This window comes from Citrobacter sp. Cf125 (assembly GCF_030333935.1).
Classification (GTDB): Bacteria; Pseudomonadota; Gammaproteobacteria; order Enterobacterales; family Enterobacteriaceae; genus Citrobacter; species Citrobacter freundii.
In genome coordinates, this window is sequence record NZ_JAOWEY010000023.1 from 1 (window position 1) to 57,671 (window position 57,671).

At 52.8% G+C, this 57,671-nt stretch carries 39 protein-coding genes, 1 rRNA gene, 1 other RNA gene and 1 other annotated feature (1 of these 42 running past the window's edge); of the genes, 21 read left to right on the top strand and 20 right to left on the bottom strand.

The features are described 5' to 3' along the window. The 4 genes from OGV89_RS10535 to rluD form a co-directional block, all read right to left on the bottom strand. Window positions 1–363, bottom strand: a 16S ribosomal RNA gene (locus OGV89_RS10535); the annotation flags it as partial. A 440-nt stretch (window positions 364–803) separates the two neighbouring features. Then, window positions 804–3,377 (bottom strand): ATP-dependent chaperone ClpB, encoded by a 2,574-nt coding sequence (gene clpB / locus OGV89_RS10540; RefSeq protein WP_003845841.1) that lies wholly within the window; start codon window positions 3,375–3,377, stop codon window positions 804–806. Window positions 3,378–3,506: 129 nt separating this feature from the next. Then, window positions 3,507–4,238, bottom strand: a complete 732-nt coding sequence (yfiH, locus tag OGV89_RS10545; protein WP_003845843.1) for a purine nucleoside phosphorylase YfiH — start codon at window positions 4,236–4,238, stop codon at window positions 3,507–3,509. Then, window positions 4,235–5,215: a 23S rRNA pseudouridine(1911/1915/1917) synthase RluD gene (rluD, locus tag OGV89_RS10550; protein ID WP_003031246.1), complete on the bottom strand. Its 981-nt coding sequence runs from the start codon at window positions 5,213–5,215 to the stop codon at window positions 4,235–4,237. Before rluD ends, yfiH begins: the two co-directional genes overlap by 4 nt. A gap of 131 nt (window positions 5,216–5,346) precedes the next feature. Here rluD and bamD point away from each other — a divergent pair, with 131 nt between their 5' ends. The 4 genes from bamD to pheA all read left to right on the top strand — a co-directional run bounded on the left by bamD (window position 5,347) and on the right by pheA (window position 8,103). Further along, window positions 5,347–6,084 carry an outer membrane protein assembly factor BamD gene (bamD, locus tag OGV89_RS10555; RefSeq protein WP_003031245.1) on the top strand — a complete coding sequence of 246 codons (738 nt, stop codon included), beginning with the start codon at window positions 5,347–5,349 and terminating at the stop codon, window positions 6,082–6,084. Window positions 6,085–6,353: 269 nt separating this feature from the next. Next, window positions 6,354–6,692 (top strand): ribosome-associated translation inhibitor RaiA, encoded by a 339-nt coding sequence (gene raiA, locus OGV89_RS10560; protein ID WP_003031244.1) that lies wholly within the window; start codon window positions 6,354–6,356, stop codon window positions 6,690–6,692. A 102-nt stretch (window positions 6,693–6,794) separates the two neighbouring features. Further along, window positions 6,795–6,920: a sequence feature (Phe leader region), on the top strand. Next, window positions 6,796–6,843, top strand: a complete 48-nt coding sequence (gene pheL, locus OGV89_RS10565) for a pheA operon leader peptide PheL (protein WP_100250063.1) — start codon at window positions 6,796–6,798, stop codon at window positions 6,841–6,843. It overlaps the preceding feature by 48 nt. Window positions 6,921–6,942: 22 nt before the next feature. Then, the gene (gene pheA / locus OGV89_RS10570) at window positions 6,943–8,103 is read left to right on the top strand and encodes a bifunctional chorismate mutase/prephenate dehydratase (RefSeq protein WP_003845846.1); all 1,161 of its coding nucleotides are present in this window, start codon (window positions 6,943–6,945) and stop codon (window positions 8,101–8,103) included. A gap of 96 nt (window positions 8,104–8,199) precedes the next feature. Here pheA and tyrA read toward each other — a convergent pair whose 3' ends face one another. Together tyrA and aroF are read right to left on the bottom strand one after the other, a co-directional pair. After that, the gene (gene tyrA / locus OGV89_RS10575) at window positions 8,200–9,321 is read right to left on the bottom strand and encodes a bifunctional chorismate mutase/prephenate dehydrogenase (protein WP_003031242.1); all 1,122 of its coding nucleotides are present in this window, start codon (window positions 9,319–9,321) and stop codon (window positions 8,200–8,202) included. 10 nt (window positions 9,322–9,331) lie between these two features. Further along, the gene (gene aroF / locus OGV89_RS10580) at window positions 9,332–10,402 is read right to left on the bottom strand and encodes a 3-deoxy-7-phosphoheptulonate synthase AroF (protein ID WP_003031241.1); all 1,071 of its coding nucleotides are present in this window, start codon (window positions 10,400–10,402) and stop codon (window positions 9,332–9,334) included. 214 nt (window positions 10,403–10,616) lie between these two features. On the opposite strand from aroF, the gene OGV89_RS10585 reads away from it, so the two are divergent. The 4 genes from OGV89_RS10585 to OGV89_RS10600 all read left to right on the top strand — a co-directional run bounded on the left by OGV89_RS10585 (window position 10,617) and on the right by OGV89_RS10600 (window position 13,382). Then, on the top strand, window positions 10,617–10,991 hold the full coding sequence (locus tag OGV89_RS10585) for a DUF2799 domain-containing protein (protein ID WP_286558616.1): 375 nt from the start codon (window positions 10,617–10,619) through the stop codon (window positions 10,989–10,991). A 158-nt stretch (window positions 10,992–11,149) separates the two neighbouring features. Beyond that, window positions 11,150–11,668, top strand: coding sequence for a regulatory sequestration protein YfiR (gene yfiR / locus OGV89_RS10590; RefSeq protein ID WP_003839843.1), 519 nt, complete (start codon window positions 11,150–11,152; stop codon window positions 11,666–11,668). Continuing rightward, window positions 11,661–12,887, top strand: coding sequence for a diguanylate cyclase DgcN/YfiN (gene dgcN / locus OGV89_RS10595; protein ID WP_032937960.1), 1,227 nt, complete (start codon window positions 11,661–11,663; stop codon window positions 12,885–12,887). Before yfiR ends, dgcN begins: the two co-directional genes overlap by 8 nt. A 12-nt stretch (window positions 12,888–12,899) precedes the next feature. Then, window positions 12,900–13,382 (top strand): OmpA family protein, encoded by a 483-nt coding sequence (locus OGV89_RS10600; RefSeq protein ID WP_032937964.1) that lies wholly within the window; start codon window positions 12,900–12,902, stop codon window positions 13,380–13,382. A gap of 131 nt (window positions 13,383–13,513) precedes the next feature. On the opposite strand, the gene rplS is transcribed toward OGV89_RS10600, so the two are convergent. The 5 genes from rplS to ffh all read right to left on the bottom strand — a co-directional run bounded on the left by rplS (window position 13,514) and on the right by ffh (window position 17,139). Then, entirely contained in the window at window positions 13,514–13,861 is a 348-nt protein-coding gene (gene rplS / locus OGV89_RS10605) for a 50S ribosomal protein L19 (protein WP_002914145.1), read from the bottom strand. A gap of 39 nt (window positions 13,862–13,900) precedes the next feature. Then, the gene (trmD, locus tag OGV89_RS10610; RefSeq protein WP_003031232.1) at window positions 13,901–14,668 is read right to left on the bottom strand and encodes a tRNA (guanosine(37)-N1)-methyltransferase TrmD; all 768 of its coding nucleotides are present in this window, start codon (window positions 14,666–14,668) and stop codon (window positions 13,901–13,903) included. A 44-nt stretch (window positions 14,669–14,712) separates the two neighbouring features. Further along, a complete protein-coding gene (gene rimM, locus OGV89_RS10615; protein ID WP_003031230.1) occupies window positions 14,713–15,261 on the bottom strand; it encodes a ribosome maturation factor RimM in 549 nt (182 codons plus the stop codon). A gap of 18 nt (window positions 15,262–15,279) precedes the next feature. Beyond that, a complete protein-coding gene (gene rpsP, locus OGV89_RS10620) occupies window positions 15,280–15,528 on the bottom strand; it encodes a 30S ribosomal protein S16 (RefSeq protein WP_003031228.1) in 249 nt (82 codons plus the stop codon). Window positions 15,529–15,777: 249 nt separating this feature from the next. After that, on the bottom strand, window positions 15,778–17,139 hold the full coding sequence (gene ffh, locus OGV89_RS10625) for a signal recognition particle protein (RefSeq protein WP_003031226.1): 1,362 nt from the start codon (window positions 17,137–17,139) through the stop codon (window positions 15,778–15,780). 165 nt (window positions 17,140–17,304) lie between these two features. Here ffh and OGV89_RS10630 point away from each other — a divergent pair, with 165 nt between their 5' ends. Together OGV89_RS10630 and OGV89_RS10635 are read left to right on the top strand one after the other, a co-directional pair. Then, window positions 17,305–18,096, top strand: a complete 792-nt coding sequence (locus OGV89_RS10630) for a cytochrome C assembly family protein (RefSeq protein WP_003031224.1) — start codon at window positions 17,305–17,307, stop codon at window positions 18,094–18,096. 18 nt (window positions 18,097–18,114) lie between these two features. Then, window positions 18,115–19,404, top strand: a complete 1,290-nt coding sequence (locus tag OGV89_RS10635) for an HlyC/CorC family transporter (protein ID WP_008324538.1) — start codon at window positions 18,115–18,117, stop codon at window positions 19,402–19,404. Between the two features lie 49 nt (window positions 19,405–19,453). On the opposite strand, the gene grpE is transcribed toward OGV89_RS10635, so the two are convergent. Then, window positions 19,454–20,047, bottom strand: a complete 594-nt coding sequence (gene grpE / locus OGV89_RS10640) for a nucleotide exchange factor GrpE (protein ID WP_003031221.1) — start codon at window positions 20,045–20,047, stop codon at window positions 19,454–19,456. Window positions 20,048–20,169: 122 nt separating this feature from the next. Between grpE and nadK the strand changes: the two genes are divergently transcribed. The 3 genes from nadK (at window position 20,170) to bamE (ending at window position 23,289) form a co-directional block, all read left to right on the top strand. Further along, window positions 20,170–21,048: an NAD(+) kinase gene (gene nadK / locus OGV89_RS10645; protein ID WP_003031220.1), complete on the top strand. Its 879-nt coding sequence runs from the start codon at window positions 20,170–20,172 to the stop codon at window positions 21,046–21,048. A gap of 85 nt (window positions 21,049–21,133) precedes the next feature. Further along, window positions 21,134–22,795: a DNA repair protein RecN gene (recN, locus tag OGV89_RS10650; protein WP_049014480.1), complete on the top strand. Its 1,662-nt coding sequence runs from the start codon at window positions 21,134–21,136 to the stop codon at window positions 22,793–22,795. Between the two features lie 149 nt (window positions 22,796–22,944). After that, window positions 22,945–23,289, top strand: a complete 345-nt coding sequence (gene bamE / locus OGV89_RS10655; RefSeq protein WP_003826401.1) for an outer membrane protein assembly factor BamE — start codon at window positions 22,945–22,947, stop codon at window positions 23,287–23,289. A gap of 50 nt (window positions 23,290–23,339) precedes the next feature. On the opposite strand, the gene OGV89_RS10660 is transcribed toward bamE, so the two are convergent. Beyond that, the gene (locus OGV89_RS10660; protein WP_003839823.1) at window positions 23,340–23,636 is read right to left on the bottom strand and encodes an RnfH family protein; all 297 of its coding nucleotides are present in this window, start codon (window positions 23,634–23,636) and stop codon (window positions 23,340–23,342) included. Continuing rightward, window positions 23,620–24,063 carry a type II toxin-antitoxin system toxin RatA gene (gene ratA, locus OGV89_RS10665; protein WP_003031213.1) on the bottom strand — a complete coding sequence of 148 codons (444 nt, stop codon included), beginning with the start codon at window positions 24,061–24,063 and terminating at the stop codon, window positions 23,620–23,622. The genes OGV89_RS10660 and ratA overlap by 17 nt, the downstream gene beginning before the upstream one ends. A gap of 154 nt (window positions 24,064–24,217) precedes the next feature. Here ratA and smpB point away from each other — a divergent pair, with 154 nt between their 5' ends. The 8 genes from smpB to OGV89_RS10705 all read left to right on the top strand — a co-directional run bounded on the left by smpB (window position 24,218) and on the right by OGV89_RS10705 (window position 50,664). Continuing rightward, a complete protein-coding gene (gene smpB, locus OGV89_RS10670; protein WP_003031211.1) occupies window positions 24,218–24,700 on the top strand; it encodes an SsrA-binding protein SmpB in 483 nt (160 codons plus the stop codon). Between the two features lie 582 nt (window positions 24,701–25,282). Next, window positions 25,283–36,511, top strand: coding sequence for a BapA/Bap/LapF family large adhesin (locus tag OGV89_RS10675; protein WP_032937969.1), 11,229 nt, complete (start codon window positions 25,283–25,285; stop codon window positions 36,509–36,511). A gap of 100 nt (window positions 36,512–36,611) precedes the next feature. Then, window positions 36,612–38,021 (top strand): TolC family outer membrane protein, encoded by a 1,410-nt coding sequence (locus OGV89_RS10680; protein WP_003845860.1) that lies wholly within the window; start codon window positions 36,612–36,614, stop codon window positions 38,019–38,021. Further along, window positions 38,018–40,204, top strand: coding sequence for a type I secretion system permease/ATPase (locus OGV89_RS10685; protein ID WP_286558617.1), 2,187 nt, complete (start codon window positions 38,018–38,020; stop codon window positions 40,202–40,204). Before OGV89_RS10680 ends, OGV89_RS10685 begins: the two co-directional genes overlap by 4 nt. A 7-nt stretch (window positions 40,205–40,211) precedes the next feature. Further along, on the top strand, window positions 40,212–41,375 hold the full coding sequence (locus OGV89_RS10690) for a beta-barrel domain-containing protein (RefSeq protein WP_085951585.1): 1,164 nt from the start codon (window positions 40,212–40,214) through the stop codon (window positions 41,373–41,375). A gap of 72 nt (window positions 41,376–41,447) precedes the next feature. Beyond that, window positions 41,448–41,811: a transfer-messenger RNA gene (ssrA, locus tag OGV89_RS10695) on the top strand. A gap of 521 nt (window positions 41,812–42,332) precedes the next feature. Next, entirely contained in the window at window positions 42,333–45,875 is a 3,543-nt protein-coding gene (locus OGV89_RS10700; protein WP_286558619.1) for an inverse autotransporter beta domain-containing protein, read from the top strand. Between the two features lie 433 nt (window positions 45,876–46,308). Beyond that, a complete protein-coding gene (locus OGV89_RS10705) occupies window positions 46,309–50,664 on the top strand; it encodes an autotransporter outer membrane beta-barrel domain-containing protein (RefSeq protein WP_046670423.1) in 4,356 nt (1,451 codons plus the stop codon). A gap of 213 nt (window positions 50,665–50,877) precedes the next feature. Here OGV89_RS10705 and iolB read toward each other — a convergent pair whose 3' ends face one another. The 6 genes in view from iolB to OGV89_RS10735 are tightly spaced (at most 14 nt apart) and all read right to left on the bottom strand, a layout consistent with a single transcriptional unit that may run on beyond the window. Next, a complete protein-coding gene (iolB, locus tag OGV89_RS10710) occupies window positions 50,878–51,696 on the bottom strand; it encodes a 5-deoxy-glucuronate isomerase (RefSeq protein ID WP_086529933.1) in 819 nt (272 codons plus the stop codon). Between the two features lie 9 nt (window positions 51,697–51,705). Further along, the gene (iolE, locus tag OGV89_RS10715; RefSeq protein WP_003845952.1) at window positions 51,706–52,596 is read right to left on the bottom strand and encodes a myo-inosose-2 dehydratase; all 891 of its coding nucleotides are present in this window, start codon (window positions 52,594–52,596) and stop codon (window positions 51,706–51,708) included. A gap of 14 nt (window positions 52,597–52,610) precedes the next feature. Beyond that, a complete protein-coding gene (locus OGV89_RS10720; RefSeq protein WP_032938051.1) occupies window positions 52,611–54,515 on the bottom strand; it encodes a bifunctional 5-dehydro-2-deoxygluconokinase/5-dehydro-2-deoxyphosphogluconate aldolase in 1,905 nt (634 codons plus the stop codon). Between the two features lie 12 nt (window positions 54,516–54,527). Then, window positions 54,528–55,661, bottom strand: a complete 1,134-nt coding sequence (locus OGV89_RS10725) for a Gfo/Idh/MocA family protein (RefSeq protein ID WP_003845956.1) — start codon at window positions 55,659–55,661, stop codon at window positions 54,528–54,530. An 8-nt stretch (window positions 55,662–55,669) separates the two neighbouring features. Then, on the bottom strand, window positions 55,670–56,698 hold the full coding sequence (locus OGV89_RS10730) for an ABC transporter permease (RefSeq protein WP_003839791.1): 1,029 nt from the start codon (window positions 56,696–56,698) through the stop codon (window positions 55,670–55,672). Between the two features lie 11 nt (window positions 56,699–56,709). Further along, on the bottom strand, window positions 56,710–57,671 hold the 3' portion of the coding sequence (locus tag OGV89_RS10735; protein WP_003839789.1) for a sugar ABC transporter ATP-binding protein. 586 nt of this gene lie beyond the right edge of the window; only the last 962 of its 1,548 coding nucleotides appear in the window; the start codon falls outside the window, past its right edge; the stop codon is at window positions 56,710–56,712.

The following is a 57,671-nucleotide window of genomic DNA, read 5'->3' on the forward strand; positions in this document are numbered from 1 at the left end:
TCCCCACTGCTGCCTCCCGTAGGAGTCTGGACCGTGTCTCAGTTCCAGTGTGGCTGGTCATCCTCTCAGACCAGCTAGGGATCGTCGCCTAGGTGAGCCGTTACCCCACCTACTAGCTAATCCCATCTGGGCACATCCGATGGCAAGAGGCCCGAAGGTCCCCCTCTTTGGTCTTGCGACGTTATGCGGTATTAGCTACCGTTTCCAGTAGTTATCCCCCTCCATCGGGCAGTTTCCCAGACATTACTCACCCGTCCGCCACTCGTCACCCAAGGAGCAAGCTCCTCTGTGCTACCGTTCGACTTGCATGTGTTAGGCCTGCCGCCAGCGTTCAATCTGAGCCATGATCAAACTCTTCAATTTAAGTTTGATGCTCGTGAATTAAACTTCGTAATGAATTACGTATGTTCACTCAGAGACTTGGTATTCATTTTTCGTCTTGCGACGTTAAGAATCCGTATCTTCGAGTGCCCACACAGATTGTCTGATAAATTGTTAAAGAGCAGTGCCGCTTCGCTTTTTCTCAGCGGCGCGGGGTGTGCATATTACGCCATCCCGCTACGAAGTCAAGCATTCAATTTCGCTTTCTTCGCCGGAGTTCTCAGTGGAACCCCGCTGACCCGGCGGTTTGTAATCCGTTGTTCCGTGTCAGTGGTGGCGCATTATAGGGAGTTATTTCGGGCTGACAAGTTAAAAATATAAAAAACTTATCAAGCGATTACTTTTCAATCAATACGTCTATTTTCGCCTGAATTTTAAACAAAAACGAGCCCCGCAGGGCTCGTTTATTGTTGTTTTGTGACTTACTGCACTGCCACGATGCGATCGTCATTCACTTCCAGACGAATCGTTTTGCCCGGAATCAGTTCACCAGACAGAATTTGCTGCGCCAGCGGGTTTTCGATCTGCTGCTGGATAGCACGTTTCAATGGACGTGCGCCATACACCGGATCGTAACCATTCGCACTCAGCAGTTTAAGCGCCTCGTCAGAAATATGGATTTCATAGCCACGCTCTTCCAGACGTTTGTACAGACGCTGCAGCTGGATCTGAGCAATAGAAGCAATGTGCTGCTCACCCAACGGATGGAATACAACAACCTCATCTATACGGTTGATGAATTCCGGGCGGAAGTTATGGCTCACGACGCCCAGCACCATATCTTTCATGTGGCCGTAATCCAGCTCACCAAAGCGTTCCTGGATTAGATCAGACCCCAGGTTTGAGGTCATGATGACAACCGTATTACGGAAGTCGACCGTTCTTCCCTGTCCGTCAGTCAGACGACCATCGTCAAGCACCTGCAGCAGAATGTTGAACACATCCGGGTGCGCTTTTTCCACTTCATCCAGCAGGATGACAGAGTAAGGACGACGACGTACTGCTTCCGTCAGATACCCACCTTCTTCATAACCGACATATCCCGGAGGTGCCCCAACCAAGCGAGACACCGAGTGTTTCTCCATAAACTCGGACATATCGATACGCACCATTGCGTCGTCACTGTCGAACATAAAGTTTGCCAGCGCTTTGCACAGTTCGGTTTTACCGACCCCGGTTGGACCAAGGAACAAGAATGAACCAATCGGACGATTCGGATCGGACAAGCCCGCGCGGCTACGACGGATGGCGTTAGAAACGGCTTCCACCGCTTCGTTCTGACCAATCACACGGCTGTGCAGCTCCTGTTCCATACGCAACAGTTTTTCCCGTTCGCCTTCCAGCATGCGAGCAACCGGGATCCCGGTCCAGCGCGCCAGCACCTCAGCAATTTCTGCATCCGTGACTTTATTACGCAGCAGACGCATGGTTTTGCCTTCAGACTGGGTGGCTGCTTCCAGCTGTTTTTCCAGTTCAGGAATTTTGCCGTACTGCAGTTCAGACATCCGCGCCAGGTCGCCAACGCGGCGCGCCTGTTCGATGGCGATTTTTGCCTGCTCCAGCTCAGCCTTGATAGTTTGCGTTCCCGAGAGGGAGGCTTTTTCAGCTTTCCACTCTTCCTCTAACTCAGAATACTGGCGCTCTTTGTCGTCCAGCTCTTCGTTGAGCATATCGAGACGTTTTTTACTTGCCTCATCAGACTCTTTCATTAATGCCTGCTGTTCCAGTTTGAGCTGGATAATACGGCGGTCGAGTCTGTCGAGTTCCTCCGGCTTGGAGTCAATCTGCATACGAATGCTGGATGCCGCTTCGTCAATAAGGTCGATAGCTTTATCCGGTAACTGACGATCGGCAATATAACGATGAGACAACGTAGCTGCCGCAACAATCGCCGGGTCAGTAATCTGCACATGATGGTGCAGCTCATAACGTTCTTTCAGGCCACGCAAGATTGCGATGGTGTCTTCCACTGAAGGTTCAGCCACAAACACTTTCTGGAAACGACGTTCCAGCGCCGCATCTTTTTCGATGTACTGGCGATATTCATCAAGCGTTGTGGCACCTACGCAGTGCAGTTCCCCGCGAGCCAGCGCTGGTTTCAGCATGTTCCCGGCGTCCATCGCGCCATCGGCTTTACCCGCCCCAACCATGGTATGCAATTCGTCGATAAACAGAATGACGTTGCCTTCCTGTTTCGAGAGATCGTTCAGCACACCTTTTAAGCGCTCTTCAAACTCACCGCGATATTTGGCCCCAGCCACCAGCGCGCCCATATCCAGCGCCAGTACACGACGGCCTTTTAAGCCCTCCGGCACTTCACCATTGATGATGCGTTGGGCCAGCCCTTCAACAATGGCTGTTTTACCGACACCGGGTTCACCGATTAACACTGGGTTATTTTTAGTACGACGTTGCAGCACCTGAATGGTACGGCGAATTTCTTCATCACGGCCGATAACTGGATCGAGTTTGCCCTGTTCAGCACGTTCAGTCAGATCGACGGTATATTTTTTCAAGGCCTGACGTTGGTCTTCAGCCCCCTGGTCATTCACGCTTTCACCTCCACGCATTTGTTCAATTGCCTGAGTGATATTGGCGGTCGTCGCCCCAGCTGATTTTAATAAGTCGGTCAGCGTACCGCGTGACTCAAGCACCGCCAGAACGAACAGTTCTGACGAAATAAAGTTGTCCCCACGTTTTTGCGCCAGCTTGTCGCAAAGATTCAGTACACGCACCAGTTCCTGAGAAGGCTGCACATCACCGCCGGTACCTTCTACCTGCGGCAAACGGCTCAACGCCTGGTCAATGGTTGTACGTAACTGGCCAGCATTAATGCCAGCAGACGTTAATAAAGGACGTACCGATCCCCCTTCCTGATTCAGCAAGGCGCTCATTAGATGAAGTGGTTCGATGAATTGATTGTCGTGCCCCAATGCGAGTGACTGGGCATCGGCAAGAGCAAGCTGGAATTTATTGGTAAGACGATCCAGACGCATAACTCCTCCCATAACAGGTCAAAATTGCTACTGGAGATTAAATGAGGTCATCCCTCAATTATTCAAGGTGAATGACCTGAATTATGTGAAAAGAAAATTACACGTACCGGATCGTCTTGATTCTTTAGGTTATATCAGCCAAATAAAACTTGCCATACGACCCGTGGTATTGTCGCGACGATAAGAGAAGAACGTCTCACTTTCACTAAAGGTGCAACGGTCGCCGCCGTGGATGTTCTCCACGCCGACATTTGCCAGCCGCTGACGGGCAAGCTGGTAGATATCCGCCAGATACTTGTCGCCGCGCGGTACAAATGCGAGGTCCGCTTGCGGATCTTTCGTCATGAATGCCTCGCGAACTTCTGCTCCCACTTCAAAGGCGTTTGGGCCTATCGCCGGGCCTAGCCAGGCAATAATGTTTTCAGGTTCGTCGGCAAAACACGCCACCGTCTCTTCCAGCACGCCAGCGCATAATCCTCGCCAACCCGCATGGGCCGCAGCCACTTCCGTCCCGGCGCGATTGCAAAACAGCACCGGCAGACAATCAGCGGTCATTACCGCACACACTGTGCCCGGCGTGTTGCTATACGACGCATCTGCGCGTTTGGAGGCGTAAGGCCCGCCTGTCAGTTTCAGGACATCCTTACCGTGGACCTGCTCCAGCCAGACCGGCTTTGACGGCAGATTGCCCGCAGCAAACAGTCGTTTGCGGTTCTCTTCAACATGCTCCGGGTTATCGCCGCAATGGGCGCCCAGATTCAGCGAATCGTAAGGCGGCATACTGACTCCGCCAATACGGGTAGAACTACACGCCGCGACACCTTGAGGTATCGGCCACTGCGGAACAATTAGCTTACTCATAGCCAGGCAATATCATCCTTATGTTCTTCGAAATCAGCGCGCATCACTTCAATCAATTGCACCATATCTTGTGGGATCGGCGCATGCCATTCCATTTCGATACCGGAAATCGGGTGATACAAACGCAGCATGGTCGCATGTAGCGCCTGGCGGTCGAACTTACGCAGTACGGAGATAAATTCGTCAGAAGCGCCTTTCGGTGGACGTGGACGACCGCCGTAGACCTGATCGCCCACCAGCGGATGAGTGATATGTGCCATGTGCACGCGGATCTGGTGCGTACGTCCGGTTTCCAGACGCAACCGCAGACGCGTGTGCACACGGAAGTGTTCCATAATGCGATAGTGCGTTACCGCCGGTTTCCCCATTGGGTGTACCGCCATGTGCGTACGCTTGGTCGGGTGACGGCTAATCGGTTCCTCAACGGTTCCGCCAGCAGTCATGTGACCAATTGCTACGGCTTCGTACTCACGGGTAATTTCGCGCAGCTGCAATGACTCAACCAGACGTGTTTGTGCCGGAACCGTTTTTGCCACCACCATTAATCCGGTCGTGTCTTTATCCAGACGGTGTACGATACCGGCACGAGGAACATCCGCGATTGGCGGGTAGTAATGCAGTAACGCATTCAATACCGTACCATCAGGATTTCCGGCGCCCGGATGCACTACAAGGTCACGGGGTTTGTTGATGACAAGAATATCATCATCTTCATAAACGATATCCAGTGGGATATCCTGAGGTTCAAAACGAACCTCTTCATCAATTTCTGCATTGATGGAGACACGCTCTCCACCCAACACTTTTTCTTTCGGTTTATCGCAAAGATTGCCATTTACCAGCACGCGCTGGTCGAGGATCCATTCTTTTATGCGCGATCGCGAATAATCAGGGAACAATTCGGCCAAAGCCTGATCTAAGCGTTGACCGAGCTGATTTTCGGAGACTGTTGCGGTGAGTTCTACTCGTTGTGCCATAAACTGCTTCTTCGTTTAACGTTGGGTTTTACGGCTTTGCCGTTTAATATAGTGTGCTATTGTAGCTGGTCTTAACCGGGAGCAGGAACAGAGAATCTCCCGTATTACATTTTGAGGAAAGTCAAAACGTCATGACGCGCATGAAATATCTGGTGGCAGCAGCCACGTTGAGCCTGTTTTTGGCGGGTTGCTCTGGTTCAAAGGAAGAGGTGCCCGATAATCCGCCAAATGAAATCTACGCGACTGCTCAGCAAAAGCTGCAGGACGGTAACTGGAAACAGGCAATAACGCAATTGGAAGCGTTGGATAACCGTTATCCATTTGGACCGTATTCTCAGCAGGTGCAATTAGATCTCATCTACGCCTACTACAAAAACGCCGATCTGCCACTTGCTCAGGCTGCTATCGATCGTTTTATCCGTCTTAACCCGACACACCCTAACATTGATTATGTCATGTATATGCGTGGCCTGACCAATATGGCGTTGGATGATAGCGCACTGCAAGGATTCTTTGGTGTTGATCGCAGCGATCGCGATCCCCAACACGCCCGAGCTGCGTTTAATGACTTTTCCAAACTGGTACGTGGCTATCCGAACAGCCAGTACACCACTGATGCCACCAAACGTCTGGTGTTCCTGAAAGATCGTCTGGCGAAGTATGAATATTCTGTTGCGGAATACTACACTGCCCGCGGTGCATGGGTTGCCGTGGTAAACCGTGTGGAAGGCATGCTGCGCGACTACCCTGATACTCAGGCAACACGTGATGCTCTGCCGTTAATGGAAAAAGCTTATCGCCAGATGCAGATGAATGCGCAGGCAGAAAAAGTAGCGAAAATCATTGCCGCTAACAGCAGCAATACCTGATTTGGCTCAGAATGCAAAACGGCAGCCCAAGGGCTGCCGTTTTTTTATCCGTTAACGCTACAACTGAAGCGGTTTAGCTCCGACACATCCCATCAAATATGGCCTGCTTTCAGGTATTCCTCAAGTAAAAAATCGCCTGTTCCTGCGGTGCCTCACAAAAAGGTTTTCTTGACAAAAAGCGACAAAAAAATGTGATTTACATCACGCATTTTGACATTGGGAACGGTATGCTGGAATCACCAAGACGGGAAAGACAAGAGGTAAAATTTATGACAATGAACATTACCAGTAAACAAATGGAAATTACTCCGGCAATTCGCCAGCATGTCGCAGACCGTCTCGCCAAACTTGAAAAATGGCAAACTCATCTGATTAATCCACATATCATTCTGTCTAAGGAGCCACAGGGTTTCATTGCTGATGCCACCATCAATACACCGAACGGACATCTGGTCGCCAGCGCAAAACACGAGGATATGTACACCGCAATTAACGATTTGATCAACAAGCTGGAACGGCAGCTCAATAAAGTGCAGCACAAAGGCGAAGCCCGTCGTGCAACAACTTCAGTCAAAGACGCCAACTTCGTCGAAGCAGAAGAAGAGTAGTCCCTTACATTGAGTGTATCGCCAACGCGCCTTCGGGCGCGTTTTTTGTTGACAGGGTGAAAACAGTACGGGTACTTTACTGACGTAGCCAAAGGAAAATTACATGAAACTTGTTCCGTTCTTCTTCGCATTCTTTTTTACCTTCCCCTGAATGGGAGGCGTTTCGTCGTGTGATAAAGAATGCGAAGACGAACAATAAGGCCTCCCACAACGGGGGGCCTTTTTTATTGATAACAAGAAAGGCAACACTATGACATCGGAAAACCCATTGCTGGCGCTGCGCGATAAGATCAGCACGCTGGATGAAAAATTACTGGCCCTGCTGGCTGAGCGACGTGGACTGGCCGTAGAAGTTGGTAAAGCCAAACTGCTTTCACATCGTCCGGTACGAGATATCGACCGTGAACGTGACCTGTTGGACCGTCTGATTCAGTTGGGCAAAGCACATCATCTCGATGCTCACTACATTACCCGCCTGTTCCAGCTCATAATCGAAGACTCCGTCCTGACTCAACAGGCTCTGCTCCAGCAACACCTGAACAAAATTAACCCACACTCCGCGCGCGTGGCCTTCCTGGGGCCAAAAGGATCATATTCCCATCTGGCAGCACGTCAGTACGCCGCCCGCCATTTTGAACAATTTATTGAAAGCGGCTGCGCAAAATTTGCCGATATCTTTAATCAGGTCGAAACCGGACAGGCTGACTATGCTGTGGTTCCGATTGAAAACACCAGCTCCGGTGGGATTAACGACGTTTACGACCTGCTGCAGCACACCAGCCTGTCTATTGTTGGCGAGATGACCATTACGATAGACCACTGTGTACTGGTGTCCGGCACTACGGATCTTGAGACCATTGAAACGGTATACAGCCATCCGCAGCCGTTCCAGCAGTGCAGCAAGTTCCTGAATCGCTACCCGCACTGGAAGATTGAGTACACTGAAAGCACCTCTGCGGCAATGGAAAAAGTTGCGCAGGCTAACTCACCGCATGTGGCGGCCCTGGGGAGCGAAGCCGGAGGCGTACTGTATGGTTTGCAGGTTCTCGAGCATATTGAGGCTAACCAGTCGCAAAACATCACCCGCTTCGTGGTGCTGGCACGTAAAGCAATCAATGTATCCGACCAGGTTCCGGCAAAAACCACGTTGCTGATGGCAACAGGACAACAGGCCGGTGCGCTGGTAGAAGCATTGCTGGTGCTGCGTAAACATAATCTGATTATGACTAAACTGGAGTCACGCCCGATTCACGGCAATCCGTGGGAAGAGATGTTTTATCTTGATATCCAGGCCAACCTGGAATCGCCCCAAATGCAAAAAGCATTGAAAGAGCTGGGTGAGATTACACGTTCGATGAAAGTACTGGGATGCTATCCGAGTGAGAACGTGGTGCCGGTCGATCCGAGCTAACGTTTGACAATGCCGGATGGCACTACGCTTATCCGGCCTACAATTCATGCGATTTTTGTAGGCCGGATAAGTCGAAGCCGCCATTCTGCGTCTTAATTAAGGACGGCTGTCATTCGCCTGGCGTAACAAAGTACGGCTTTCACTCTGGAAGCGTTTCGCATAATCGCCAAACCAATGCTCCACCTTACGGAAACTGTCGATAAACGCTTGCTTATCGCCCTGCTCCAGTAAACCGATCGCCTCACCAAAACGTTGGTAGTAGCGTTTGATCAGCGCAAGGTTGCTCTCAGACGACATAATAATATCGGCATAGAGCTGCGGATCCTGGGCAAACAGACGGCCAACCATCGCCAGTTCAAGACGGTAAATCGGCGAAGAGAGCGCCAGCAGCTGCTCCAGTTGAACATTCTCTTCCGCTAAATGCAGACCGTAAGCAAAGGTCGCAAAGTGACGCAATGCCTGAATAAACGCCATGTTCTGATCGTGTTCAACGGCGCTGATCCGATGTAGTCGTGCACCCCATACCTGAATCTGTTCCAGAAACCACTGATAGGCTTCCGGCTGACGTCCATCACACCAGACGACGACCTGCTTTGCCAGGCTGCCACTGTCCGGACCAAACATTGGGTGTAACCCCACCACCGGGCCATCATGTGCAGCCAGCATCGCCTGCAAAGGACCATTTTTCACTGAAGCCAGATCCACCAGGATGCAGTCAGACGGCAGACGCGGTAGTTTGGCGATCACCTGCTCGGTGATGTGGATCGGCACACTGACGATCACCATCCCAGCATCAGAGACGATCTCCGGCGCGCGATCCCAATCCTGCTGTTCCAGGATCCGCACCTGGTAACCTGACAGGGTGAGCATTTTTTCAAACAGACGCCCCATCTGACCGCCGCCACCGACGATCACTACCGGCCGCAGAGAAGGACAAAGCGTTTTAAACCCTTTGTCGTTCTCACTGGAATAGGACTCACGCATAACGCGGCGTAGCACATCTTCAATCAGGTCCGGCGGCACGCCAAGGGCTTCCGCTTCCGCCCGGCGAGAGGCAAGCATAGAGGCTTCCCGTTCCGGCACGTAAATCGGCAACCCAAAACGGCTTTTTACTTCACCAACTTCGGCAACCAGCTCCAGGCGGCGTGCCAGTAAATCCAGCAGCGCCTTGTCGACTTCATCAATTTGATCGCGTAATGCGGTCAATTCAGCAACCATAACCAACCTCTTATGCTACACGCGCCGACAGCTGACCGTTTAAATCTTGACTAATTTCACGCAGCAGCGCATCCGTCATTTCCCAGCTAATGCAGGCATCGGTTACGGACACGCCGTATTTCATTTCGCTGCGCGGCTGTTCAGAAGACTGGTTGCCTTCGTGAATATTACTTTCAATCATCAAACCAATGATCGAGCGATTGCCATCTTTGATTTGTGCAATTACGGATTCAGCCACGGCAGGCTGACGGCGGTAATCTTTATTGGAATTACCATGACTGCAATCTACCATCAGAGAAGGTCGTAGTCCCGCCTGCTCCATCTCTTTTTCGCACTGGGCGACATCTGCCGGGCTGTAGTTCGGCGCTTTACCCCCGCGCAGGATCACGTGGCCGTCCGGATTCCCCTGAGTTTGCAACAGCGCAACCTGTCCGGCCTGATTAATACCAACAAAGCGGTGCGACTGCGCAGCCGCACGCATGGCGTTAATGGCGGTCGCCAGGCTACCGTCAGTACCATTCTTAAAGCCAACCGGCATCGAAAGACCGGAAGCCATTTCGCGGTGTGTCTGCGATTCCGTGGTACGGGCTCCGATTGCGGACCAGCTAAACAGATCGCCCAGGTATTGCGGGCTATTTGGATCCAGCGCTTCAGTTGCCAGCGGCAGTCCCATATTTACCAGTTCAAGCAGCAGCTGGCGCGCAATTTTCAGACCTGCTTCAACATCAAAAGAGCCATCCATATGAGGATCGTTAATTAACCCTTTCCAGCCAACGGTGGTACGGGGTTTTTCAAAATAGACGCGCATCACCAGGTAGAGGCTATCGCTGACCTCTGCGGCAAGGGCTTTAAATCGACGAGCATACTCAATAGCCATTTCAGGATCGTGAATGGAGCATGGGCCACATACGACCAGCAGGCGCGGATCGCGACCGGAGATAATATCTGAGATGGTTTTACGCGACTGGGCGATTTGCGCCTCTTGCTCCTGGCTCAGCGGAAATTCAGCTTTCAGCTGCTCCGGGGTCATCAGAACCTGTTCGTCGGTAATATGTACGTTGTTCAGCGCGTCTTTTTGCATGATGGTGATCCTGTTTAGCTCGTTTGCGATAGTTGATCCTCAGCGAGGAGGAAATAACGATACCACAACAGGTAAAGATTTCAATCCACAATCCGTAAATTTTAATTTACACGGCGTTATTTTAAGGCAAAAACAGCCCTTATAAACGTACACTTATATTTACATCACGAATTTTAAGATCCGCTATGCTTAAAAAAACAAGGGAGCACAGGCAATGAAGCAACTCATCAGCATCTTATTTCTATTCCTTCTTAGCGGATGTCAGATAGATCCCTATACCCATGCCCCCACCTGGACTGGTACTGACTGGTATGACGCCGGGATACAAGATGCCATTTCGGGCTATGCCGTTAAAGATAATGAAACTCTTGCCGACAACTTCAATGATCCCGAAGTCGATCGTACGAAATATCTTAAGGGTTACGCCGAAGGACAACGCAAAATCTGCCAGCAAGATATTGTTTACGCCAGAGGTCTGGCCGGGAAAACCTTTCCTGCAAGTTGTGATACGGTCGAAAATATTGACCAGTTACACGATGCCTGGAAAAAAGGAGCAAACGAAGGTACTGCCTCAATAAGATTAAACTAAACAATGGCTTAAATTTTACAGCCAACTAGGATTTAACTTAAATCGCCATCAGCTTTACCCCTGGAATAATGACGACTTAGGAAAATAATGTTATTTTGTCTTAAACAATCTTGAATGTATTTCGACGCTTTACGGCAAACGCTGGTAGGTAACTATTCATGAGCTATTCTTACCGACTCATACTTCTACTGGCACTGCTCCTGACCGGGTTACCGCTGTACGCCCAAAGCGTTACAGAAGAAGCAAAATCTGTACGTGCTATGGTTTCCGGCATCGTCAGTTATACACGCTGGCCAGCACTTTCCGGGCCACCCAAACTGTGTATTTTCTCTTCATCGCGTTTTTCCAGTGTTCTGGAAGATACCAGTACTGGGGCATTACCCTATCTTCCCGTCATCATTCGTACGGAACAAGAAATATTAGTTTCGCAATGTGACGGTTTTTATTTTGGAAAAGAATCACCTACTTATCAGGTGGAATTAAAGAATAAATATCCGACTAAGGCATTGCTATTAATTGCAGAACAAAATCCCGAATGCGTTATTGGCAGCGCCTTTTGCCTCATAATTAAAGATGAAGATGTGAGATTTTCCGTAAATATGGATTCCCTTTCACGCAGCGGCGTAAGGGTAAGTCCTGACGTATTGATGCTTGCACGGAATAATAAGCATGGATAAGGGCCATTCTCCTGTAACACGCCCAACGTTTAAACGGACATTACGGCGTATCAGCATAATCAGCGTCCTGGTGACGATGACGTTGATCTGGCTGCTGCTCAGCATTTCTTCCGTGCTGGCCTTAAGACAGTATGCGCAAAAGAATCTGGATCTGACTGCCGCTACCATGACCCGCACGCTTGAAGCTGCATTAGTCTTTTCTGATAGTGTTGCAGCAACTGAAACACTGGCGGCACTGGGCCAGCAAGGGCAATTTTCCGTTGCGGAAGTTCGTAATAAACACCAGAAGGTGATCGCCACCTGGCGCTATAACGCGCAAGACACCACGGAGAAGATCAGCGGACTGATCAGCCACTGGCTGTTCCCACAACCGGTCACTCAGCCTATTTTGCATAATGGCAACGTCATAGGCGAAGTACGATTGACTGCACGCGATAGCGTTATCAGCCGTTTCATCTATTTGTCGCTGGCCGTTCTTACCGGGTGCATTTTGTTGGCATCAGGCATAGCATTAATGCTCACCCGCTATTTACACAATGGCGTCGTGGAAGCCCTGCAAAATATAACCGAGGTGGTACATGATGTACGTACCAACCGTAACTTTTCGCGACGCGTTTCCGAGGAACGCATTGAAGAGTTTCATCTTTTTGCCCAAGACTTTAATAGTCTGCTGGACGAGATGGAGGAGTGGCAACTTCGGCTGCAGGCAAAGAACGCTCAACTTTTGCGTACCGCGCTACATGATCCTCTGACGGGCCTGGCAAATCGCGCCGCTTTTCGTAGCAGTATTAACGCGCTGATGAATGACGATGCCGCCCACAGCAGCTCCGCTTTGTTATTCCTTGATGGTGATAATTTTAAATTTATCAATGATACCTGGGGCCACGCTGCGGGGGATCGGGTTCTGATTGAAGTCGCTAAAAGGCTGTCCGAATTTGGCGGTAATCGACATTCGCCATACAGACTTGGCGGCGACGAGTTCGCGATGGTGCTGTATAGCGTTCATTCTGAATATGAGGTTCAGCGAATCTGCGCGGCACTGTCACAAGAGTTTAACCGACCTTTTGACCTACATAATGGTCATCTGGCAAGCATGACACTCAGCATTGGGTTTGCGCTGACGTGGGAACATGCCTCTGCCGAGAAATTACAAGAACTTGCCGATCAAAATATGTATCAGGCCAAAAATTTGCGTTCTGAACGCACTATTATTAAATAAGGAATTACACACATGCTAAAACGTTTATTATCCCCGTTTCTTCTGCTTTTACTGATTCTGGCAGGCTGTCAGGCACCTCAGGGAAAATTTACCCCAGAGCAAATTGCAGCCATGAAATCGTACGGATTTACCGAAGCTTCCGGAGACTGGTCTCTGGGCCTGTCTGATAACATCCTGTTTGACAAAAATGACTATAAACTCCGTCCTGAAAGTGAAAAACAGATCAAGGAAATGGCATCCAAACTGGCAGCTACCGGGCTAAATCATGCTCGCCTGGATGGTCATACTGATAACTACGGTGAAGACAGCTATAACGAAGCTCTGTCGCTCAAACGCGCGAATGTGGTTGCCGATGCCTGGGCGCAGGGCGCCAACATTCCCCGCACCAACCTGACGACTCAGGGACTCGGGAAGAAATATCCCATTGCCAGCAACCAGACATCAAAAGGTCGTGCTGAAAACCGCCGCGTTGCCGTCGTGATCGCTACACCATAATCACTCTCCTACTGGCTGCGCGCCGCGCAGTCATTCCATTGCCATAAAGAACAACAGAGCAAACGTCGGGATAAAAAAAGGGCCAGCCTTTCGGCCAGCCCTTTTCTAACAGGATGTCGCTTGCGCGAATCTTAGTTAAGACGCTCTTTGATACGAGCAGACTTACCAGTGCGCTCACGCAGGTAGTACAGTTTAGCTTTACGAACAGCACCACGACGTTTAACAGCAATGCTGTCAACTACCGGAGAGTGAGTCTGGAAGACACGCTCAACGCCTTCGCCGTTGGAAATTTTACGAACAGTGAATGCAGAGTGCAGACCGCGGTTACGAATAGCGATAACCACGCCCTCGAATGCCTGCAGACGTTTTTTGGAACCTTCAACAACCCATACTTTCACTTCCACGGTATCACCCGGACGGAAGGAAGGTACGTCCTGCTTCATCTGTTCTTGTTCAAGTTGCTTAATAATGTTGCTCATAATTTAATCTCTTATCCTGGGTAAACTGATATTGGGGGCTTACGCCTGCCCATCATGTTTATGTTGCTGTTGTGCGTGTTCCTTTTTGAACTCCGCCAGCAACCTTGCTTGCTCTTCAGTCAGAGCCAGGTTTTCCAGAAGTTCAGGTCTTCTAAGCCAGGTCCGGCCCAGCGACTGTTTCAAACGCCAGCGACGTATCTCAGCGTGGTTTCCTGACAGTAACACTGCCGGTACTTCCATCTGCTCTAACACTTCAGGTCGGGTATAGTGCGGGCAATCCAGCAATCCATCAGCAAACGAATCTTCGATTGCTGAAGCTTCATGACCCAGAACTCCCGGAATAAACCGGGAAACGGAGTCGATCAGCGTCATTGCCGGTAACTCACCACCGCTGAGTACGTAATCGCCGATTGACCATTCTTCGTCAATTTCGGTTTGAATCACGCGCTCATCTATTCCTTCATAGCGACCACATACCAGAATCAGCTTTTGATTCGTGGCCAGTTCGCTAACGCCCGCTTGATCAAGCTTGCGTCCCTGAGGTGACAAATAAATCACCTTTGCGCCTTCACCAGCCGCAGCTTTTGCTGCATGAATGGCGTCCCGTAAAGGTTGCACCATCATTAACATCCCCGGTCCGCCGCCGTACGGACGATCGTCCACGGTACGGTGCCGGTCATGAGTAAAGTCACGAGGACTCCAACTCTGGATGTTCAGCAGGCCATTTTTTACTGCCCGGCCAGTTACCCCGTAATCGGTAATTGCGCGGAACATTTCTGGAAACAGGCTAACGATACCTATAAACACAAGCCAATCCCCATAACGCCGACTTTTACCGTTTATCCGGTGGTTTAAAAACCAGGATCCCAATCTACTTCGATAGTACGAGTAGCGAGATCGACTTTCTTGATAACCTGCCCATCGAGGAACGGCACAAGACGTTCCTTGATACCAAACGCATCTTTCAGGTTTGCCTTGATGACGATGACGTCATTCGAACCGGTTTCCATCATATCGACGACTTTACCGAGATCGTAGCCTTCAGTGGTCACTACCTGGCAGCCCATAAGGTCTTTCCAGTAGTAGGAACCATCTTCCAGCGCTGGCAACTGCGAGGAATCCACGACAATTTCGCAATTAGTCAGTAGATTCGCCGAATCACGATCGTCAACGCCTTTCAGCTTGATGATCAGATCCTGATTGTGGTGCTTCCAGCTTTCCAGCTGTACTTGCTGCCACTGACCCGCCTTCTGGATAAACCAGGGCTGATAGTCAAAAATGCTTTCGGCGTCTTCAGTGGAAGAAAACACTCTGAGCCAACCACGGATACCGTAAGAAGACCCCATTTTCCCCAAAACGATGGGTTCTACAGGAGCCTGTGCGGCGAGTTGCTTGCTCATCATGACCACCGTGACAGATTAAGCTGCTTTGTTTGCTGCTTTGATCAGCGTAGCTACGCGATCAGAAATAGTCGCGCCCTGGCCAACCCAGTGAGCGATGCGATCCAGATCCAGGCGAGTGCCTTCTTCTTTTTCGCTAGCGATTGGGTTAAAGAAGCCAACGCGCTCGATGAAGCGACCGTTGCGTGCATTACGGCTGTCGGTAACAACAACCTGGTAGAACGGACGCTTTTTAGCGCCGTGACGAGCTAAACGAATAGTAACCATAACATCCTCTTGTGTGAATAAAACACCCAGGCCCCATCGAGGAACGGAGCCCGGGTGTCATATTAAAAGCCCGAAAATTTTACTGATTTCTGGGGAAAATGCAATCAGCAGTTGATAACTCTGCTATAAAAGGCCGTCGGCGGTGCCGTCAGTTCGGTGCCGGTGTGCGCGCAGCCACCGGAGCGTACACGCAGTACGTGAGGATGGCGAGCACACCCCGGTGCCGAAATGGCAAACAAGCCAGGCCGATTAGCGGCCAGGGAAGCCGGGCGGCATCATCCCCTTCATACCACGCATCATCTTCGCCATACCGCCCTTCTTCATTTTCTTCATCATGCGCTGCATGTCGTCGAACTGTTTCAGAAGGCGGTTTACGTCCTGTACCTGCATACCGCAACCGGCAGCGATACGGCGTTTACGGGAACCTTTGATAATTTCCGGCTTAGCGCGTTCTTTCATCGTCATCGAATTGATGATGGCTTCCATACGCACCAGAACTTTATCGTCCATCTGCGATTTCACATTGTCAGGGATCTGACCCATGCCCGGCAGCTTGCCCATCAGGCTTGCCATACCGCCCATGTTTTTCATCTGGTTGAGCTGTTCAAGGAAATCATTGAGATCGAAGCCATCGCCTTTTTTCAGCTTACTGGCTAATTTTTCTGCCTGCGCGCGGTCAACCTTGCTTTCGATATCTTCGATCAGCGACAGCACGTCGCCCATGCCGAGAATACGCGAAGCAATCCTGTCGGGGTGGAACGGCTCCAGCGCTTCGGTTTTCTCGCCGACGCCGAGGAATTTAATTGGCTTACCGGTAATATGACGAATAGAAAGCGCCGCACCGCCACGGGCATCACCATCAACTTTTGTCAGTACTACGCCGGTTAACGGTAGCGCTTCGTTAAAGGCTTTTGCGGTATTCGCGGCATCCTGACCGGTCATGGCGTCGACCACAAACAGCGTTTCTACCGGTTTGATAGAAGCGTGGACCTGTTTGATTTCGTCCATCATCGCTTCGTCAACGTGCAGACGACCGGCGGTATCCACCAGCAGCACGTCATAGAATTTGAGTTTGGCTTCTTTCAGCGCGGCGTTAACGATATCGACCGGCTTCTGGCCAACATCCGACGGGAAGAAGTCCACGCCGACCTGCTCGGCCAGAGTTTCCAACTGTTTGATCGCCGCCGGGCGATAAACGTCCGCGGAGACCACCAGCACTTTTTTCTTGTGCTTCTCGCGCAGGAATTTACCCAGCTTACCGACGCTGGTCGTTTTACCCGCACCCTGCAGGCCCGCCATAAGCACCACGGCTGGCGGCTGTGCAGCCAGATTCAGGGTCTGGTTTTCTTCGCCCATTGCCGCAACCAGTTCGTTACGGACAATCTTGACGAATTCCTGACCCGGCGTCAGGCTTTTGTTAACTTCATGACCAACCGCTTTCTCTTTTACGCGATTGATAAACTCACGCACTACCGGCAGCGCTACGTCAGCCTCCAGCAGCGCCATGCGCACTTCGCGCAGCGTCTCTTTAACGTTGTCTTCAGTAAGGCGTCCACGGCCACTGATATTGCGCAGCGTGCGCGACAAACGATCGGTTAAATTATCAAACATTGTCTCTCGCCTGGGGTGGAAACGGTCGGTCGCAACAGCGACACATCAACAGAAATTTGTCGCAGTATAACATGAAGCCGCCTTTGTTGTTATGCAACGGTTGGAGCAGCGGTCACGTAACGCTATACTGCTTTTCTTTATCACTGGCCAACTGTCGACACCTATATGCCCGTTTTTGCTCTGCTCGCCCTTGTCGCCTACTCAGTCAGCCTCGCGCTGATTATTCCCGCTCTGCTGCAAAAAAACAGCGGCTGGCGGCGTATGGCTATTCTCTCTGCGGTTGTCGCGCTGGTAAGCCATGCTATCGCCCTGGAAGCGCGTATTCTGCCCGGCGGTGAAAGCGGACAAAACCTGAGTCTGTTGAACGTCGGCTCGCTGGTGAGCCTGATGATCTGTACGGTAATGACCATTGTCGCTTCCCGCAATCGAGGCTGGCTATTGCTGCCCATTGTCTACGCCTTTGCGCTGATAAACCTGGCCTTCGCCACGTTTATGCCTAACGAGTTCATCACCCATCTCGAAGCTACGCCGGGCATGATGATCCATATCGGGCTTTCGCTTTTCGCTTACGCCACGCTGATTATCGCCGCACTCTATGCGCTACAGCTTGCATGGATTGACTACCAACTGAAAAACAAAAAACTGGCTTTCAGCAATGAGATGCCGCCGTTGATGAGTATTGAGCGGAAAATGTTTCATATCACCCAAATTGGCGTGGTTCTGCTGACACTCACCCTGTGCACAGGCCTGTTTTACATGCATAACCTGTTCAGTACCGAGAACATTGATAAAGCCGTTCTCTCTATCGTGGCATGGTTTGTCTATATCGTTCTGTTGTGGGGGCATTACCATGAAGGTTGGCGCGGACGTCGCGTCGTATGGTTTAACGTCGCAGGCGCAGGCATTCTGACACTGGCCTATTTCGGCAGTCGTATCCTGCAGCAGTTCGTGAGTTAAATCTTTAAGGAATCCTACGTGGAACACATCTCCACCACCACGCTCATTGTCACGCTCCTCATCATGGTGGTCATTTCCGCCTATTTTTCCGGTTCTGAAACCGGAATGATGACCCTGAATCGCTATCGTCTACGTCATCGGGCCAAGCAGGGAAATCGACAGGCAAAACGCGTTGAAAAGTTACTTCGCAAGCCGGATCGCCTGATAAGCCTGGTGCTCATCGGCAATAATCTGGTGAATATTCTGGCCTCCGCGCTCGGTACTATTGTCGGTATGCGCCTGTATGGCGATGCGGGCGTCGCCATTGCCACTGGGGTACTGACGTTTGTGGTACTGGTTTTTGCCGAAGTACTGCCAAAGACGATTGCCGCACTATATCCGGAAAAAGTCGCCTATCCGAGCAGTGTCCTGCTGGCTCCCCTGCAGATTCTGATGATGCCGTTGGTATGGTTACTCAACACCATCACGCGGCTGCTGATGCGCATGATGGGCATCAAAACGGATATCGTCGTGAGCGGTTCGCTGAGTAAAGATGAACTGCGAACGCTGGTGAATGAATCGCGCTCGCAAATCTCACGCCGTAACCAGGATATGCTGCTGTCAGTGCTGGATCTGGAAAAAGTCAGCGTCGATGACATCATGATCCCGCGTAATGAAATTATCGGCATTGATATCAACGATGACTGGAAATCAATCGTGCGTCAGCTTTCGCACTCTCCGCACGGTCGTATTGTGCTGTATCGTGACTCGCTGGACGACGCTATCAGTATGCTACGCGTACGTGAAGCCTGGCGATTGATGGCCGAGAAAAAAGAGTTCACCAAAGAGACCATGTTACGCGCCGCCGACGAAATTTATTACGTTCCGGAAGGCACGCCACTCAGCACCCAGCTCATTAAATTTCAGCGCAATAAGAAGAAAGTGGGCCTGGTCGTCAATGAATATGGTGATATTCAGGGACTGGTTACGGTCGAGGATATCCTGGAAGAGATTGTTGGTGACTTCACGACCTCAATGTCACCGACGCTTGCCGAAGAAGTCACACCGCAGAATGACGGTTCGGTGATCATTGACGGTAGCGCCAACGTTCGTGAAATCAATAAGGCGTTTAACTGGCACCTGCCGGAAGATGATGCACGTACCGTGAACGGTATTATTCTTGAAGCGCTGGAAGAGATCCCGGTTGCCGGAACACGTGTGCGTATTGGGCAGTACGATATCGATATTCTCGACGTGCAGGACAATATGATTAAACAGGTGCAGGTGTTGCCCGTCAAACCGCTGCGGGAAAGCGTATCGGACCAGTGAGAGTAATCCAGACCGGGTAGCGCATCAGCATTACCCGGTCTGAGGCTGATTAGCCTTTGGCTTTCGCCACAGAGACCATCGCCGCACGGATGGTACGTCCGTTCAGGGTATAGCCTTTCTGCATAACCATCAGCACATTACCGGCAGCAACGTCGTCAGACTCTACCATGGCAATCGCCTGATGCACGTTCGGGTCCATCGGCACGTCAATATCCGCAACCACTTGTACGCCAAACTTCGCCACAACATCCAGCATTGACTTACGGGTCAGCTCAATACCTTCAACCATCGCCGCCATCGCGTCATTGTCTTTGTCCGCCACTTCCAGCGCACGGTCCAGGCTATCCAGCACCGGCAGCAGCTCGTTGACGAATTTTTCCAGTGCAAACTTATGCGCTTTTTCTACGTCCAGTTCGGTACGACGACGCAGGTTTTCCATTTCCGCTTTGATACGCAACACGCTGTCGCGCTCGCGAGTTTCGGCTTCAGCAAGCTGAGCTTCCAGATTCGCAATTTTTTCATCGCGCGGATCCACCTGCTCAGCAGAAGCGTCTGATTCAACCGCCTCAACTTCTTCGTGCTGATCCATGATAATTTCTTCCGGGGCTTGCCCCTCAGGCGTTTTCTGTTCTTTACTACTCATGAATTTCTCCGCGTTTTTTTCGCATTCATCTCGCTAACCTGGATTATTATGGGGATAAGATTCAGGGTTTCAAGGGAAGTACTCACATTGTCACTAATCTTCGTTACAAGGACCTCGAGAAAATGAACAAACATTTCAAGTGTATTGGCATTGTGGGGCATCCACGTCACCCCACTGCACTGACCACACATGAAATGCTCTACCGTTGGCTGTGCGCCAAAGGTTATGAGGTAATCGTTGAGCAACAAATCGCCCACGAGCTGCAGCTGAAAAATGTGAAAACCGGTACGCTCGCAGAGATTGGCCAGCAGGCAGACCTCGCCGTGGTTGTCGGTGGCGACGGCAATATGCTGGGCGCCGCACGCACCCTGGCACGTTATGACATCAAGGTTATTGGCATTAACCGCGGCAACCTCGGTTTCCTGACCGACCTTGACCCAGACAATGCGCAACAACAGTTAGCTGACGTGCTGGAAGGCCACTACATCAGCGAAAAGCGCTTTTTACTCGAAGCCCAGGTGTGCCAACTGGACTGCCAGAAGCGTATTAGCACTGCGATCAATGAAGTTGTGTTGCACCCCGGAAAAGTGGCGCACATGATTGAATTTGAAGTCTATATCGATGAAATTTTTGCCTTCTCCCAGCGTTCAGACGGCTTGATTATTTCCACACCGACCGGCTCTACTGCCTACTCACTCTCTGCCGGAGGCCCGATACTGACGCCTTCGCTGGATGCCATTACGCTAGTCCCGATGTTCCCACATACGCTTTCCGCACGACCACTGGTGATCAACAGTAGCAGCACCATTCGCCTGCGCTTCTCTCATCGCCGTAACGATCTGGAAATCAGCTGTGACAGCCAGATCGCCCTGCCTATACAGGAAGGTGAAGACGTATTAATTCGCCGCTGTGATTATCATCTGAACCTGATACATCCAAAAGATTACAGCTATTTCAACACATTAAGCACTAAGCTAGGCTGGTCAAAAAAATTATTCTAATTTAACGCCAACCTCTTTACTGTATAAAAAACCAGTTTATACTGTATGTAATTACAGTTATGGTTTTTCATACAGGAAAACAGCTATGTTGGCACAACTGACCATCAGCAATTTTGCTATCGTTCGTGAACTTGAGATCGATTTCCAGAACGGAATGACCGTTATTACCGGTGAAACCGGTGCGGGTAAGTCCATTGCCATTGATGCTCTCGGTTTGTGCCTGGGCGGACGCGCAGACGCCGACATGGTACGTGCAGGCGCCACGCGAGCCGACCTCTGCGCCCGCTTCACCTTAAAAGACACCCCCGCGGCCCTGCGCTGGCTGGAAGAAAACCAGCTTGAGGAAGGCCGTGAGTGTTTGCTACGTCGCGTTATCAGCAGCGACGGACGTTCACGTGGCTTCATTAACGGCACTGCCGTACCGCTGTCACAGCTGCGCGAGTTGGGCCAGTTGCTTATTCAAATCCACGGTCAGCATGCGCATCAGCTCCTGACAAAATCAGAACACCAAAAATCCCTGCTTGATGGCTACGCCAATGAAGCGCCCCTGACTCAGGAAATGGCTGTGCGCTACCAACTGTGGCACCAAAGCTGCCGTGACCTGGCACATCATCAACAACAGAGTCAGGAACGCGCAGCCCGGGCAGAGCTATTGCAATACCAGTTAAAAGAACTGAACGAATTCAACCCGCAGCCAGGTGAATTTGAGCAAATTGATGAAGAATACAAGCGTCTGGCTAACAGCGGGCAATTGCTCACCACCAGCCAACAGGCACTGGCTATCATGGCAGACGGCGAAGACGTTAATCTGCAAAGCCAGCTGTACACGGCAAAACAGTTGGTTAGTGAACTGGCAGGAATGGACGGTAAGCTCTCCGGTATTCTGGACATGCTGGAAGAGGCCACTATCCAGCTCAGCGAAGCCAGCGACGAACTGCGCCACTATTGCGATCGTCTGGATTTAGACCCTAACCGTTTGTTCGAACTTGAGCAGCGTATTTCCAAACAAATCTCATTGGCGCGAAAGCATCATGTTGCCCCTGAAGCGCTGCCACAGTTCTATCAGTCATTGCTGGATGAACAACAGCAGTTAGACGATCAGGCCGACTCTCTCGAAACCTTAACCCTGGCGGTGAACAATCACCACCAGCAGGCACTGGAAACGGCAAAAATGCTGCACCAACAGCGCCAGCATTATGCTCAGGAACTGGGACAGCTTATTACAGAGAGCATGCATACTCTCTCAATGCCGCACGGTGTCTTTTGCATTGATGTGAAATTTGAGGAACATCATTTGAGCTCAGACGGTGCCGATCGCGTAGAGTTTAAAGTGACCACTAACCCAGGCCAGCCGTTGCAGCCGATTGCGAAAGTCGCTTCCGGTGGGGAATTGTCGCGCATTGCGCTGGCTATTCAGGTTATTACCGCACGTAAAATGGAAACACCGGCGCTGATTTTCGATGAAGTGGATGTCGGCATCAGCGGCCCGACTGCTGCGGTGGTGGGAAAAATGCTGCGTCAGTTAGGCGAGTCAACCCAGGTAATGTGTGTTACTCACCTGCCGCAGGTTGCTGGCTGTGGTCATCAACATTTCTATGTCAGCAAAGAAACTGACGGCGCGATGACCGAAACACACATGCAGCCACTTGATAAACGCGCTCGTCTGCAGGAATTAGCCCGCTTACTCGGAGGTAGCGAAGTAACGCGCAATACCCTCGCAAATGCAAAAGAACTGCTGGCGGCATAAACTTTTTTACCTTGTTAAGGTCTGAGTTCAACATAAAATCGCCGACCGACCCGACAGCAAAAGGTTTTAAAGTGGTGAAAGGTCTATTATCATCGGCATATTACATATGAGCCGCGTACTGCTCGGGCCCGAAAAGGAATCAAATCACTATGCGCTGTAAAACGCTGACTGCTGCTGCAGCAGTACTACTGATGTTGACTGCAGGCTGTTCCACTCTGGAGCGAGTGGTTTACCGCCCTGACATCAACCAGGGAAATTATCTGACACCTACCGATGTCGCCAAAGTGCGCACGGGTATGACGCAACAGCAGGTTGCTTATGCTCTGGGTACACCAATGATGTCCGATCCTTTTGGCACTAACACCTGGTTTTATGTGTTCCGTCAGCAACCTGGTCATGAAGGCGTAACCCAGCAAACACTGACGCTGACTTTTAACAGCAGCGGCGTTTTGACGAACATTGATAACAAACCTGCGTTGACCGACAACAAGTAGGATTAACAGATCAAAAAAAGGTGCTCAATGAGCACCTTTTTTATTGTCTGCTATTTTTTTGCGGATTTCTCTGCTCGCTGTCGGCGCAGCTCTTTCGGATCAGCAATCAGTGGCCGGTATATTTCCACCCGATCGCCATCATGCAGAACATCAGCAAGTTTAACCGGACGGCTGTATATCCCGACTTTATTTTTGCTGAGATCGATATCGGTACGTAATTCCAGTAGACCGGAAGCGCGGATTGCCTCTTCCACCGTAGCACCCTGTTGCAGTGTTACACGCTGTAGATACTGTTTCTCGGGCAGCGCATACGCCACTTCAACGACAATTTTAGCCGACGCTGACACTGTAAACCTCTTTCGCGCGAACCGTGAAGGCCTGCACCATGTTTGAAGCCAGTTCTTTAAAGATACGACCAAACGCCAGCTCGATTAACTTATTGGTAAACTCAAAATCGAGATGAAATTCAATACGACATGCTTCATGACTCAGTGGCGTAAACTTCCATCCGCCAATGAGTTTCTTGAACGGGCCGTCGACCAGATGCATCAGGATGCTCTGGTTACTGGTCAATTGATTGCGCGTGGTGAACGTTTTGCTAATCCCTGCTTTCGAGACATCCACAGCCGCGGTCATCTGTCCCGGAGTTGACTCCAGCACACGGCTACCGGTGCAACCCGGTAAAAACTGGGGATAGGATTTAACATCATTCACTAGCTGATACATCTGTTCCGCACTGTAAGGTACTAAAGCGGTCCGGCTAATCTGAGGCATAACAATTTCCATCAATATCAATCACACAAATAATACCATTTATCCCCCGCTAAAAAAAACGCTATAGCCTAACTCGTGCTAAGATAGCGCCTTGCGCCCCGCTGGATGAAATGGGGTGTTTTTCGATTCCAGATTACCTATACTGAGCGGCATTATGACGAAGAAAAAAGCACACAAACCTGGCTCAGCCACAATCGCGCTTAACAAGCGCGCACGACACGAATACTTTATTGAAGAAGAGTTCGAAGCAGGACTCGCTCTGCAAGGTTGGGAAGTCAAATCTCTGCGCGCAGGTAAAGCTAACATCGGCGATAGCTATGTCATCCTTAAAGACGGCGAAGCGTTCCTGTTTGGCGCCAACTTCACGCCAATGGCTGTTGCCTCAACGCATGTGGTATGTGATCCCACCCGTACCCGTAAGCTGTTGTTAAACCAGCGTGAACTCGACTCCCTGTATGGTCGTATGAATCGTGACGGTTATACCGTCGTTGCGCTTTCACTGTACTGGAAAAATGCCTGGTGCAAAGTGAAAATTGGCGTCGCAAAAGGTAAGAAACAGCACGACAAGCGCTCCGATGTGAAAGAACGCGAATGGCAGTTAGATAAAGCGCGTATTATGAAAAATGCTGGTCGCTAAACGCTACTCCTCTGTGACCAGTCTCTCACCCTGAGACTGGTTCTTATTTTTTAGTTATTGAAACCCACCCAATACATTCATCAAATTTATGGTTTATTTGTGCTGAATCGTTCAGGTATGAAATAAACTCCCATGGCATTACCGTAGCGACCCATAGTCTAATAAAATAAAACTTCAAGACCATATTGCCTATATTTAGGTTTATTTTATAACACTATTATTACTGTTGTTTATTATATCCCCCTCATTTCAATTTAAATAAAAAACATTAAAATACAATAAGTTAACCAAAAACAAACCATTAAATACGCACCGGAAAGTATCCTTTTCAATTAGCCAAATATATTTTTAATATGGATAAGTTGCAGAATACTTTCTTTCTGACTATATCATCTAATACGAAAGAACTATTCAGTCGGCAGGTCCCGAACGTATTTACTAAGTAAACGAACATCTGCATGACCTAATCAATGTAATTACATGTGTAAATTCATCTTTATGATGAACGGGGCCCCTGTCTGCTCATTTTCCCAGCGCGCTGTTGCGGATTAATACTCCCGACATGCCATCAGGAGTGAACATATGCGTCTACTCGCCGTTGTATCAAAATTAACTGGCGTTTCCACAAATGTTGAATCCTCTGAAGTTACGCTCAGTTCGCCTTCTATCGTGAAACTGTCGGTGTCGCGTGAGGAGGTAAGTCAACTAACACGCGTTAATCAGGATCTGGTTGTCACACTCCGCTCGGGTGAAACCATCACCATTAAAAACTTCTACGTCGGAAAAGGTGATGCGCAAAACCAGCTTGTTCTGGAAGACAGCAATGGCGCGCTGTGGTGGGTTCAGGATACTGATGAAGCGTTCCACTTCCAGCATTTAGACGATCTCACTCCGCTAATGACTGCCGAGGGAAGCCATGAAGGCGGCGCCGTCTGGCCGTGGGTTCTTGGCGGGATCGCGGTTGCTGGCGGAATTGGCCTTGCCGCAGGTGGCGGCGGCGGAGGTGGCGGCGGCGGCGGTGGCGGTGGCGGTGGCGGTGGGAGCGATAACAACGCCGGAAGCGGTAATGGCAACGGTAACGGTAACGGCGATGGTGGTGGAAACGGTAATGGCGATGGCGATGGTGGCGATCCGCCAACGACAACACCTAACGCACCAGATGTGCCGGTTATTACCAGTGTAATCGATGACCAGGAGCTAATTACTGGTCCTGTTAATCAGCAGGAATCCACCAACGATAATACGCCCACTCTCCAGGGTACCGGCCCCGCAAATGCTACATTGCATATTTTTGATAACGGCGTAGAAATCGGCCAGGTCGCTATCGATGCCAACGGCAACTGGTCGTTTACGCCATCCTCTCCACTCGCAGACGGTACCCACAAGTTTACCGTCAGTGCATCAGACGGTACAGGCAGCAGCGGCATGTCAGACAGTTGGGAGATTATTGTCGATACGCTTGTCCCCGACGCCCCTGTGGTCACAGAAGTAACTGACGATTCCGGTTCCATTAAAGGCTTGATCGGTAATAACGGCGTAACCGACGATGCCACGCCAACGCTCACAGGCACTGGCGAAGCCGGTTCTTACATCAGCATTTCTGATAACGGCATTCTGATTGGTATGGTCCAGGTGGATGACAATGGCAACTGGACATTTACACCGGACACACCGCTTAGCGACGGTGTTCACAATCTGACGCTGACGCAAACTGACGATGCGGGTAACGTGAGCGCGGAAACGAGCGTACCTACATTCACCGTCGATACTACCCCGCCTGAAGGCGCGGTCATTTCCTCCGTTAATCCGGAAGGCACCGAGGTAACCGGTAGTGCAGAGGTAGGAAGCCAGGTCATTATCATCGGTAGTAATAATCAGATTTTGGGTTCAACCACGGTCGGCCAAACCGGCAATTTCGTCATCGCGATTTCACCTTCACAGACGCACGGTGAAGCGCTAATCGCGAAGATTCAGGACCAGGCTGGTAACATCGGGCCAGATACCCCATTCAATGCGACGAACTCGGGCTATCCTGGCGTACCGGTTATCGTCAGCGTGATGGATGACTTCTCCCCATCAACCGGGCCATTGAGCAACAATCAGGCCACCAACGATAATACCCCCACGCTCTCTGGCACTGCCGATGCCAACAGCACGGTGACTATTTACGACAACGGCACAATTATCGACAGCGTACTGGCTGACGGTAACGGTAACTGGACATGGACTTCCAGCTCCCCGTTATCAGATGAGCTACACGCCTTCACCGCCACCGCGACAAACCAGTCAGGTACAGGAGGCATGTCACCAGCGTTCAATATCAACATCGACACCCAGCCACCGTTGCCACCTGATGATCTCAACGTATCTGCGGATGGGACTGTCGTCACCGGAACGACCGAGCCAGGCAATACCGTAGTTATCACCGGCAGTGGCGGAACTCAGATCGGCAGCGGCGTCGCCGGGCCGGATGGCACATTTACCATCACCATTAACCCACCACAGACCAATGGCGAAACCATTACCGCTATCGCCACCGATCCAGCTGGGAACCTAAGCCCACCAGAAACTGCGCTTGCACCAGACATTACCGCGCCACAACCCCCAACAAACCTGCTAGTTAATGGCACTGGCGACCAGGTCACCGGCAAGGCCGAACCCAACAGTACGGTCAATATTCTGGATCCAGATGGCAATATCATTGGTACGGTAACTGCCGATACGGATGGGGATTTCACCGCAACTCTGGTTCCGCCACAAACCAACGGCGAGACCCTTACGGCAAATGCGACCGACACCGCAGGCAACAAGGGCGACGACGCCTCTGTCAACGCACCGGACACCACCGCACCTGATGCGCCGACAGGCGTCACAGTTGCAGGAAATGGTGGCGCGGTTAGCGGTCACGCCGAAGCCGGAAGTACCGTCACCGTCAAAGACAGCAACGGGGCTCCTATTGGCGTGGGTCAGGCTGACAGCGGCGGCAATTTCACCGTCCAGATCACCCCGTCGAAAATCAACAATGAAACAGTAAACGTCACCGCAACGGACAGCACTGGTAACGAAAGCCTGCCAACTTCGGCTGTTGCCCCGGATCTCACCGCGCCAAACCAACCCGTTATCATTGCCGTTACTGATGACGTCGCCGATATCACAGGCTCCATCAATAACAATGGTTTAACCAACGACGATAAACCGAAAATTGAGGGCAAAGCTGAGGCCGGCTCTCAGGTCAAAATTTACGATAACGGAACTCTGCTTACGACCATTACCGCTGATATCAACGGTAACTGGAACTATACGCCCACCTCGGCATTGGGCCAGGGGGCACACGTATTTACAGTGACGGCAACCGATGCCGCTAATAACACCAGCACTGCCGCCAGTTGGAAAATCATTGTCGATAGCATCGCGCCGACAGTGCCAGTCATAACGCTGGTTAACGCTGATGTTGGCAGCAGCGCCGGTAACGTCACGAGCAATGCCTGGATTACCAACGACAACACGCCAACCCTCTCAGGTACCGGTGAGCCGGGCTCGCTCGTGAGCCTGTACGATGGCAGTCTGCTGATGACGGTGATGCTTATCGACAGCTCGGGGACCTGGAGCTATACCGTTCCAACCAATCTGGCGCTCAACGATCGCATCCACCAGTTTACGGTATCAGCAACAGATGCAGCCGGTAACGTCATTACCTCGCCCATCGTAGTCAGTGTTACCGTGGATACCCAAGCACCTGGGACCCCCGTGATTTTGACCGCAACCGACGACGTCGGGAATGCACCAACCGATCTGCCCACCGGTAGCCGTTCAAACGATACCTTGCCGCTGCTGAAGGGGACTGGGACCGTCGACTCCACCATCACTATCTATGATGGCGCCACACTTATTGGAACCGCAACGGTCGTGTCCGGGGGCGCCTGGAGTTTCCAGGTCACTCAACCGCTGAGTGAAGGTCCACATGCGCTGTCGGCTATCGCAACAGATGCAGCGGGTAACGCCAGCAATGCCGGAAATTTCACGCTGACCATTGATACCACCCCACCCGCCGCCCCTGTCATCTCATCGGCGGAAGGCCTGGTTGGCAGCAGCACACAAACGCTGATTAACGGTGGCAGCACGAAAAGCGCCGAACCCACACTGTCGGGAACCGGTGAACCGGGTGCGACTATTACTATTTATGATAACAGCGCCCCGATTGGCAGCGCCCTCGTACAGCCAAATGGGACCTGGACATTTATCCCAGACACTCCGCTTCTGGATGGCCCGCACAAATTCACCGCCACGGCGACTGACGTAGCAGGCAACGTGGGGATCCCATCCGCTGGCTTTACGCTGACGGTGGATAATCTACCACCAGTGAAACCCGAACCACCAACCATCACTGACGACGCCAATCCGATCACGGGGATCGTCACTAACGGTATCACCAATGACACCACGCCAACCTTTAGCGGTACAGGGAACGTTGGGGATTTGATTACCGTTTATCTGAACAGCACTCCCCCTTTGCAGGGAACAGCAACAGTAGGTGCAGACGGAACCTGGAGCTTTACTCCATCAGCACCGGTTTCCCCTGGTACTTACCAGATAACCCTTACCGCAACCGATCCGGCTGGCAACGTCAGCCAGCCGTCGAATGCCATAACACTGAACATCGACACGACGCCGTCTGCACCTCCGGTGATTATCGCCGCCAATGATAACGTCGGTGGCTCGGTAGGCGATCTCTTGCCCAATGCCGTGACCGATGACGCCACGCCAACCATTCGCGGTACTGGCACTGACGGGGATATCATCACCCTGTATAACAGCGGTGTAGTGATCGGTACGGCAACGGTGGCTGGCGGCACCTGGAGTATTACGCCCGGGACTGCGCTGGCAAACGGCAACTACACGCTGACCGCTACCGCAACCGATGCGGCAGGTAACATCAGCGGCAGCTCAAACAGCATTTCGTTTACGGTGAACACCACCCCGCTCACAGCGCCACTCGTGACGAATATCGAAGATAACGTCGGCGTGATTACCGGCTCGCTCACCAGCGGTAGCGTCACGGACGATACCACCCCAACCATTAGCGGGACGGGTACGCCGGGCAGTACGGTGTTAATTTATGACGGTGGCATTCCCATCGCGATAACCACCGTGGGCGCGAATGGCTCCTGGAGCATAGATGTTCCCCTCACGCCCAACATGATTCATACGCTGACTTTCGGCGCACAAGATGCTGCCGGTAATGTGCTGCCGGCAGGAAATCCTGTCACGTTGATTGTTGATACGCTACCTCCTGCAATGCCTATCGTTACCAGCGTTGATCCGAACGGTACGCTGGTTAGCGGTACAGCCGATGCTGGTAGTACCGTGATTATTCGCAGCGGTAGCACCATTCTCGGCCAGGGGGTGGCAGACGGTTCAGGTATCTTCTCTGTCACCATTTCACCAGCGCAGACGGCGGGTGAATCATTGAATGCGATCGCTCAGGATCCAGCGGGTAACCAAAGCGGAGAAACACCGTTTACCGCTGCTACCTCCAGCGTTCCACACCCGCCAACTCTTGAGATCGTGGATGACGTAGCCCCCGGCATGGGCGAAATCGGCAGCGGAAAAACCACCAACGACACTTTACCGCGGTTGCAAGGAACCGCCACGGCTGGGGCTACAGTGACTATCTATCAAAATGGCGCGTCTATCGCCACGGTCACCGCCGATGCGGTTTCCGGCGCCTGGAGTTATCAGTTGCTCACCCCGCTAACTAACGGCACAACCTATAACTTCGCAGTGTCACAAACCGTCAACTTAATACCCAGCGGGCAGTCACCCAATTATGCCATTACCATCGACACCACCGCGCCGCTGGCACCGCTCATCACCAGCATTATCGATGACGTTTCACCCGGCAGTGGACCGCTGGATAAAGGACAAATTACCAATGACTCACGCCCGACCTTAAACGGAACCGGCGAAGCAGGAGCAACCATCACCCTCTACGATAACGGTATCGCTTATGCCACAACCACGGTAAACAGCAACGGATTCTGGAGCTTTACCCCGACAGACGCGCTGGGAGAAGGCAATCACCTCTTTACCGCTCGCGCAACCGATGCTGCTGGCAACCAAGGCGATGCCTCCGCTGATTTTCTGATCATTGTTGATACTTTAATTCCGAATGCCCCCTCCATTGTCACAGTCACAGACAACGTTGGCACCATTCAAAACCTGACGTCCGGACAGTCAACTAACGATAATACCCCAACGCTCACGGGCGTTACCGAGGCAGATTCAATTGTCACCATCCGTGATGGCAACACAGTGATTGGCACAACCACCAGCGACGCCAGCGGTAACTGGAGCTTTACGCCAGCCCCTGCGCTCAGTGAAGGCAGCCACTCGCTGACAGCCACCGTCACGGATGGTGCGGGCAACATCAGCCCGGCAGCGCCACCGTTCGTCGTAGTTGTCGATACGCTGGCGCCCGCCGCGCCAAGTATTACCTCGGTCATCGACGATCAGCCGGGAAGCACGCTGTTGACCAACGGCCAACTGACCAATGATGCCCAACCAACACTAAGTGGCACGACCGAAGCTAATGCTATTGTCACCATTCGTAGTAACGGAACGATCATTGGCACCGCAAATGCCGATGGCTCCGGTAGCTGGAGCTTCACCCCAACAAACGCGCTGGCGCAGGGGGAAAATATCTTTACGGTGACCGCAACGGATGCGGCGGGCAACACCAGCGGAGCTTCTGCCTCGTTCACCGTTTTGGTCGATTCAGTTGCCCCGTCTGCACCAGTAATTCTGACCGTTCAGGACAATACCGCGCCGACAACCGGGCCAATCTCCAACGGGCAAATCAGTAACGAAAGTCGCCCGGCGCTCAGCGGTACCGGTGAAGTTGGCGCGACCATTACCGTCCTGAACGATGGTCAGCCCATTGGCACCACCATCGTCGGCGCAGGCGGAACCTGGAATTTTACGCCCTCAACGGCATTGGGTAACGGCCTGCATACTCTGACCGTCACGGCGACAGATAGCGCAGGCAATACCAGTCTGCCTTCAGGCGGCTTTACCTACACCGTCGACACACAAGCACCGGCAGCACCAGTGATTACTCAGGTTGCAGATGATGTCGGCCCGCTGACCGGAAATCTGAACAACGGCCAGGCGACAAACGATGCGCGCCCTACCCTCAGCGGCACGGCAGAGGCCAATTCAACGGTTAAAATTTACGACAACGGCACGCTGATCGATACCGTTTCGGCAGACGGGGGCGGTGCATGGATTTTCACGCCGGGAACAGCGCTGAGCAACGGTAACCACGCGCTGACGGTGACAGCAACCGACGCAGCCGGAAACGTTAGCCCAACGTCCGCTGGGTTTAACATCGTTGTTGATACTGTTGCCCCGCTTGCGCCAACGATTATCCAGGCTTTTGATGACGTGGTGCCGGGATCCGGAACGCTGTCGAACGGCGCTTACACCAATGATACTCGTCCCGTACTGAACGGTTCGGCGGAAGCCGGTGCCCGGGTAGCCATCTACGATAATGGCACGCTGCTGGCGACGGTGACAGCGGCAATAGATGGCACCTGGGAATATCTGCCTGCCACACTGGGCAACGGCCAGCATGTCTTTACCGCCATTGCCACGGATGCCGCCGGGAACGTTAGCCCCACCTCAAGCGAATTTATTATCAACGTTGACACGATCGCGCCGTCAGCGCCGCTCCTGACCTCGGTGGTGGATGACGTCGCAGGCGGTGTGTTCAACGCGGGGCTTAGCAACGGGCAACTGACTAACGATGCCCGACCAACGCTCAACGGTACCGCCGAAGCGGGCAGCACTGTCAGCATCTATGACGGCAGCACCCTGCTGGGCACGGCGCTGGTACAAAGTAATAACAGCTGGACGTTTACCCCAACCACACCGCTGGCGAATGGATCGCACACCTTCACCGTCACCGCTACCGATGCGGCGGGCAACACCAGCGGCGCAACGGCAGGCTTTAGCGTAGTGGTCGACACCACGGCACCAACGCAGCCTTCAATCAGCAGCATTATTGACGATGTTGGGCCAAACATAGGGGCGATTGGCAATAATCAGCCAACCAACGACGCACGCCCAACGTTAAACGGCACCACGGAAGCCAACGCTCGGGTCGATATTTATGATAACGGCACCTTTGTAACCAGCGTAACGGCGGACGGCAGCGGCAGTTGGAATTACACGCCACCTACGGCGTTGGGTCAGGGGACGCATTCCTTCACCATCACAGCAACAGACACCGCAGGTAATACCAGCGGGCTATCATCTGCCTCCGCAATTGTGGTCGATACCGTCGCACCGGGTACTCCAACCGGTCTGGCGGTCAACGCCAACGGCACCATGCTGACCGGCGTTGCCGAAGCGAACAGTACGATAATCATCACCTCCAGCAGCGGAACCGTACTTGGTACCGCAACCGCCAACACCTCCGGTAATTTCACCTTCACGCTGAGCCCACCGCAAATCAGTGGGCAAACGCTGCTGGTCAGCGCACAGGATGCCGCAGGCAACATCGGCACAGCGGGTAACGTGCTGGCACCGTTTACTGGTGTACCGCCTGCGCCGGTTATTGCCAGCGTATTTGACGACGTGGGCACAATTACAGGTCTGGTCGCGGCAGGTAAAACCACCAATGATACCCGTCCAGCCCTTAGCGGAACGGCGCAGGCTAACGCCATCATCAATCTGTACAACAACGGCGTACTCATGGGTAGTACGACCGCAGATAGTAACGGCCTCTGGAACTTTACCCCATCCGGCGCGCTCAGCGAAGGTAACCACGCGTTTACCGCCACGGCAACAAACGCCAACGGCGTAAGCGGGGTGTCCGGTTCGTTCAGCGTGATTGTGGATACCACGCCGCCGACCGCGCCAACGATACTGATCAGCGCCGATGGCGGTACCATCAGCGGCGTCGCCGAAGCGGGAAGCACGGTTACCATCTCTCTTCCGGGCGGCACCAGCGTGACGGCAATCGCCAACAGCAGCGGTGTCTACAGCGTCAACCTGCCGGTTCGCCAGATTGAGGGTCAGTCGCTGTCCGCCACGGCGACCGATGCGGCGGGAAATACCTCATTGCCAACAAGCGCTATCGCGCCGGTATTGCCGCTGCTGGCTGAAGACAATGTCACCAGTCTGCCTCTACAAACCGATGTCACCGTCAGCACCGAGCATCAAAGCGATTATGGTTTCCTGTTGGTCAATGCGCTGGGAAATGTCGCCAACGTGCTGGGGAACGATACAGCAAGCGTCAATTTCAGCATCGCTTCTGGCGGCAGCGGATCCATTACAATCAATGCCGCAGCGACCGGCGTGGTGCTGTCGCTATTAAACACGCTTGAAGTCGTCATCCAGCGCTTCGACACCGCGCTGAATGCCTGGGTAACGGTGGTGGATACCGGGAAACCAGACTTTGCCAGCCTGCTCACCCTGGGCGCCTCGGGCGTAACGCTCAATTACAGCGGACTGACTGGCGGGGATTACCGCGTAGTCAGCTACAACACCAACCTACTGGCGACAGGGGCATACACCAGCCTTGATGTCTCGGTGGTAAAAGCCAGCGCAGGGACCATCACCGGTGGTACTACCGAGTCTGGCAATATCATCACCGATACCGATCCCGCCAACGGGCAGGATAACGCCCCTTCCGGCACGCTGGTCACCACCATCACTGACGGTAACGGCAACGTGGTGAACATCCCGGTGAGCGGCATTGATGTGCAGGGAAAATACGGCACCCTGCATATCAATCAGAATGGTAGCTACACCTATACTCTGACCAATACGTCAATCTCAGTGTATGGACGTTCCGAAAGCTTTACCTACACGCTAACGCATGGCAGCGATCACTCCTCGGCAAAACTGGTGGTCACGCTGGGTCAGGCCCCAACCACCAGCACGGTAACGGCGGCAGACGATGTGGCTGCGCTGACTTACGGGACGCAGGTCATCGCAGTCGACAACCATCCATCACAACAAACCGGCTTCACGCTCGCCAGCGTTGGTTTGGGACAATTGTTGGATGTCAGCCTGGTCAACGGTTTGACCAACCCGATTAAATTCAACGTTGATGACGGCGCGACACGAACGATCACGGTTCAGGCCAACGTACTTGGCGTAACGCTGGGCGGCTTTGATCTCTATGTCTACCGCTTCAACGAGTCTATTCAGCAGTATGAGCAGTACCGGGTACAGCCGAACTGGGTCACCGCCCTGCTGGGCGGCAGCTCACCGGCGTATACCATTACACTGCCGGGCGGTGACTATCTGTTCCTGCTTAACGCTTCCGGCGGCCTGACGCTGCTGACCAGCTATACCCTGAATATTCAGGCCGATCACACCTACGCAGTCGACAGTCTGAGTGCAGCTACCAATGGAAATCTGCTGGCCAACGACTCGGCTCCGGCTAATACCGTTATCACCGAAGTTAACGGTGTCACCGTTAACACAACAGGCACTACCACCATTAACGGACAGTACGGCACACTGACTATTGATGCGAAAGGGAACTATACCTACACGCTGAGAAGCGGACTGGGCGCAGACGGTATCAATACGCCGGACAGCTTTGTGTATAAGGTCAAAGCACCAAACGGCGATACCGGCAGCGCGTCGCTGAACATTACGGCAACCCCACAGGCGCTGGATGCCGTAAACGACATCAGCAGCCAGATGGCGGTCACCACCCAGGCCGATACATCCAGGTCGTTTACCGACAACAGCGTTGGGAACGCCAGTTGGAGCGCCCAACTCCTTTCACCCACCTCACAAAATGGTACTGGCGTCATTGAAGTCGCGACGGGAACGGCGGTGCAAAACGCCATACTGCATTTTAACGTCGCTTCAGGTCTGACGCTGGGCGGACTGACCGTCACCTGGGCGCTGTATGACAGCAACAACGTCAAGATTGCCGGTAACTCATTCAATGGCGGATTGCTGATTGGCGGCAATATTGATATTGCCCTCAGCGGGGTAGTACTGCACCCCGGCAACTATCGCCTCGACTATACCGGCAGCGTCGGGGCTCTGGGGCTGGGGAATATCACCATCACCCCCAGCGTGAAAGGCACGATAATCGACCTGCAAAACTTCGAGACTTCCACAGCGAATAGCGTCACCGGCAATATTTATGACGGAGACCATATTGCCAGCGTGCATACCTTGCTAACGGTGAATGGCACGGGCGGCAGCGCCGCCACGCTGGATCCGCTGAGCAGCACGACCAGCGCCATCATTAACGGGTTGTACGGCAAACTGACCATTGGCATTGATGGTCATTACACCTATGCCCTCAACAGCGATGTCTCGCTCTCCACCATCGTCACCAAAGAGACATTTACCTACACCCTTAACGACCTGAATGGCCATACCGATACCGCTACGCTGACCATCAATATGAATCCGCAAGTGGTGAGTACCGTCGATGCCGATCGCCTGACTGGCAGCGCCTACGGCGATACGCTGATTTATCACCTGCTCAATGCCAACGACGCTACCGGCGGTAACGGAACAGCGGACACCTGGACCAACTTCTCGCTGGCCCAGGGTGACAAAATCGATATCGGTGACCTGCTGGTGGGCTGGAACGGGCAGAACGCGACGCTCGGTAACTACCTCACCGTTACCACCAGCGGTAACAACACGGTTATTGCCATCGACCGTGACGGTACGGGCAACACTTATCACTCAACCAATCTCATCACGCTGGAGAACGTACACACCACGCTCGACGAGCTGGTGCAACAAAATCACATTGTGCCCTGAAGTGAACATATAGCGTTAAAGCGCCATAACTACAGCCCCGGATGCGATGACATCCGGGGCAATAACAGTCGTCGCTGCCGTATTTTGTAAGGGATAATCTATGAGAAATGTCGCGCCTGTTGCCTTACTGCTGGCATTAACGCTCTGTACCCTGCGGGTGAATGCCGAAGATGAACCGCAAATTATTACGCCGGAAGGACTGGCCACTAGCCAGATGCTTCCCTCGCTGGACGGCGCGGTTGCCGATCTGCCGCTAAGTGCCGCCGCTCCCGGTAGCCTGACGCTCAACGACGCGGTGAGTCGTGCCGTGAGCTGGCATCCTTCTATTCGTGAATCCATCGGCAAACTGCTCTCGCAAAACGAGCAAATCGACGTGGCGAAGTCAAAATATTACCCGCAGGTTTCTGCCGGAATGAACAACGGTTACAGCAATACCTACACCGACCACGGCTTCAGCCCGGCGCTGGTGATTTCGGTATCGCAAATGCTGTACGACTTCGGCAAAGTGGCAAGCCAGGTCCGCGCCGAGACCGCCGGAGCCGCACAACAGCAGGCGAATGTGTTACTCAGTATTGATACCATCGCCCACGCCACCGCCAACGCGATAGTCCAGGTGCAGACGTGGCAGCAAATGGTGGACGCCGCCGAAGAGCAGCTCACCGCCTTAAACGGCATTGGTCGACTGACCCGTCAACGCAATGATGAAGGGGCAACCTCGCTGTCAGACGTGGTGCAAACCGATGCGCGTATCGAGTCTGCACGTTCTCAGTTGGCGCAGTATCAGGCCAATCTCGACAGCAGCAAGGCAACGCTGATGAGCTTCCTCGGCTGGAACTCGCTTAACGGCATCAGTAATGAATTCCCGGTCAAACTGGACAGCAGTTGTGATGTGGTCAAACCGGACGATAAACTGGTTCCCGCGGTCCTGGCGGCCTGGGCGCAGGCGAATGTGGCGCAGGCAAATCTCGACTACGCCAACGCGCAGATGACGCCCACCATCTCTCTGGAACCGTCGGTTCAGCACTATCTCAACGACAAATACCCCAGCCATGAGGTACTCGACAAAACCCAGTATTCTGCATGGGTAAAAGTTGAGATGCCGCTGTATCAGGGGGGCGGACTCACCGCCAGACGCAACGCCGCCAGCCATGCGGTAGAATCTGCACAATACTCCATCCAGCGCACCCGACTCGAAGTACGGCAGAAATTACTGGAGTCCCGCAGCCAGGCGATGAGCCTCGCCACCGCCCTGCAAATTCTACGTCGCCAACAACGGCTGAGCGAACAAACGCGCGAGCTTTATCAACAGCAATATCTGGACCTTGGCTCGCGCCCGCTGCTCGACGTGCTTAACGCCGAGCAAGAGGTGTATCAGGCCCGTTTTGCTGAACTCCAGACTCAAAACCAGCTGCGCCAGCTCCAGTTGAACTGTCTCTATAACACCGGCTCGCTTCGTCAGGCGTTCGCCTTAAATAATCGCAGCATTCAATCGGTGGAGATCAAGCTATGAGCGACCTCGATTCACATGCGGATGATGTAATTGGCGAACACGCCCTGAGCCAGTGGGCGCAGGCGATGACGCATATTGCCAATCACTATCGCGTGGCCTGTTCTCCCGGCGCAATCCAGGCCAACGCCCCATGGTTTGCGGGAAGAAGCCGGGCCACGGCCCTGTCGCAACTGGCGCGTCAGGCGGGACTGTCATTTCATGCGCTGAATACCGCCGCGCAGGCGTTCGGTCAATGGCGCCTGCCGGTGGTGGCGGAATTGCGCGACGGCCAACTGATGGTGATAGAACATTTCAACGGCGAAGATACGTTAGATGTTTTCATCATCGCCGAAGAAGGCCAGCGTAACAGGTTAACGATTGCAGAACTTCTGCCGGAGATCGTGAGCATTACCGCGCTGCGCCCGCTGTCGGCGCTGAAGGACAGTCGGGTAGACCGCTATATTTCGCGCTTCAAGCCCGACTGGATGCGCGAACTGGTGTTAAAGGACATCCGCCCTTACCTGCCGGTCATGATTGCCGCCTTTCTGATTAACGTCCTGTCGCTCGCCGGGATTATCTTTTCCATGCAGGTCTATGACCGGGTGATCCCCGCCCAGTCTTATCCAACGCTGTATGTTCTCTCTACCGGTGTTCTGGTGGCGGTGCTGTTTGGCTTTTTGCTGCGCGAAGCGCGTACCCACATAATGGACCTGCTCGGCAAACGCGCCGATATGCGCATTTCCGATCGCGTGTTTAGCCACGCATTGCGGCTGCGCAACAGCGCCGTTCCCCGCTCGACGGGGAGCTTTATTTCTCAACTGCGCGAGCTGGAACAAGTTCGCGAGATGATCACCTCCTCAACCATGTCGACCATTGTCGATCTGCCGTTTTTCTTTCTGTTTATCGTGGTGCTGGCATTTATCGCCCCGCCGCTGGCGTGGATTGCCCCCGTCGCGGCCCTTCTGATGATCCTGCCTGGCTTGCTGTTACAGAAGAAGCTGGCGGTGCTCGCCAACCAGGCTGCCCATGAATCCACCCTGCGCAACGCGGTGCTGGTCGAAAGCGTTCAGGGGCTGGAAGACATCAAGCTGATGCAGGCGGAAAACCGCTTTTTACAGCAGTGGAACAGCTATATCCGTATTACCGGAGAGTCAGGGCTACGCACGCGTAAGCTGACTCAAGGGCTGATTGGCTGGGGCATGTCGGTACAAAGCCTGGTCTACGCCGCCATCATTATGTTTGGCGCGCCGATGGTCATTGAAGGCACGATGACCACCGGCGCCGTGGTGGCGGCTTCAATGCTCGGTTCCAGAATGATTGCCCCGATGGCTAATCTGTGCGGCGTGCTGGCCCGCTGGCAACAGGTTAAGGCGGCAAAGATGGGATTAGACAGCATCATGCAGCTTCCCACCGAAACGCAGTACGACGAAGACCGGGTGCATCAGGAGATTTTTCACGGCCATTATCTGTTTGAAAACGCACACTTTCGCTACCACAGCGACGATCAGCGCGTTCCACTGCGTATCTCGCGTCTGGAGATCATGCCCGGCGAACGGGTGGCGATCCTCGGGCGTAACGGCGCCGGGAAATCAACGCTGCTACAGGCCATGGCCGGCGGCGTGGAGATTATCCAGGGCGATGTCCGGCTCGATAACCTGAGTCTGGCGCAAATCGATATGGCCGATTTACGCCGCAACATCGGTTTTCTCAGCCAGAATGCGCGACTGTTTTTCGGCACCCTACGCGAGAACCTGACCCTCGGCGCACCGCACGCCAGCGACGCACAGATCTTCGAAGCGCTGGAGGTAAGCGGCGCGGCTGCTTTCGTTAAACAGCTCGCCAAAGGGCTGGCGCATCCCATTATGGAAGGCGGCAACGGTTTGTCCGGTGGACAACGGCAGTCGATCCTGCTGGCTAGAATGCTGCTGCGATCGCCCAATATCGTGCTGCTCGATGAACCCAGCGCCTCGCTGGATGAACATACCGAGCGGGAATTTATTCAGCGCCTCAACCAGTGGTTGGGTAACCGCACATTGATTGTCGCCACCCATCGCGTACCGGTTCTGGAACTGGTCGAACGCGTGGTGGTGTTGAAAGAGGGTCAACTGGTCATGGATGCCCCGAAAGCGCAGGCGTTGAATGCGAGCCGGGCACCTGCCCCTACTCACGGTCGGGAGTGGAAAAATGAAAACCAATCCGCATGATGCCGCTATGGACGACCTCGATATTCGCCGCGAGCACCGTTTTTCCGGGGCCAGCCGCATTATTCTGCTCAGCACGCTGCTGTTTGCCGTCCTGGGTATCTGGGCATATTTCGGCAAGCTGGATGAAGTCTCAACCGGCAGCGGGAAAGTGATCCCCAGCTCGCGAGAGCAAGTCTTGCAATCACTGGATGGCGGCATTCTCGCCGAACTGACGGTCCGCGAGGGAGATAAAGTGCAGGCCAATCAAATTGTAGCGCGCCTCGACCCTACTCGTTCAGAGTCCAACGTTGGGGAGAGCGCCGCCCGTTATCGCGCCTCACTGGCCTCCAGCGCAAGGCTCAATGCCGAAGTTAACGATTTGCCGCTGGTCTTTCCCGATTCACTGCGCGCCTGGCCGGATCTCATCGCCTCCGAAACTCGCCTGTATAAAAGCCGCCGCGCACAGCTTGCGGATTCAATGGCGGAACTGCAGGATGCGCTGGTCTCGGTAAATAAAGAGCTGGCCATCACCCAACGGCTGGAGAAAAGCGGTGCCGCCAGCCACGTAGAAGTGCTGCGCCTGCAACGCCAAAAAAGCGATCTGGGATTAAAAATCACCGACCTGCGCTCACAATATTTCGTGCAGGCGCGGGAAGCGCTGTCAAAAGCTAACGCCGAAGTGGATATGCTGGCGGCTATTTTAAAAGGACGCGAGGATTCCGTGACCCGCCTGACCGTACGCGCGCCGATGCGCGGTATTGTGAAAAATATCCAGGTCACCACCATTGGCGGCGTTATCCCGCCCAACGGCGAGATGATGGAGATTGTGCCGCTGGACGATCATCTGCTGATCGAAACCCGTCTGTCGCCGCGTGATATCGCGTTCATCCATCCCGGCCAGCGGGCGCTGGTGAAGATAACCGCCTATGACTACGCCATTTACGGCGGCCTGGAAGGCGTAGTCGAAACCATCTCACCGGACACCATTCAGGATAAAGTGAAACCGGAAATCTTCTATTACCGCGTGTTTATCCGCACCCATCAGGACTTCTTACAGAACAAACTGGGACGCCATTTCTCCATCGTACCGGGCATGATTGCCACAGTGGATATAAAAACAGGTGAAAAAACCATCGTCGACTATTTAATCAAACCGTTTAATCGCGCAAAAGAAGCGCTGCGTGAGCGCTAAATCCTTGAGGATTAGGGGTTGCGGGGGCTGGTCACGCGTGTCACAAGTCTGTTATACTTGATCTAACACATTGGGGCTGATTCTGGATTCGACGGGATTCGCGAAACCCAAGGTGCATGCCGAGGGGCGGTTGGCCTCGTAAAAAGCCGCAAAAAAATAGTCGCAAACGACGAAAACTACGCTTTAGCAGCTTAATAACCTGCTCTGAGCCCTCTCTCCCTAGCTTCCGCTCTTAAGACGGGGATCAAAGAGAGGTCAAACCCAAAAGAGATCGCGTGGAGGCCCTGCCTGGGGTTGAAGCGTTAAATCTAATCAGGCTAGTCTGGTAGTGGCGTGTCTGTCCGCAGGTGCCAGGCGAATGTAAAGACTGACTAAGCATGTAGTACCGAGGATGTAGGAATTTCGGACGCGGGTTCAACTCCCGCCAGCTCCACCAATCATGATTGGACAGTGCCAGGACAGCACTAACAAAAACAGGAAGTTAGCAGTCTCAGCAGGACACCGACCAGACGGTGAGGAGACAAAAAAAGATACGCAAAGGAGCCGCGGCTCCCGAGTGATAAAAAAGCCCGCTTAAGCGGGCTTTTTTTATGCTCTTTGACCCGTCCTGAATAGCGTTGGCACGTTCCAGACTTAAATCCGGAGAGCGTGATGATAGCTGAATACGAACAAGCAGATTAATTTCCTGATACCCCTTTTTATTTAACAGTGAACGACCATGGTTAAATAACACCCCTACAAACTTAAAATCGTCACGATAAAAAGAAACATATTTTTTAAATATATTCGTCATTTAAACATTCGACATAGTTAGCCCCCCACGCCACATAGTGTAAAAATATCCAGTTAACTTCTCCATGAACAACTCTTGAATTTTCCTACTAAATACATATATTACGCATCCCGTTCAGTACATAGAATAACCTTTGATTTTTTTAATTGATATTGGAGTTACGAATGTCAAATAAGAAAATTTCGCGGATCAATGGGGCAACAGGCCCCGTTAATAAGGTTGTCGCATGGTCAACAATCGCTTTGCAGGCCCTGTATCCTGCCCTTCTTAGCTTCACGCCAACCATTAGCCATGCGTCAGCCGTTAAGGCATCGCAGACCGCCGCAGAACAGCAAGAACTGCGCGGCCTGTCTTCTCTCGCCGCGCAAGCTGGCAGAAGTATTGAAAACGGCCATGCGGGCAGTTTTGCTGCCAATACCGTCTCAGCACAGGCAACGAAGGAGGTGGTAGAGTGGCTACAGAAGTACGGTAATGCGCGTATTCAACTCAACGTCGATGACGCTTTCTCGTTGAAAGATTCGTCGTTCGATTTCCTTTATCCGTGGATTGATACAAAGCAGCATGTTTTATTTAGCCAGACATCGCTTCACCGTACCGATGACAGAACCCAAACTAATATCGGTATGGGTTATCGCTACTTCACGGCGGATAATTCAATGCTGGGCACAAACTTATTTTATGACTACGATTTAAGTCGTCATCACGCACGTATGGGTGCAGGCGTTGAGTATTGGCGAGATTATTTACATGCAGGCGCAAATGCTTATTTAAGATTATCAAAATGGAAGGATTCCCACGATCTGGATGATTATCAGGAACGTCCGGCGGATGGATGGGATATCTATACCCAAGGTTGGTTGCCATCGTATCCGCAACTGGGCGCATCGCTTAAATATGAAAAGTATTACGGCAAGAATGTCGGCCTCTTTGGCAGCGATCATCTTCAGGAAAATCCGTACGCCTTTACAGGCGGGATCAGCTATACGCCGGTTCCGCTAGTTACGCTTTCCGCTGAACACAAGCAGGGGCAGAGCAATACTCATGATTCACGCTTCGGCGTAGAGATTAACTATCGCCCCGGCATCCCGCTGGCGAAGCAGTTAGACAGCGACAATGTTGCGTTGATGCGCGAAGTTCAGCACGGACGCTACGATTTTGTCGAACGAAATAACAATATTGTTCTGGAATACCGCAAAAAATCGGTTCTGAAAATCCGCCTGCCTGAAAGCGTGCAGGGGGAAGGTGGCGCCGTTGTTCCGGTGACGATTTCACTTGATAAATCCCACTGGGGCATTCAGTCGGTAGAGTGGAACGATAGCGCATTTGCCGCCGCTGGCGGGCGCATTTCCGGTAGCGGCACGTCATGGCAACTGACGTTACCCGCTTATACACCAGGCGGCACCAATCAGTGGCAGATCGGCGCAACGGCGCGAGATATTAAAGGAAACGTCTCTAACTATGCGGTGATGAGCGTGATGGTGACGGGGAATTCAGCCTCTGTCGGCACAATGGATTTTACATTGAACGACGAGCAGCAACCGATCATCGCGGCTGATGGGAAGTCACAGCATCCGGTTAAGCTGGTGCTTAAAGATACCAATGGCAATCCGTTAACAGGGCTTGCACATGACATTGAGTTGTCTTTGGCATTTACGCCTGACGCACAGAAAAATCGTGAGCGTTCGGCACAGGCTCCAAAGCTTGGTGAAGTGCAGGAAACCCGTTCCGGGGTGTATACCGCGATGCTGACGCCGGGTTTAACGGCGGGGACGGCACGCATAACTGCTAAAGTGCTGGGTAAAACAGAAACCCTGACAGTGACACTAAAAGCGGTTTCCGCCGAGTCGGCAAAATCGACATTCACGGTAATGCCCATGGAGCAGGTCGTTGGGCACCCGATTAACCTGGCGTTAGAAGCAAAAGATAAAGACGGGAATGCCATCACCGGCGACGACAGCTTACGTTTTTATGCTGTTTCAGCCAGCGGCGAGATCCGTTTTACTGCAGTAGAAGAGAAAGACGGCGTGTACAGCGCTAAGGCAACGTCTGAACTGGCTCAGGCGACACGCATTGGTGTGACGTCACAAAAACATGATTTCTCCGGGCTGGAAAAACAAGCCAACTGGATTGCAGACAAAACGCAGCCGGTGGTGCAGGCGTTTAACCTGACCAGAGACAATGCGCTGGCGGATGGCAAACAGAGTAATGTCGCGGTCGTTACCCTGACCGACCCTTATGGTAACGCGCTATCCGGATACACGGTCACCCTGGCGTTACCGTCACAGGTCAAGGTTGCGAATGGCGAGAACGTTGCCACCACCGATGCCAAAGGTGAAGCAAGATTCTCACTGACCAGTTCAACGCCGGGAACCTATGAGGTTACGCTGAACGCGGGGAACATCAGCTCATCGCTAAGCGTCACATTTGCCTCTGCAATGGAGGGGGCAACATTGTCTCTGACAGCCAAAGACAATGGCGCAATCACCAATATTGCAGCAAACGGTCGCGATGGTGCCACGCTTGAGATCATGCTCAACAATACCAACGCGTCGGTTGAAGGACAGAAAGTGGAGCTTATCGTAACGCCACAAGGGCTCGTGTACCCGGACAAAATCACCACCAATAAAGAGGGTTACGCGACGGTAACGTTAACAACGGTTAAGGCGGGTCATTACACCGTTAATGCCAGGGTTACAGATGGGCAGCACAGCGTTGAGTCCTCAAGCGTTGACCTGGAATTCGTACCTGATATTAACAGCGCAGTGCTGAATTTGGCGGCACCTGCTGAGAGCATCGTGGCAAACGCATCAGCTACGCATGAAATTCAGGTACAGGTTGTCGACGGTGAGAACAACCCATTTAGTGGCGACGTGCACCTGACCAGCACCCCTGCCAGTGGATTAAAACTGGGCCAGTCAGAACTGACATTGGATGAGAAAGGAATGGCATCAACAACCTTTGTTGCCACAGAAGCCGGGCACTATCAATTGCAGGCAACCTTTATCAAAGAGGGTAAACGCGTTACGGCTGGTAAGGCGATTGAGGTGGTATCAGATCTGCAAAATGCAGCGTTGACGATCGAACCGTCAACCACATCCGCCGTAGTGAGTGATGTGGATAACGTGGCGTTTACCCTGCATCTGAGCGATACATCGGGGAACAACGTCAGCAACCGTAAGCTGAAGATTACGGCCACAGGCCCATCGCCACGCGATCCTCTGGTGATTGATAATACGCTTGTCACCACCAATGCTTCCGGTACTGCGACCATAAATGTCCACGGTCAAAAGGCGGGTCGTTACACGCTGACCGCCACATTGGCTGAACACGGTAGCAACGTCTCGGCAAATGCTTCGCTGATGCTGAATGCTGATGCCCAGAATCCAGTACTCACTCTGGAGCAGGATTTTGGCTACGTCGTTGCCAACCTTGAGCCGGTGGGCTTTATGGCCCGATTGCGGGATAAATTTGGCAATCCGCTAAACGGCAGTGTCGAATTTAGCGCAGGCAGCAGAGCCAAACCCGACAGCGGAACCTTTACGATGACACCGGATAAAACCAACTTTAAGTTAGGAAATGCCTACTCTGAACTGAGAACGGATACTGCTGGTGAAAGTTGGGTGAAAGTGAAGGCAACGACGGGAGATAAAACGTTGGAAAAAGAACTCACCGTCTGGGTAGTTGAGAATCATCAACCGAATTCCTGATCGGGATATAAACAGGAGATAGCCGCAGCATGGCGGCTATCTCCCTTTCTATATATTGTCCACACGTCTTCTACCCACTAAGACTCAGAACTGTAATAGGTATAGCAAAGCTAAGTTCACTCTCGACGATTCCCCCTCCCCCATTGATTTTAAAACAAGCAGCAATATAATAAAGGGGCTGGAAATATCGGCAAAGCCTCAGGTAAAATATTTTAAGACTTATGGCTACATTATCAAAATTAATTTATCACGTGACAAACTACGCAGGGAGACTTGAATCAAGTATCCAGTACTGATGTTTACACCACATTAATGACACATGACATATATCATCAATTCGGAGATCTGCATTTTCACTCTCAAAAATGTGGCCCGATAAATACCTTACCCCAAAAGTGTTAAATTTTTATTATGATTATTTTGCGGAGAGTTTATGAACAAAATATATCAAATAAAATGGAGTAAAGTCCGTAATTGCTGGTGTGTGTGCTCCGAACTGGGAAGGAAGAACACGAAAAAAAAGTCCAGGGCGTTATTAGCCGGTGCTGTAGCGCTATGTTCATCAATGGCCTTTGCTAATGATATTGATGTCAGCACAGATAACACCGTTGATTTTGGCGAAAAAAACCAGTCTATTAATTACCATATCAATGTAAAAGATAATGCTAACCTGGTAATCAATGCGCCGGACTCTCGCCCCCGCCTGACCTTCACATCAGGTGGTGGGCTGGATATTACCCAAGGAACTGTGCGTATCAATGGTGAGCTAAACGTTCTGCTGAGAGGTACGGGTTACCTAAACGTGTCCAATGCAGGCAGCGAACTCTATGCTGACGACTTATATGACAGCGCATCAGACAACTGGCGAACTGGTGGTTATTTTAACGTGTCTGATGGCGGTAAGATTCATGTTAAAGGGACCAGTCGTCTTACCTATGAAAGGGGAAACATTAGCGGCGAAGGTAGCCAGGTAAATACACAAACATTCTTTATGGGTGTTTTCAAGAGTTACGGTGGCGATCAATTCCTGTCGGTTAATAACAAGGGTGAAATTAACGCCAGTGAGAAATTAAGCCTGGGGTATTATAATCAAGATTCAAATACTACGCTGGTGGTATCTGACATGGGGAAAATATCTGCCCCAGAAATTAGTTTGAGTACAAACTCAGAATTAGCATTAGGCGCTCAAGAAGGTGAGAAAGCTAAATCTGCAGGGGTTATTGACGCTAAGAAAATAGAGTTTGTCTGGGCTAGCACGGACAATAAAAAAATAACATTAAACCACACCAGTGATAACGCCAATATAACAGCTGATATATCAAGCGGCAGTGAGGGGCTGGGCAATATCAATGCGCTAAATGGCACAACGTTTTTATCTGGTGATAACTCAAAATTTAGCGGCAACGTAAAAATTGCCAGGAATGCCACCCTTGGGGTTACGCAGAACCTGGGAACCGCTGATATTAGCAATAGCGGCAAACTCTTACTGAACGCCCAGGACAACATGGCGTTTACCAATAAGGTTGCGGGGAACGGCATTATCTCCGTCGGCGCCGGAAATGTGGCGTTATTAGGTGATAACACCGCCTTTAAAGGAAAGATCAATGTTGAATCGGGTGCCGTTGCAACCGTGTCCGATCAGAAAAACCTGGGCTCTGCCGGGTTATCCGTTGACGGGAAACTGCAGCTCAATAGCACCAGCGACTGGTTATTTAGCCACCAGATTTCTGGGTCTGGCATCCTGGGGGTCGATACGGGAAATCACGCTTTCTCTTTTAAAAATAGCACAGCGACCTCTGGGTTCACTGGTGATCTGGCATTACAAAATACGACATTCAACCTGCAGGGAACCAACACCGATGCTCTTGCAAAAGCAGGGCTGATTGCAGGAAAAGGGAGTGAAATTTCACTGGGCACAGGCACACAGTCCATCGGAAGTCTGGCCTTTTCTGGCGGTACCATTGAGTTTGGTAACATTACCCCCGGCATACACCAAACCGACAAAATGGTGAATGTTAAAGACCGGTTAGACCTGACAGGGTCTGGTGCTGTGCAGGTGAATCCTGTGGGCGTAGTGGACGCCATATCTCAAGGTATTGATACCGGTCTCTCCTTAATGGAGCAGGAAGACGCCAATGCGGAAATTAAACTGGTTTCCACCAATTCAGCAACCGTTGTAACAGGAGATGCCGGAAACCTGCAACTGCAGGATCTGAACGGTAACGCGATAACAGACGCTGTTCAGCATGACATCAGCCAGGACGGGCAGGTTGTAGCAAAGGGAACATACGACTATCGCCTGACCAGCGGGCAAAACCATGACGGCCTTTATGTGGGCTACGGTCTGACGCAGATTGAACTACAAGGACAGGGTCAGAATGCACTGATCCTGAACGCCAACGGAAAAGTCGGGGCGGCTGCGGAATTGAGTTCCCGCCTGACCGGCTCCGGGGATCTGGCGCTCGACAGCCAGAAAGGCCACACAGTTTCACTATCTGGTTTGAATAATGATTACACCGGTCTGACCGATTTGCGCAGCGGTAATCTACTGATGCTCAATGATAATGTCCTGGGCCATACAGCAGGTCTGCAGATGGCAGAAGAGACCGTTTTGGATATGAATGGGCATAGCCAGACGATTGGGCAGCTAACCAGCGCAGCGGGATCAGTTCTGAATATTAATGGCGGTAGCCTGACGATTTCTAACGGCGGAACATCCGCGGGGGCATTGGTCGGCAGCGGTAATCTGAATATAGATAACGGTGTCTTTAGCGTGAAGGGCTCTAATGCGTCCTTAAGCGCAACAACGGCCATCGCTTCCGGCGCAGAGGTCACTCTGGATAATGTTCAGGGATTGGGGACCGGGAAGATTATTGCCGATGGTCATCTCAACCTCAATGCCGTTGAGGGACACTTGTCCAACAACCTTAGCGGTAAGGGTGAAGTTTCATTCAGCGAATCTAACGTCGCTCTTAAGGGGGATAACAGTGGATTTAGCGGCCAGCTTAACCTGGATAAAAACACACAATTAGTGGCGTCAGCCGCCGAACATCTGGGGGAGGCGACGATTCACAATCAGGGTGACGTGATCCTTAACAGCATGGATGACTGGACCATGCAAAACCAGGTAGATGGCAGCGGTAATATCATCAAGCAAGGCCAGGGCACTGTCACTCTGACTGCGAATTCCACCTATACCGGCACCACGGATATTCAACAAGGGGGGCTGATGCTGGGTCAGGAGGATGCGCCTGTTACTTTAGCGAGCCAGCAGGTCAATATATCTTCTGCCGGTATGCTTTCAGGCGCGGGAACGGTACTAGGCAGTATCCATAATGCCGGACTGTTTGTTGCCGGAAATGGAGCATCAGGCCACTTTACTGTTGGCGGAGATCTCACCAATCAGGGTGCGATATCTTTGGGGAATATTGGACAGTCCGCCGGCAACCAGCTGATTGTTGAAGGAAATTACCACGGCAACAATGGTCATATTAATTTTGATACGGTTCTGGGGGACGATCGTTCGGCCACCGATAAGCTTATTGTAAAAGGTGATACTACTGGCAATACTCAAGTAAGTGTCACCAATGCAGGAGGCCAGGGCTCACAAACTCTGGAGGGGATTGAGCTTATTCATGTTGATGGCCGTTCTGATGGTGATTTTGCTCAGAGCGGGCGTATCACTGCGGGTGCGTATGATTATTCATTGGTTCGAGGTCAGGGGGCTAACAATAATCACTGGTATCTGACCAGTCAGTTGATTAAGCCTGAAAATCCCGAAAAACCGGTTTCGCCCACAGAGCATATGCTTCGCCCGGAAGGAGGAACCTATACCGCGAACCATGCTGCAGTAAACACCATGTTCAACATGCAGCTACACGATCGCTCGGGCAAAGCTCAGTACACAGATGTGTCAACCGGAGAGATGAAAACCACCGGTATGTGGATGCGTCAGGCAGGTAGCCACCAAAGTTGGTATGACGGTAGCAGCCAGTTGCGTACTCAAAGTAATCGCTATGTGATGCAGCTCGGCAGCGATATCGCGCAGGGCTCAACCAACGGGCATGATAGCTGGCGTCTCGGGATCATGGCCGGATATGGTCATGACAATAATCAGACCCGCTCATCAGCAACGGGTTACACCTCGCGAGGCAGCGTCAATGGCTACAGCACTGGCCTTTATGCCACGTGGTTTGCCGATAACACTGATCATAAAGGCCTGTACTTCGACGGTTGGGCACAATATGGATGGTTTGATAACCATGTCAAAGGTGAAGGACTGGCTTCTGAGTCCTATAAATCCAAAGGTCTGACGGCATCTGTTGAAACGGGGTATACCTTTAAAGTTGGCGAATTCTCTGGCAGCAAAGGAACCGTTAATGAGTGGTATGTTCAACCGCAGGCGCAGGTTACCTGGATGGGGGTCAAATCAGATGACCATCGGGAAGCTAACGGAACGCGTATCGAGATGAATGGTAACGGTAATATTCAAACCCGTCTTGGAGCCAGAGCCTATCTGAAAAGCTTTAATAAAATGGATGAGGGCAAAGGCCGCGAATTCCAGCCATTTATTGAAGCTAACTGGCTCCATAATACACGCAGTTTTAGCACAAAAATGGACGACGTTAGCGTCAGCCAGGAAGGTGCACGCAATCTGGGAGAGATTAAACTGGGTGTCGAAGGCCAGATTACGCCAGATTTAAATCTGTGGGGTAATGTGGGCGTCCAGATGGGAGACAACGGTTACAACAACAGCGCGGCAACGTTAGGACTGAAATATCATTTCTAATCAGCCCGCAACAAAAGATAGTCGGGGTGTTTTCGACAGCACCCTGGCTACTGCCATAACCCCAAATATATCGACGCTTGCATTATTCTCATAGCCAGGCGAGCTATGAGAATAATGAGCACTTAAATAGTACCAACCGTCATCCCATCCCTCCCATTTTACTGATCAAGAAGAGGGAAAAACGACTCGCTTTTAACAAAGCCATTCAAAACCTTACTTATCAACTGGATACTCGCGATTAATCCACGCATGTTCCTCTTCCCAGGTGAACATCCATTTGCGTACCGGGCCCGCCATCACGTTGAGGTAGTAGCTGTCATATCCTGCCAGGGTTGCCACCGGGTGATACCCTTTTGGCACCATCACCACATCGCGGTTATAGACTGCCATACACTCGTCAAGCGATCGGTCGTCGGTGTATACCCGTTGCAGACAGAATCCCTGCGGCGGGTTGAGGCGATGGTAGTAAGTCTCTTCCAGATAGGTCTCCTGCGGCGGATTGTCGGTATCATGCTTGTGACTTGGCCAGGAACTGGTACAGCCTTCGTTGGTCCACACTTCCACCACCAGCAGGCTATCAGCAGGTTTATCTTCCGGTAAAATGTTATGCACATAACGCTGGTTGTGACCTTTGCCGCGCGCTTCCCCGTCGATATCCTTAGGTGCGATCAGCCGTGTTGGGTGTGTGCCTTTCCCCGGCGCAGCGCAGACCGCCAGCTCCAGTCTGGTCACCGCCTGAACCTGTATGGTTTCACCAGCGGTGACATAGACCGCCCACGGTTTGATCCGTTCGAACGGGCTCATCCGCTCGCCGATATCAGTAAAGGTTGCACCCGGCGTGGTGATGGTCGCGCGTCCGGCGACCAATACCAGACAACGTTCTTCGCTGACGGCGGGCAGCGTAAGCTGCTGCCCCTCTTCCAGTTCGTACGCTTTAAAGCCAACATATTCCCAACCGGCGCTTTCCGGCGTCACTGACTGCGTACGCCCCTGCGCGTCCGGCTGCTGCCAACGTGATAATAAACGTGACATATCACCTCCTCAGATAAGACCAGCGTCACGCGCCAGACGGCTAAGGTTGTTATAGCCCAGACGCGCATACGTCAGCGGATGCGCGATGGCCGGATCTTGCTCCGCCTCCACGACTAACCACCCCTGATACTGGTTCGCCTTCAGCAAGGCCATGATCGGCGGATAGTCAACGCAGCCATCACCCGGCACTGTAAAGACCCCACTCAGTACCGCATCGAGAAAGCTGGTTTTGCGATTTTTGACATCCGCCAGCACGTCGGCACGCACGTCTTTACAGTGAACATGGTTGATACGCGATGCCCAGCGCTGCGCCACCGCCAGCGGATCGGCCCCGGCGAAGGTCAAGTGTCCCGTGTCGAGCAGCAATCCAACTTCATCACCGGTATTCGTCATCAGATTACCCACATCTTCAGCAGATTCAATCACCGTTCCCATGTGGTGGTGATAGGCAATCTGTACCCCCTGCTGCTGGGTATAGCGCGCAAACTCGGTGAGCTTTTCACCGTATTCTTGCCAGCGCTCTTGCGGGAAGCGCGGACGCAGATGTACCGGCGTCTGCTGCTCGCCGTGAATGCAGCCACTGACTTCGGCAAAGACCAGCACCTTGGCCCCCAGCTCGCGCAGTAACGTCAGATGTGACTGTACGGCGGCAATCTCCTCCTCCACGCTGCGTTCCAGCAGACGTCCGGAGTACCAGCCGGAAACCAGTTGCAGGTCGTGACGCTGCAAAATGGGGCCGAGCAGTCGCGCCTCGCGCGGGAATTTATTACCCAGTTCGAAACCAGCAAATCCGGCCTCTTTGCCCTCGCTCAGACAAGTATCAAGCGACGTCTCAGCGCCCAGTGAAGGAAGATCGTCATTCGTCCATGTCAGTGGATTAATACCTAATTGTACAGTCATTATCTTCTCCTGAATTATGCTTGTCCGCGCTCGCGCCACCAGGCGATAAGCTGCAGGTAGTTATCTTTAATGCGCGCCACCAGTTGCGCATCGTCAATATCGTGTTTCAACCACGCGCGGGAAGCGTCGCCAAACAGCGTGCGTCCCACGGCAAATCCTTTCACCACCGCATGACCCGCAGCCGCTTTGAAATCCGCGCGCAGTTGCTCTGCCGGTGCGTCCAGACCAAGGATCACCACGCCACGGCAGTGCGGATCGCGCCGTTCGATAATGTCACTCAACGCCGTCCAGCCAGCAGAAGTCAGCGGTGGGAGTTTCCACCAGTCGGGGTAAATCCCTAAGTTGTAGAAGCGGGAAATAGCGCGCAAATACAGTTCATCACTGCGCGGCATACTGGCCGGCAAAATCACCTCCAGCAGCAGCTCATGACCAGACTGGCAACAGGCGCGGTACACCTCGGCGATTTTCTGTTCTTGCTCCAGACGCAACGCGTGGGCATCTTCCGGATGGAAAAAAACCAGACACTTCACCACATGTTCCTGCGGCCAACTGATGAGCTGCGAGCCAATATTGCCGTGTTCCATCTCCAGCGGGCGAGATCCCGGCAGTTCGATAGGGCGACCTATCCACCAGCCCTCTCCGGTTATCGAATTCAGCGCATCCTGACCAAACGTACCGTCGCAAAGCAGCCCGGCCTTGCCCTCCAGCCCGGCGCTGTTGGCCGCTTCACGGCTGGCCTGCAAAATAAGCTGTTTCAATGCCGGAATACGCTTCAAAGACGCACCGCACTGTAGCGCCATCTCTTCAAGCTGACTGCGGTGATCGAAAGCCATCACGCACAGTTCCGGCCATGTGCGACGGCGAGTCGTCACGCGATGCAAATGGTTGAGATGCGGATCGAGATCCGGACGCGGAACCTCCGCAGCACGAGAAAGATAATCATCTAGCTCAACTTTGCTCGGCATCGCCGGCGCACAGCCGTGACGCGATACCACCAGCGCACCACAGGCATTAGCATAGCGGCACGCCTGCTCCCAGCCCTCATCGTTCAGGTAGCCGCGCAGCAGGCCGGACATAAACGCATCCCCCGCCCCCAACACGTTCAGCACCTCCACGCGTACGCCGGTCACCGTCAGGCCATCGTCCAGCCGGGCCGGGATCGCGTCGGTATACACCGAGCTACCGAGCGCACCGCGCTTGCAGACCAGCGTCGCGTTACTCACGCCGCGAACCTGCGACAGCGCCTGCAGCGTATCGGTACTGCCGCCCGCGATATGAAACTCCTCCTCGGTGCCGACAATCACATCAAAAAGATGCAACACCTCCTGCAACTGACGGGTGACCTGATCGGCGGCGATAAAACGTGTTTCGCCGTCGCCTAAGGATGTAAGCCCCCACAGCACCGGGCGATAGTCGATATCCAGCGCCGTACGCACGCCGTGACGCCGGGCGTAAGCGAGCGCCGTCAACACCGCCTCGCGGGTTTGCGGATGAGAAAGATGCGTCCCGGTGATGGCAAGACAACGAGCAGAAGCGATGTACTGTTCATCAACATCGCTGGCGGTAATCGCCATATCCGCGCAGTTATCACGGTAAAAAATCAGTGGGAAGGTGTCCCGGTCTTTAATGCCGAGTAGCACCAGCGCTGTCAGGCGGTCTTTATCGGTAATCAGATGGCTGGTATCGCAGCCTACCTGATTTAATTCTTCACGCAGGAAACGCCCCATATGTTCGTCGCCAACCCGCGCCAGCATTGATGAACGCAGTCCCTGCCGCGCCGTTCCGTAGGCCACGTTGCCGGACGATCCGCCAAGATATTTGGCAAAGCTCGACACATCTTCCAGGCGTGCGCCAATCTGCTGACTGTAGAGGTCAACCGCCACGCGGCCCATGCATATCACATCAAACTGCTTTTCCACGTTGATACCTCTTCAGACAATATCGTTCACATTCAGCCAGCGGCCTTCCAGGTGCGAGAGTGCGATAGCGTCAAGCACACGCGACACCTTCCAGCCCTCTTCGAAGTCCGGCCACATCGGCGCATCGGCGGCAATGCCGTCCACCAGGTCGCGCACTTCCACAGTTTTCTGGTCGTTAAAACCGATACCATGCCCGGCTCCCATGCAAAACGCGCCGTAGTCCGGATGCGAAGGACCAACCAGTAAAGTGCGAAACCCCTGGCGGTTGACCGGATCGTCATGCAAATAGAGCTTCAGCTCAGCCATGCGCTCCTGGGTAAAACTGATGGTTCCTTTGGTCCCGGTAATCACATACGACAACCCCATCTTGCGGCCACAGGCGACGCGGGAGGTTTCAATCACCCCTTGCGCACCGCCTGCAAAGCGCACCATCGCGTGGGCCTGATCTTCGTTCTCTACCGTCACCATTTGCGAGGAACCGACTTGCGCCGGACGCTGTGGCACCACGATCTTCAGGTCGCCGCAGACCTGATGAATATCGCCAACCAGGTACTGCGCCATATTGACGATATGCGCCGCCAGATCGCCAAGTGCCCCCAGACCCGCCGTTTCTTTAAAACAGTGCCAGTGGATCGGCGCAAGCGGATCGGCCATGTAGTCTTCGTTGTGGGTGCCGTAGAAATGGATCACCTCGCCAATTTCGCCGCGCTCAATGATCTCTTTCGCCAGCTGCGCCGTTGGGTTCTTCATATAGTTGAACCCCACCAGGGTTTTCACTCCTGCCCGCTGTGCGGCCTCAACCATTTCACGCGCGTCGTGGGCGTTCAGCGCCAACGGTTTTTCCGAGTACACATGCTTGCCATGGCGAATCGCTTCCAGCGCCATCTCTTTATGCAGATGGTTGGGAGAGCAAATATCCACGACATCAATGGCCGGGTCGGCCACCAGCGCACGCCAGTCTCCGGTTGAGCGATTGAAGCCAAACGCCTGCGCCCGCTCGGCGGCCAGCTCCGGAGAAACTTCCGCTACCATTTCACGCACCAGTTTGCCGCGCAGGTTAAACACCGTCGGGGCCTGGGCATAGGCGATAGCGTGCGCCTTGCCGATATACCCGGTGCCAATCAATCCAATACGAACTTCTTTCATCATGATCCTCACAGTGCGCCGCGACGGCTCTTGGCGTAGGTATCGAACGCCACCGCCAGAACGATAATTAAGCCGGTAATAATTTGTTGGTAGTAAGCCGAGACGTTCATCAGCACCAGACCGTTAATCAGGATGCCCATGATGATCGAGCCGATAATGGTGCCGCCGATACGCCCGTACCCACCCATCAGCGACGTGCCGCCAATCACCACCGAAGCAATGACGCGCAGCTCAAAGGAGATCCCTGCGACCGCTTCCGCACTGCCTAAACGCGCACTGAGGATGAAGCCCGCCAGCCCAGCCAGACAGCCAATCAATACGTAGACGCTCACCAGCACGCGCTTCACATTGACCCCTGCCAGACGCGCCGCCTCCGGGTTGCCGCCGATGGCGTACACGAAGCGCCCCCAGCGGGTTTTATGCAGTGCCAGGTAACCGCCAATAGCGACCAGAGCAAAGATCCAGATTGGAATCGAAATACCGAGCAGCTCGCCGCGTCCCCACCAGCGGTATCCCGCGTCGAAACCGGCAATCGGCGCGCCGTCGTTGATCACCAGCGTCAGGCCGCGCCAGATGGTCATCCCACCGAGGGTGACGATAAACGGCGGAAGACGCAGGCGGGTCACGCCGAGGCCATGCAGAAAACCAATCGCGGTGCCCATCGCCATACAGATGCCAAGGCCAATCAGCCAGCTCATGCCGCCCCAGGCGTTCGGATCGACGGTGGTGAAGTTGTCGCCCTTGATCACATACGCAGCGGTCATAGCGCAGACCGCCAGGATAGAGCCCACCGACAGATCGATGCCGGCAGTCAGAATGACAAACGTCATCCCCACCGCCATGATTCCGTAGATGGAGACTTCGGTCAGAATGTTGAAAATGTTGCGTTCAGAAAGAAAATTGCTGTTCTGCAACTGAAAGAAAATCAGCAGCAGGATCATAAAAATCAGCACCCCAAAGCGCTCAAAAAAGGCAATGGGATCAAGACGTCCACCGCGTTTGGCTGGAACCTGCGTTTTAGAAATAATCTGCGTCATGAGTCACTCCGTTATGCCGCATTCAAGGCGTTATGGTTGATGGCCATCATCGTCATTAGCCGCTCTTCGTTGGCGTCATCGCCGTGGATCTCGCCAGTCACCCGACCTTCACTCAACGTGATGATCCGATCGGAAACCGCCATGACTTCCGGCAGATCGGAGGAGATCACAATCACCGCCACGCCCTTTTTCGCCATATCAAACAGCACCTGATGGACTTCTGATTTGGTGCCAACATCGATGCCGCGCGTCGGTTCATCCACAATCAACACCCGAGGGTTAAGCGCCATGCAGCGCGCGAGGATCACTTTTTGCTGGTTTCCGCCGGAGAGCTTGCGCACCTCCTGCGCACTGTTGACCATTTTGATCTGCAGCGCCTGGCGGTAAGACTCAATCAGGGCATCTTCTTTGCGGGTATTCACAAACCAGCGCCAGTGCAGCAGTGACGACAGGCTGGAGAGCGACAGGTTGTCGCGGATCGACAGTCCCAACACTGCACCCTCTTTTTTACGATCTTCCGGTACCAGCGCCAGCCCCTGATCCAGCGCAAACAGCGGATCGCGCGGCTGATACGGCACGCCATCAAGTTCAAAGCTGCCGGAGGTAAAACCGTCGGCGCCAAACAGGCAGCGGGCCACTTCGGTGCGCCCGGCACCCACCAGTCCGGCAATACCTAATACTTCGCCAGCATGCACGTGGAAGCTAATGTCGTGCAGCGCGATGCCATGCGGATCCAGCGGCGGTTTTTCGCGGCTAAGCCCCTTCACCGCCAGACGCACAGGTTTATCTTCATGGTGAGTTTCGCTGGCCGGGCGGCGATTAAAGGCCACATCGCGCCCCACCATCAGGCGGATCAGCTGTTCTACGGTGGTCTGTGCAACCGCGCCATTCCCGGTGAATCGTCCATCCTGAAAAACGGTGAACTGGTCGCAGAGTTGAAAAACTTCATGCAGGCGATGGGTGACGTAGATAA

Bases quoted from the DNA above. Each gene is read 5' to 3' on its own strand.
- clpB (WP_003845841.1), bottom strand. From the start codon at position 3,377: ATGCGTCTGGATCGTCTTACCAATAAATTCCAGCTTGCTCTTGCCGAT.
- yfiH (WP_003845843.1), bottom strand. From the start codon at position 4,238: ATGAGTAAGCTAATTGTTCCGCAGTGGCCGATACCTCAAGGTGTCGCG.
- rluD (WP_003031246.1), bottom strand. From the start codon at position 5,215: ATGGCACAACGAGTAGAACTCACCGCAACAGTCTCCGAAAATCAGCTC.
- bamD (WP_003031245.1), top strand. From the start codon at position 5,347: ATGACGCGCATGAAATATCTGGTGGCAGCAGCCACGTTGAGCCTGTTT.
- raiA (WP_003031244.1), top strand. From the start codon at position 6,354: ATGACAATGAACATTACCAGTAAACAAATGGAAATTACTCCGGCAATT.
- pheA (WP_003845846.1), top strand. From the start codon at position 6,943: ATGACATCGGAAAACCCATTGCTGGCGCTGCGCGATAAGATCAGCACG.
- tyrA (WP_003031242.1), bottom strand. From the start codon at position 9,321: ATGGTTGCTGAATTGACCGCATTACGCGATCAAATTGATGAAGTCGAC.
- aroF (WP_003031241.1), bottom strand. From the start codon at position 10,402: ATGCAAAAAGACGCGCTGAACAACGTACATATTACCGACGAACAGGTT.
- OGV89_RS10585 (WP_286558616.1), top strand. From the start codon at position 10,617: ATGAAGCAACTCATCAGCATCTTATTTCTATTCCTTCTTAGCGGATGT.
- yfiR (WP_003839843.1), top strand. From the start codon at position 11,150: ATGAGCTATTCTTACCGACTCATACTTCTACTGGCACTGCTCCTGACC.
- dgcN (WP_032937960.1), top strand. From the start codon at position 11,661: ATGGATAAGGGCCATTCTCCTGTAACACGCCCAACGTTTAAACGGACA.
- OGV89_RS10600 (WP_032937964.1), top strand. From the start codon at position 12,900: ATGCTAAAACGTTTATTATCCCCGTTTCTTCTGCTTTTACTGATTCTG.
- rplS (WP_002914145.1), bottom strand. From the start codon at position 13,861: ATGAGCAACATTATTAAGCAACTTGAACAAGAACAGATGAAGCAGGAC.
- rimM (WP_003031230.1), bottom strand. From the start codon at position 15,261: ATGAGCAAGCAACTCGCCGCACAGGCTCCTGTAGAACCCATCGTTTTG.
- rpsP (WP_003031228.1), bottom strand. From the start codon at position 15,528: ATGGTTACTATTCGTTTAGCTCGTCACGGCGCTAAAAAGCGTCCGTTC.
- ffh (WP_003031226.1), bottom strand. From the start codon at position 17,139: ATGTTTGATAATTTAACCGATCGTTTGTCGCGCACGCTGCGCAATATC.
- OGV89_RS10630 (WP_003031224.1), top strand. From the start codon at position 17,305: ATGCCCGTTTTTGCTCTGCTCGCCCTTGTCGCCTACTCAGTCAGCCTC.
- grpE (WP_003031221.1), bottom strand. From the start codon at position 20,047: ATGAGTAGTAAAGAACAGAAAACGCCTGAGGGGCAAGCCCCGGAAGAA.
- nadK (WP_003031220.1), top strand. From the start codon at position 20,170: ATGAACAAACATTTCAAGTGTATTGGCATTGTGGGGCATCCACGTCAC.
- recN (WP_049014480.1), top strand. From the start codon at position 21,134: ATGTTGGCACAACTGACCATCAGCAATTTTGCTATCGTTCGTGAACTT.
- bamE (WP_003826401.1), top strand. From the start codon at position 22,945: ATGCGCTGTAAAACGCTGACTGCTGCTGCAGCAGTACTACTGATGTTG.
- ratA (WP_003031213.1), bottom strand. From the start codon at position 24,063: ATGCCTCAGATTAGCCGGACCGCTTTAGTACCTTACAGTGCGGAACAG.
- smpB (WP_003031211.1), top strand. From the start codon at position 24,218: ATGACGAAGAAAAAAGCACACAAACCTGGCTCAGCCACAATCGCGCTT.
- OGV89_RS10675 (WP_032937969.1), top strand. From the start codon at position 25,283: ATGCGTCTACTCGCCGTTGTATCAAAATTAACTGGCGTTTCCACAAAT.
- OGV89_RS10680 (WP_003845860.1), top strand. From the start codon at position 36,612: ATGAGAAATGTCGCGCCTGTTGCCTTACTGCTGGCATTAACGCTCTGT.
- OGV89_RS10685 (WP_286558617.1), top strand. From the start codon at position 38,018: ATGAGCGACCTCGATTCACATGCGGATGATGTAATTGGCGAACACGCC.
- OGV89_RS10690 (WP_085951585.1), top strand. From the start codon at position 40,212: ATGGACGACCTCGATATTCGCCGCGAGCACCGTTTTTCCGGGGCCAGC.
- OGV89_RS10700 (WP_286558619.1), top strand. From the start codon at position 42,333: ATGTCAAATAAGAAAATTTCGCGGATCAATGGGGCAACAGGCCCCGTT.
- OGV89_RS10705 (WP_046670423.1), top strand. From the start codon at position 46,309: ATGAACAAAATATATCAAATAAAATGGAGTAAAGTCCGTAATTGCTGG.
- iolB (WP_086529933.1), bottom strand. From the start codon at position 51,696: ATGTCACGTTTATTATCACGTTGGCAGCAGCCGGACGCGCAGGGGCGT.
- iolE (WP_003845952.1), bottom strand. From the start codon at position 52,596: ATGACTGTACAATTAGGTATTAATCCACTGACATGGACGAATGACGAT.
- OGV89_RS10725 (WP_003845956.1), bottom strand. From the start codon at position 55,661: ATGAAAGAAGTTCGTATTGGATTGATTGGCACCGGGTATATCGGCAAG.
- OGV89_RS10730 (WP_003839791.1), bottom strand. From the start codon at position 56,698: ATGACGCAGATTATTTCTAAAACGCAGGTTCCAGCCAAACGCGGTGGA.